This window comes from Pectobacterium sp. PL64 (genome assembly GCF_022477975.1).
In the GTDB taxonomy this organism is placed as follows: Bacteria; Pseudomonadota; Gammaproteobacteria; order Enterobacterales; family Enterobacteriaceae; genus Pectobacterium; species Pectobacterium jejuense.
This window is the reverse complement of record NZ_CP092070.1, coordinates 576713-634383: the sequence shown is the minus strand read 5'-3', so window position 1 is coordinate 634383 and position 57671 is coordinate 576713. Positions and strand designations below refer to the sequence as shown.

36 protein-coding genes and 2 pseudogenes (2 of these 38 running past the window's edge) are annotated in these 57671 nt (G+C 53.3%); 22 read left to right on the top strand and 16 right to left on the bottom strand.

Annotation, left to right across the window (positions count from 1 at the left end; all coding sequences use genetic code 11):
• The 6 genes from HP572_RS02740 to HP572_RS02715 all read right to left on the bottom strand — a co-directional run.
• On the bottom strand, positions 1 to 829 hold the 5' portion of the coding sequence (locus tag HP572_RS02740) for an ADP-ribosylglycohydrolase family protein (protein ID WP_240584729.1). The gene continues 173 nt to the left of window position 1, outside the view; only the first 829 of its 1002 coding nucleotides appear in the window; it begins with the start codon at positions 827 to 829; the stop codon falls past the left edge of the window.
• Positions 826 to 2106, bottom strand: a complete 1281-nt coding sequence (locus HP572_RS02735; RefSeq protein WP_240584728.1) for a nucleoside permease — start codon at positions 2104 to 2106, stop codon at positions 826 to 828. Before HP572_RS02735 ends, HP572_RS02740 begins: the two co-directional genes overlap by 4 nt.
• A gap of 274 nt (positions 2107 to 2380) precedes the next feature.
• Entirely contained in the window at positions 2381 to 2665 is a 285-nt protein-coding gene (ppnP, locus tag HP572_RS02730) for a pyrimidine/purine nucleoside phosphorylase (protein WP_005975968.1), read from the bottom strand.
• Positions 2666 to 2804: 139 nt separating this feature from the next.
• Positions 2805 to 3326 (bottom strand): shikimate kinase AroL, encoded by a 522-nt coding sequence (gene aroL / locus HP572_RS02725; RefSeq protein ID WP_240584727.1) that lies wholly within the window; start codon positions 3324 to 3326, stop codon positions 2805 to 2807.
• A gap of 477 nt (positions 3327 to 3803) precedes the next feature.
• Positions 3804 to 4853: a type II asparaginase gene (locus HP572_RS02720; RefSeq protein WP_205552855.1), complete on the bottom strand. Its 1050-nt coding sequence runs from the start codon at positions 4851 to 4853 to the stop codon at positions 3804 to 3806.
• A 206-nt stretch (positions 4854 to 5059) separates the two neighbouring features.
• Complete coding sequence (locus HP572_RS02715) at positions 5060 to 6706, bottom strand: multidrug ABC transporter permease/ATP-binding protein (RefSeq protein ID WP_240584726.1); 1647 nt, start codon at positions 6704 to 6706, stop codon at positions 5060 to 5062.
• A gap of 739 nt (positions 6707 to 7445) precedes the next feature.
• Here HP572_RS02715 and HP572_RS02710 point away from each other — a divergent pair.
• The 4 genes and pseudogenes from HP572_RS02710 to HP572_RS02695 all read left to right on the top strand — a co-directional run bounded on the left by HP572_RS02710 (position 7446) and on the right by HP572_RS02695 (position 27309).
• A complete protein-coding gene (locus tag HP572_RS02710) occupies positions 7446 to 22055 on the top strand; it encodes an Ig-like domain-containing protein (protein WP_240584725.1) in 14610 nt (4869 codons plus the stop codon).
• Between the two features lie 455 nt (positions 22056 to 22510).
• Positions 22511 to 23950 (top strand): TolC family outer membrane protein, encoded by a 1440-nt coding sequence (locus tag HP572_RS02705; RefSeq protein ID WP_240584724.1) that lies wholly within the window; start codon positions 22511 to 22513, stop codon positions 23948 to 23950.
• A 37-nt stretch (positions 23951 to 23987) separates the two neighbouring features.
• A pseudogene (locus HP572_RS02700) lies at positions 23988 to 26127 on the top strand (type I secretion system permease/ATPase).
• A gap of 11 nt (positions 26128 to 26138) precedes the next feature.
• A pseudogene (locus HP572_RS02695) lies at positions 26139 to 27309 on the top strand (HlyD family type I secretion periplasmic adaptor subunit).
• A gap of 94 nt (positions 27310 to 27403) precedes the next feature.
• Here HP572_RS02695 and HP572_RS02690 read toward each other — a convergent pair.
• Entirely contained in the window at positions 27404 to 28612 is a 1209-nt protein-coding gene (locus tag HP572_RS02690) for a glycoside hydrolase family 28 protein (RefSeq protein WP_205552868.1), read from the bottom strand.
• 577 nt (positions 28613 to 29189) lie between these two features.
• On the opposite strand from HP572_RS02690, the gene pelI reads away from it, so the two are divergent.
• Positions 29190 to 30233 (top strand): pectate lyase PelI, encoded by a 1044-nt coding sequence (gene pelI / locus HP572_RS02685; RefSeq protein ID WP_205552870.1) that lies wholly within the window; start codon positions 29190 to 29192, stop codon positions 30231 to 30233.
• Positions 30234 to 30336: 103 nt separating this feature from the next.
• Here the strand turns inward: pelI and uxuA are convergent, their stop codons facing one another.
• Both uxuA and HP572_RS02675 read right to left on the bottom strand, forming a co-directional pair.
• Positions 30337 to 31533: a mannonate dehydratase gene (gene uxuA / locus HP572_RS02680; RefSeq protein WP_240584723.1), complete on the bottom strand. Its 1197-nt coding sequence runs from the start codon at positions 31531 to 31533 to the stop codon at positions 30337 to 30339.
• A 275-nt stretch (positions 31534 to 31808) separates the two neighbouring features.
• Positions 31809 to 32543: an FCD domain-containing protein gene (locus HP572_RS02675; protein ID WP_039472311.1), complete on the bottom strand. Its 735-nt coding sequence runs from the start codon at positions 32541 to 32543 to the stop codon at positions 31809 to 31811.
• Positions 32544 to 32754: 211 nt separating this feature from the next.
• Here HP572_RS02675 and HP572_RS02670 point away from each other — a divergent pair, with 211 nt between their 5' ends.
• The 6 genes from HP572_RS02670 (at position 32755) to HP572_RS02645 (ending at position 38231) form a co-directional block, all read left to right on the top strand.
• Positions 32755 to 33948: a carboxylesterase gene (locus HP572_RS02670; RefSeq protein ID WP_240584722.1), complete on the top strand. Its 1194-nt coding sequence runs from the start codon at positions 32755 to 32757 to the stop codon at positions 33946 to 33948.
• A 346-nt stretch (positions 33949 to 34294) separates the two neighbouring features.
• Positions 34295 to 35539: a SpoIIE family protein phosphatase gene (locus tag HP572_RS02665; protein ID WP_240584721.1), complete on the top strand. Its 1245-nt coding sequence runs from the start codon at positions 34295 to 34297 to the stop codon at positions 35537 to 35539.
• Between the two features lie 13 nt (positions 35540 to 35552).
• A complete protein-coding gene (locus HP572_RS02660; protein ID WP_240584720.1) occupies positions 35553 to 36107 on the top strand; it encodes a SiaB family protein kinase in 555 nt (184 codons plus the stop codon).
• Position 36108: 1 nt separating this feature from the next.
• Entirely contained in the window at positions 36109 to 36561 is a 453-nt protein-coding gene (locus HP572_RS02655; RefSeq protein ID WP_039485361.1) for a DUF1987 domain-containing protein, read from the top strand.
• Positions 36548 to 37255, top strand: coding sequence for a GGDEF domain-containing protein (locus HP572_RS02650; RefSeq protein WP_044206571.1), 708 nt, complete (start codon positions 36548 to 36550; stop codon positions 37253 to 37255). The genes HP572_RS02655 and HP572_RS02650 overlap by 14 nt, the downstream gene beginning before the upstream one ends.
• A gap of 79 nt (positions 37256 to 37334) precedes the next feature.
• Positions 37335 to 38231, top strand: a complete 897-nt coding sequence (locus HP572_RS02645; RefSeq protein ID WP_240584719.1) for a LysR family transcriptional regulator — start codon at positions 37335 to 37337, stop codon at positions 38229 to 38231.
• Here HP572_RS02645 and HP572_RS02640 read toward each other — a convergent pair.
• The 4 genes from HP572_RS02640 to HP572_RS02625 all read right to left on the bottom strand — a co-directional run bounded on the left by HP572_RS02640 (position 38228) and on the right by HP572_RS02625 (position 42775).
• On the bottom strand, positions 38228 to 38953 hold the full coding sequence (locus HP572_RS02640; RefSeq protein ID WP_240584718.1) for a sulfite exporter TauE/SafE family protein: 726 nt from the start codon (positions 38951 to 38953) through the stop codon (positions 38228 to 38230). The genes HP572_RS02645 and HP572_RS02640 overlap by 4 nt on opposite strands.
• Before the next feature lie 528 nt (positions 38954 to 39481).
• Positions 39482 to 40552, bottom strand: a complete 1071-nt coding sequence (gene mltB / locus HP572_RS02635; RefSeq protein WP_240584717.1) for a lytic murein transglycosylase B — start codon at positions 40550 to 40552, stop codon at positions 39482 to 39484.
• A 138-nt stretch (positions 40553 to 40690) separates the two neighbouring features.
• Positions 40691 to 41032 carry a zinc ribbon domain-containing protein YjdM gene (locus tag HP572_RS02630; protein ID WP_014914475.1) on the bottom strand — a complete coding sequence of 114 codons (342 nt, stop codon included), beginning with the start codon at positions 41030 to 41032 and terminating at the stop codon, positions 40691 to 40693.
• Positions 41033 to 41152: 120 nt separating this feature from the next.
• Positions 41153 to 42775, bottom strand: a complete 1623-nt coding sequence (locus tag HP572_RS02625) for an EAL domain-containing protein (protein WP_240584716.1) — start codon at positions 42773 to 42775, stop codon at positions 41153 to 41155.
• Positions 42776 to 43089: 314 nt separating this feature from the next.
• On the opposite strand from HP572_RS02625, the gene fecI reads away from it, so the two are divergent.
• The 9 genes from fecI (at position 43090) to HP572_RS02580 (ending at position 51947) form a co-directional block, all read left to right on the top strand.
• On the top strand, positions 43090 to 43611 hold the full coding sequence (gene fecI / locus HP572_RS02620; RefSeq protein ID WP_240585678.1) for a ferric citrate uptake sigma factor FecI: 522 nt from the start codon (positions 43090 to 43092) through the stop codon (positions 43609 to 43611).
• Positions 43608 to 44564: a ferric citrate uptake sigma factor regulator FecR gene (gene fecR, locus HP572_RS02615; RefSeq protein ID WP_240584715.1), complete on the top strand. Its 957-nt coding sequence runs from the start codon at positions 43608 to 43610 to the stop codon at positions 44562 to 44564. The genes fecI and fecR overlap by 4 nt, the downstream gene beginning before the upstream one ends.
• Positions 44565 to 44656: 92 nt before the next feature.
• Complete coding sequence (fecA, locus tag HP572_RS02610; protein WP_240584714.1) at positions 44657 to 47005, top strand: TonB-dependent Fe(3+) dicitrate receptor FecA; 2349 nt, start codon at positions 44657 to 44659, stop codon at positions 47003 to 47005.
• Positions 47006 to 47074: 69 nt separating this feature from the next.
• Entirely contained in the window at positions 47075 to 47989 is a 915-nt protein-coding gene (locus tag HP572_RS02605; protein WP_240584713.1) for a Fe(3+) dicitrate ABC transporter substrate-binding protein FecB, read from the top strand.
• On the top strand, positions 47986 to 48981 hold the full coding sequence (gene fecC, locus HP572_RS02600; protein ID WP_240584712.1) for an iron-dicitrate ABC transporter permease FecC: 996 nt from the start codon (positions 47986 to 47988) through the stop codon (positions 48979 to 48981). Before HP572_RS02605 ends, fecC begins: the two co-directional genes overlap by 4 nt.
• Positions 48981 to 49940 carry a Fe(3+) dicitrate ABC transporter permease subunit FecD gene (fecD, locus tag HP572_RS02595; protein ID WP_240584711.1) on the top strand — a complete coding sequence of 320 codons (960 nt, stop codon included), beginning with the start codon at positions 48981 to 48983 and terminating at the stop codon, positions 49938 to 49940. The genes fecC and fecD overlap by 1 nt, the downstream gene beginning before the upstream one ends.
• Positions 49941 to 50708 (top strand): Fe(3+) dicitrate ABC transporter ATP-binding protein FecE, encoded by a 768-nt coding sequence (fecE, locus tag HP572_RS02590; RefSeq protein ID WP_240584710.1) that lies wholly within the window; start codon positions 49941 to 49943, stop codon positions 50706 to 50708.
• 560 nt (positions 50709 to 51268) lie between these two features.
• Entirely contained in the window at positions 51269 to 51610 is a 342-nt protein-coding gene (locus tag HP572_RS02585) for a hypothetical protein (RefSeq protein ID WP_240584709.1), read from the top strand.
• A complete protein-coding gene (locus HP572_RS02580; RefSeq protein ID WP_240584708.1) occupies positions 51603 to 51947 on the top strand; it encodes a hypothetical protein in 345 nt (114 codons plus the stop codon). The genes HP572_RS02585 and HP572_RS02580 overlap by 8 nt, the downstream gene beginning before the upstream one ends.
• A gap of 14 nt (positions 51948 to 51961) precedes the next feature.
• Here the strand turns inward: HP572_RS02580 and HP572_RS02575 are convergent, their stop codons facing one another.
• A complete protein-coding gene (locus tag HP572_RS02575; protein WP_240585677.1) occupies positions 51962 to 52132 on the bottom strand; it encodes a DUF4225 domain-containing protein in 171 nt (56 codons plus the stop codon).
• A 213-nt stretch (positions 52133 to 52345) separates the two neighbouring features.
• Here HP572_RS02575 and HP572_RS02570 point away from each other — a divergent pair, with 213 nt between their 5' ends.
• Positions 52346 to 52825 (top strand): Hcp family type VI secretion system effector, encoded by a 480-nt coding sequence (locus tag HP572_RS02570; protein WP_039466971.1) that lies wholly within the window; start codon positions 52346 to 52348, stop codon positions 52823 to 52825.
• 202 nt (positions 52826 to 53027) lie between these two features.
• On the opposite strand, the gene HP572_RS02565 is transcribed toward HP572_RS02570, so the two are convergent.
• Positions 53028 to 53723, bottom strand: coding sequence for a hypothetical protein (locus HP572_RS02565; protein ID WP_240584707.1), 696 nt, complete (start codon positions 53721 to 53723; stop codon positions 53028 to 53030).
• A 1127-nt stretch (positions 53724 to 54850) separates the two neighbouring features.
• Here HP572_RS02565 and mutS point away from each other — a divergent pair.
• Positions 54851 to 57415: a DNA mismatch repair protein MutS gene (gene mutS, locus HP572_RS02560; protein ID WP_240584706.1), complete on the top strand. Its 2565-nt coding sequence runs from the start codon at positions 54851 to 54853 to the stop codon at positions 57413 to 57415.
• A gap of 71 nt (positions 57416 to 57486) precedes the next feature.
• Here the strand turns inward: mutS and nlpE are convergent, their stop codons facing one another.
• A protein-coding gene (gene nlpE / locus HP572_RS02555) for an envelope stress response activation lipoprotein NlpE (protein ID WP_080718567.1) crosses the window boundary here: on the bottom strand, positions 57487 to 57671 show its 3' portion. The gene runs 511 nt beyond the window's last position; the window shows 185 of its 696 coding nt (coding positions 512–696); its start codon lies off the right edge, out of view; it ends in the stop codon at positions 57487 to 57489.

Here is a 57671-nt window from a genome sequence, read left to right as displayed (position 1 = left end):
GGTTGGCGCACAGAATCGCACAGCGATTTGGATCGGTCTGCGCCAGTTCCACCATCGCGATGGCGGTAGCAACGGATTCAATGGTGCTCGTTCCCGCCCCAATCAGTTGATAAAGCTGCTCGCTGGCGCTTTCCGTCCCGTTTGCACGGCGCACGATACTCAGCGCCAGCTCCATACGCGCAGCAAGAGAGGCGCTAAACGTCGTGATACGCTTTTCCTGCGCGTGGCGTGCCACAGACGGCAACGCGTCGACAATCTCCTGCCAGCTGGCGCCGTCAATCGCCCGGGAAATCGCCCAGGCAACGACGACCGCGCCTGCAATTGCCAAATCGGATTTATGCGTCGGGCTGGATGCCAGCGCTACCTGATCGATGAATTCATCAAGGTCGTGCGCAGGCAACAGGCAGCCTAGCGGGGACGCCCGCATCGCCGCGCCGTTCGTGACGCCATTATTTTCCAGCTCGCTGACCGGTGTGCCCTGTCGAATCGCCTTCAACGCAATTTTAGAGGTTGGGCCGAGCACATTCTTATTAAATGCATCAAACGACTCCGCCCACTTCAGGATGTGACGGCCAATCGCATCGGCATTGATGTCGCCATCACATTCAATGATGGCGTCGGCCAGACTTAGCGCCATCGAGGTATCATCCGTAAATTCGCCGCGGCCAAAATAGCACGCCGCATTATTTTCCGCCGGACCGGGTAAAAAGCGATCAATCCAGCCGAAATGCGCTTTCACGCGCGTTCGGGGCCACAGTTCCGATGGCATGCCCATCGCATCCCCTAAAGCCTGGCCGTATAAGGCACCGAGAATACGTTCTTGTTTCATTTGCTTTCCTCTGTACTGAAATGCTTGTTTTTTGCACCGTCTACATCAATGGTCGAGATCGTCTTATCCGATTCACGGAAAAACAGGATAAAGATCAGCGCAATAATCGCGATCATCACCGCACCAAACAGCCACATACCGGTCCAGTTAAAGGTCAGGCCGTTCACCGGCTCACCGTGGGCGAAAAGTTTCTCCATCATCACGCCACCCAGACGATATCCCAACAGGCTGCCGAAACCCTGACAGCAGAGCGTAATCAGCCCCTGCGCGGCCGTGCGCATATGCACTGGCGCTTTTTTATCAACGTAGATATAGGCGGTCACATAGTAAAAATCGTAACTCACGCCGTGCAGCAGAATGCCGAGGAATAGCAGTGCGTATGTGAAGTAGTGGTAAGCATCGCCGTAGACGAAGAAGACATAGCGGATAGCCGCCGTCACCAGCCCCAGTAATAATACCTTTTTAATACCAAAACGCTTGGTGAAAAACGGCAGCGCCAGCATAAAGAAGATTTCAGAGAACTGGCCAAGCGTCATCCAGCCAGTGGCATTTTTCATGCCGACTTCGGTGAGGAAGCCCGTGGCAAAGATGTAATAAAACGCCAGCGGCATCGCGAACAAGAAGGAGCAGACAAAAAACACCAGAAAATTTCTGTCTTTCAGCAGCACAATAGCGTCCAGCCCCAGCATGACTTTAACATCCATCTTGCCGGTGCTTTTTGGTGGCGTATTGGGCAGGAAAAATGCAAAGAAGCCGAGCAACGCGGAGCTGGCAGCGGTAATCAGCAGCGGAACATTGGTGGGCGAAATATCGCTAAATCCAAGCCATGTCGGCAGAAAACCGCAGACGATGCCAGAGGCGATCCAGCCAATCGTTCCCAATACCCGGATGCGAGGAAAATCCCGTTCTACATCGGCCACATGCGAGAAGGCGATGCTGTTAGTCAGTGCGATCGTCGGCATGTAGGTCAACGAATAGGCCAACAGCAGCGGGAAGAAATACATAAATTCCGTTTGCTGGGCCGCCAGATACATCAGTATCGCCCCGGCGAACATCAGGACTGCCAGCACCTTCTGTGCGGCAAAGAAGCGGTCGGTGAGCGATCCCACCAGAATCGGCGACAGAATCGCGGCAATCGCAGTACAGGCATACGACCAGCCAATTTCACCCGCCGTAAATCCGCTTTTGCTCAGATAAAGCCAGAGTGGAACGAACCAGGCTCCCCAGATAAACCATTCAACGAACATCATGAACGACAGCTTTGCTGTAGTTTTCATATTTACATCCTTCATGACTGAGTAAGGTACACCTTTAAAATACCAATTAATAATACCTTTTAAATACCTTTGCGTTCATTACTTGAGCTACTTAACATTTTTGCAGCATTATTTATTACCATCAGGGGAAGAATGGCAGAGAAAGGCACTAACCGTGTTGGGGAACAAGGGGGATGAGGCAGGATTGCATAAGAAAACGCCGCGTTATGTCGTACACAACGCGGCGAGAATGATCTACTCTACAGAGAGAGAATAGCTATTACAGGTACTTACACTACAGGTACTTACACAGATAAGAGGTCGGTTCGACCACCTGTAAGTTGAACTCACTTTTTCCCGGAACGAAAAACGTTTCTCCCGGTGTGAAAACCTGCCAATCCGGTGCGCCTGGCAGCAGTACTTTCAATGCTCCGGTGATCACCGTCATTTCTTCCGGCTGTCCGGTTCCAAAGGTGTATTCACCCGCATCCATGACGCCGACACTGGCGCGGCCAATGCTATCGCCTTCAAAACCGATTGATTTGACCTTCCCTGCAAAATACTCATTTACATTCAGCATAGCGCGGCACCTATCATCGAAAAAATTCAGGAAATTCATCTTAAAAGGAGAGTCGAGCCACTGTCACGATCTATTCATTGAAAGTTGGTGTTCGGTAACACTGACTGGTGATTATTTTGCCAGTGTCCGGCCCACCTTCCTATGCTGCCGACGGACGTAGTGCCTTCAACACGCTTGCCACAATCGCTTCTGGCGTTTGTGATGCATCGATGACGTGGTGTGCGACACCGCGATACAGCGCCTCGCGCGCGGCCAGTACATCAGCCATTTCCTCGGCGATAGGGCGACCCGTCAGCGTCGGACGCTGGTTATCCTGCGGGTTTTCCTCCAGCCGCTGGGCCAGCAGTTCGGCATCCGCATGGAGGTAAATGACGGTGCCTTTGTCATGCATAAAGCGCCGATTGGCTTCCGTCAGCACCATACCGCCGCCTGTCGCGACGATGCAGCGGTTGGACGTCACCTGCTGAAGCGCCAGACTTTCGCGCTGGCGGAACCCATGCCATCCTTCCTGTGCAACCACATCAGCTACCGTCATATTGGTGGTCTGCTGCATAAACAGGTCGGTATCGACAAAGTCATACCCTAACGCCTGTGCCAGTTGATGCCCAACGGTGGTCTTCCCACAGCCTCTGGCACCAACCATAAAAATGGGGTGTGTCATGTAATGACGTATCCTTCTTCTTTAATTCACCCGCTCCGCCATACTTCAAGCTGGACGCGCGTAGGCAGTCCCGCCACTCAAATTATTTCGGGTATCAAAGATAAATAGGGGTGATTACCTGCTTTGTCGTGGGCTGAATCATACCGATAAAATCAACAGAGAGGGAAGTGACTTCTCAGTGGAAACGAAAAGTTGAATAACTAAAAGTAAAAATTGAATGACAGGAAATATACCCTAAATAATTCGAGTTGCAGGACAAAACGTTAACGTTTTGAACAACGCAAAGCGTTGGCCCGCTAGGGCGAGGCTCACTTACGAGCCTCGTAACGCGGCGAGCGAGGGCATCCCGATGAGCTTACTCAAGTAAGTGATTCGGGTGACTGAACGACGCCAACGCACATGCAGCTTGAAGTATGACGGGTATAAAAAGCCCCGCGTTTAAAGGCGGGGCTACCACACTACAAACCGATCAGACGATTAATACGCGTGGAAATAATCCTGAATCACCGCTGGGTTCGTCGTTTTCGTCAGCGCCAGCATCAGCAGAATGCGTGATTTAGCTGGGCTCAGAGAATCGGCAACCAGACCCGGTTGACCCGCATCCGGTGGCACGATGCCGCTGCCGGTACGGCTGGAGCGTACAACAACAACGCCCGCGCTTTCCGCTTTACGGATGCCCGCATCGCCGCGCTTGGATACAGTGCCTGCGCCCATACCCGCATAGACAATACCTTTCGCGCCGTTCTTGATAGACGCGTGGTACATGTATTCAGGGTCATCCTGATAGCCATAAATGATATCAACGGCTGGCAGTTTATCTACGTTGGTCACGTCAAATACGGAACGCGTGGTGTGAACTTTATCCAGACGCGTCTGGTAATAAACTTTGTCACCGATAATCACGCCCAAATAACCTTCTTCTGGCGCTTTAAAGGTATCCAGCGTAGAAGCGTTGGTTTTGCTGATGAAACGAGCAGAACCAATACGGTCGTTCAGCACAACGAGAACGCCACGACCGCGAGAGTTTTTATCCGCTGCCACTTTTACTGCGCCGTACAGGTTCATCGGGCCGTCAGCGCTGATTGCCGTTGCCGGACGCATCGCGGCGGCAAAGACCACCGGTTTGTCACTCTTCACCGTCAGGTTCAGGAAGTAAGGCGATTCGTCGAGTGTATCCGTACCGTGCGTAATCACCACGCCATCAACATCGCTGCGTGCCAGCAGCTCGTTCACGCGCTTGCTCAGCTTCAGCAGCACGTCGCTGGTCATATTTTCACTGCCGATGCTGGCAACCTGCTCGCCTGAGATATTGGCAAGCGTTTTCAGCTCTGGCACCGCTTGAATCAGCGTCTCTACGCCCAGCGCACCCGCTTTATACCCCGTGGTTTGCGTATTGGCCGCAGCGGAACCAGCAATCGTACCGCCCGTTGCCAGAATAACAATGTTAGGTAGATTTTCTGCAGCATTTGCCAGAGACGAAAAACAAACAAAAACAACAACGAATAATGCGTTAAATATCCTTTTCATAACCTATACCAACTTATTGAGTTAAGTGGCAGACCAGATACGTCAGGTGCCTGATCTGTAAGCAAAAAAAATCCACTCTGTTGGCAGCCTGCCAACATTGGCGCTTATTCTGCCCCAGAATTCAACGAATTAATATATGCCTGTCAGACTTCATGTTAACGGTGTGTGATCCCTCACAGCGCGGCATTCCGCCGCGCTGATTTGCACTATCGACTAATCTGCGCCACGGCATCCTGCGAGGCCTGTTCACGCGCTTCGCCCGTCAGTTCTGACAGCGTTCCCTGATGCATTTCAAGCAGGCGATCGGCATGCTCAAAGTAGTGATCGTCATGGCTGATCGCCACAATCGTTTTCCCCAATGCGCGCAGCTGCGGTAACAGCTCAAGATAGAACACGCGGCGGAATTGCGGATCCTGATCGGCCGCCCACTCATCCAGCAGCAGGATATCCCGCTGTTCGGCGACGGCCAGCAGCAGCGCCACACGCTTACGCTGCCCCTGAGAAAGCTGTAAGTTCATTACCTGGTGGTTCTCCAACGTCAGCTTATGCCGCATGTTCAGGCGATCCAGCCAGCTATCGACCAGCGCCGTATCCGGCTCCGTTCCATGCGGGCCCATCATCTGTCCGAACAGGTGGAAATCAGTAAAGATGGCAGAAAATAGCTTTTGGTAATCCTCGCGCGTTTCCGCCGTAACGGGGCAGTTATCCAGCAGCAGCGAACCGGAAACCGGGGTATAAAGCCCTGTCAGCAGCATCGCCAGCGTCGATTTTCCACTTCCGTTCCCACCAATCAGAAACACCAGTTCGCCACGCTTTATCACCAGATTGATCGGTCCGACTTCAAAGCCAGAATCGTTATAGCGAAACACCACGTCACGCAGTTCCAGCGTGTGCCAGTCGGCAGGGGCAACCGCAGCGGAGAACGGTTCCTGATAATCCGCCAAATCGAAAAGCTTCAGCTTATTAAACGCGACTTGCGCGCTCAGCAGCGTCGGCAGTGCGCCAACGGCCTGAAGCATTGGCGTGCGTAAAAACAGCAGCGTCAGTGAATACGTCGCCGCCACGTTGGTATCCGCCCAGCCGAGGTTATTTGCCATGAAAAAGACCGCGCCAATCACGCCCAACATCATAATGTTCGACCAGTTCACCGCGCTGAGGTGGAAGGTGTCGGCGCGAATCACGTTCTGTCGGTAGTCCTGCGCATTGGCCTGATAAACCTCTTCATACAGCTTCTGCGCCCGCTCACGGTTGAGCGTCAGCTCTTTACGCCCGTTAATTACGGTTTCATAGTCTTTCTGGAGGCGATCTTCCGCTTCCCGCACCTGAGTAAGGTGGCGATACACGCGGGAAACCAGCATAAAGCCGCCCCAGAGCGTTATCGCAATCCACACGGAGGTCACGATCAGCATTTTCGGAGAGAGCCAGGCCAGATAAGCGGCCGAGCCGATGGTAAGCACAATGCCCTGAATCAGCTCAGGCAAACGCACAAACGCAATCGTGATATTGCGGATATCGCTGGACAGGCTGGCAAGCAGCTGCGCACTGCCGATCTGTTCGATACGGGCAATGTTAGTGTCCAGAATACGCTTGATAAATTGCCCACGCAGGCGGTAAACGAAATGGTGCCCCAGCGTGGTCAGCGCCAGTTGCGACACCAGCGTGACGCCCATCAATAGCAGCAGCAAGCCCAGAAATTGCGGCAATACGCTCAACGACTGATTGACCGTTTCAATCAATTGCAGGTTGATAAAGGCAATAAGCCCAATGCCCAGCGCGGCACTCAACAAACTTAGCAGGATAACGGCAAGAAAGGGCCAACGGTACTGCTGGTAAACAATGCGGAGCAACTCCATAACAACCTGGTCTCTCTGATGAAAACAATCGCCCGCAGTGTAATGGGGATGACTGTGATATCAAGAATAATTCTCATATCTAACGTGACACCAGATGCCATATCAGCAAACCCCACACCCAGCATTGCCAGCATTGCCAGCATTAACCATAAGAAAAAGTGATTAGTCATCACGCTTCGTTATCACGTTGCTGGCAACATACCTCGTTTAATGCTCATGTATTGCCGCCAATAGAAATAAACACAAATTGATACAACAAATATAGATAAAGACATCATCCTCACGGCGAACAACCCGCGACGTCTCACCCAAATGTGGACAAAAAGCGTATTGCCGTGACACCAGGTGCGCTAAGTGATGGTAATTTAACATTATAATTAGTGTAATAATAATTTAATTTGAATATCAATGTCGCTAAGCCACTTAATACGTAAGATTATTGTCATATTTTTATTTTCAAAACATTTCAAAAAAGTTGGATTTTTAGTTAAGCCACACCTATAAATATCAAGAATTGGGTGAATATCATCCGATAACCTAATCCCCGCAGAAGAGGGATTCACAGCAATATTGTTAATCATATTTGACAACTACTGCTTTTTGTTTCTGAACCAGGTCAGCTTTAGCGCCCCCCTCTTTTTGTGTTGGTGGTGCATATCCCCATACGTCTCCCGTTCCGGTCCCGATCCGCCGTGAGAGGTATTAAGACAATGGTTGCAGATAAGCAAGAGGCTATTTCATGTCAGATATGAATGTTATTGCGGGAAATGCAAATATCCTGTCGCGTCATAGTGGTCAGTTCATCAACACCGTTCCTCAGGGAGCGACGAATGTCGAATTGCTGGAAAGCAGCACCGTCAGAATCTATGGCACACCCGACGTGGTGTCTCGCTATGAGCGTGTTGGCAACGATCTTATCTTGCACATGAAAGACGGTACCACCGTCCGCTATGAAAGCTTCTTTACTCTGGATGCCGCCGGTTATCACAGCGAGCTGGTTTTTGACGATGGCACCCGACTCATCCATGCACAGTTCTCCGGCGCAGCAGCGGCAGAAGGAGCGGCACTCGCGGCGGAAGCCGTTGCCCTTACGCCAGAATATACCGCGCTGGGTGATATGACGTCATTGCTGATTGGTAGCACAACCACCAGTACGCTTTCCACTGCCACACTGGGCGGTATTCTGGGTGCGGTCGCCATCGGTGGAGCTGCAGTCGCAGTCGCATCGTCGAACAATAATGACGAACCACCAATAACCCCGCCACCGCCAGAGTCCTTAACCGTTAACGCCTTCGCTGAAGATAATATCCTGAATCGTGCGGAGATCGGCCAATCCCACATTCTTAGCGGTAATACAAACGGTATCGGTGCGGGCCAAATCGTCACCATCACGTTAAACGGCGTGGTTTACACCACTACCACAGCCGTCGATGGTTCTTGGCGTTTTACACTGCCAGCAGATGCATTTGCTGGGCTACAAGACGGCATTTACACATTAACAGTGAGCGTGCCGGGTGCTAATGGTGTTATCCATGAGAAAAACCTTGACCTCACCATTGATACCCTGCCTCCAAATCTAACCGTTGATAAATTTACGGGCGACAATTATCTCACTGTCGGAGAACTGGCAAACGGCCAGATCCTCAACGGAACCGGTGAAGTAGGCCAGCGCGTCACCATCACGCTCAATGGGAAAACATATACCACGATCATTAATGCAGACGGTAACTGGACCCTGACCGTGCCCGCTGCAGACCTTCGCGCACTGAGCGAAGGTGAACACGCCTTGTCGTTCACAATTAGCGATAGCGCTGGCAATATCACCGTGGTCAACCGCACCATTATTGTCGACACCACGCCACCGGAGCTGTCCCTGTCACCGTTTACCGGAGACAACAGACTCACCGCCGATGAGCTCCAGTCCTCACAAGTTGTCTCCGGTACGGCTTCCTTATCGGATGTCGGCCAGACAGTGACGATAACGTTTAACGGCACAACCTACACGACAACAGTAGGAAGCGACGGCACCTGGAGCGTACTTATTCCTTCCGGTGATATTCAGGCGCTGACTAACGGCACCTACAATCTGGTGGCGTCATTAACGGATAAAGCAGGTAACACCACCACGCTGCCGCCGCAAACCATCACGGTGGACACCAACGCCGAGGCGGTCAACATCAGCATCGTCTCGACAGATGACCGCCTGAATGCCACTGAAGCCGGGCTGCCGCTCACGGTTAGCGGGACCACAGCTAACGTTGCTGCAGGCCAAACGGTTACCGTCAGCCTCACTGTAGCAGGAGTAGTAAAAACCTACACAGCAGTAACGGGAGCTGATGGCAAATGGTCTGTGAATATCCCCAGCGCCGACCTGCTTCTGCTGTCAGATGGCAGCCACACTCTCACGGCCAGCGTGCAGGGAATCAGTGGAAATACCGTCACCGCTAACCACACGCTGGATGTTCACATCAATACGCTCCCATCCATTACGCTGACACCACCGTTCACTGACAGCGTATTAAACGCCGCCGAGGCCGCGCAGGATCAGGTCATCCGCGGGGAAACGGGGATTATCGGCAGGGGCCAAACCGTCAGCCTGACGATCGGCGGGTACTATGTGACAGGAACAGTGGATGCAAGCGGGCACTGGACGGTTACGATCCCTAAAAGCGTGCTGCAAAATCTGCCATCAAACAGTATCAGCGCGCTGGAGATTGTTGTCCGCGATATCGCAGGCAACGAAACAACCTTGACGCAGAATATCACCGTGGATACGACGCCTCCGACGCTCACCGTCTCCGTTATCGCTCAGGACGATGTCCTCAATGGCGCAGAATTGGCTGTCAATCAGGTGGTCAGCGGAACGGCATCACTCAGCGAAGCCGGTCGCACGGTCACCGTTACACTGAATGGTAAACCCTACACCACTACCGTCGGCAGCGACGGAAACTGGAGCGTCACGCTGCCAACAGCCGATCTGGTCGCTATCGCGGACGGTAACCAGAACCTGACCGTTACGCTAACCGATGCCGCAGGCAACACCACAACGGTTACCCATCCGCTAACCATTGACAGCGGCACGACCACCGCGCCGACCATCACCATCAATAACTTCGCGGGCGATAACGTCATTGATGGCGCGGAAGTAAAAGTCAGCCAGCAGTTGAGCGGGACCACCACCCACGTTGAGGTGGGACAGGTTGTCACCATCAGCCTGAATGGGAAAACCTATCTTGCCACCGTGCAATCCGGCGGCGTTTGGAGCATCAACGTTTCAAGCGCAGATATCGCCTTGCTGGCGGACGGTGCGCACAGCATTAGCGTTAACGTGAGTAACAAAGCAGGCAACATCGCAAGCGGAAGCCAGAATATCAACGTCGATAAGTCTGGCGACAGCATCGCTATCAACATTATCGCCAGCGATAACCTATTAAGCCGGGCAGAATCCCTGCAACCGTTGGCGATCAGCGGGAACACCGCCAATGTCCCCGCGGGGCAGACGGTGACCGTGACGCTAAACGGGAAAAACTACACCACCACCGTTGCTGCAGACGGCAGTTGGACGTTGCAAATCCCCAGTGCCGACCTCCAGCTTCTGTCAGATGGCAATGCCACCGTGACCGCCAGCGTGACTGTTGCCGGAGGCGGTGCCGTAACGGATAGTCACACGCTCGGCGTCCACATTCATACCCTGCCACAACCGACGATTGATACCCCATTCGGCAACGGCTCACTGAACGGTGCAGAAGCGCTGGTCAACCAAACAATTACCGGCCACACCGGCATCAGCGGCGCAGGGCAGACCGTCGTCTTGTCCCTCGGCGGGAAGTCTTATACCGGAACGGTTGATACGGCAGGTAACTGGAAAGTCACCGTCCCTGCAGCCGATCTCCAGCAGTTACCGGAAGGAAACAACACGCTATTGGTGACCGCACAGGATGCCGCAGGCAATCAGGCGGGTAAAACGTTTGTTAGCCCAACCGACTTTACCGCGCCTACCCTCACTATCGGCACCCTTGCCGGCGATGACACTATCAACATGGTCGAATCGCAAAGCAACCAGACCGTCAACGGCACCGCCTCAATCAGTGAAGCGGGTCGCACCGTCGTTATCGCCTTCGATGGGCAATTCTATACCGGCGTTGTCGGTAGCGATGGCAACTGGAGTATCAACTTACCCACGGCAGCCCTGCGCGGCATGGCCGATGGCAGCTACACACTGTCTGCCTCTCTAAGCGATGTCGCCGGGAATACCGTCAGCGTCGAGAAATCCATTACGCTCAGCGCGGATCCAGCATTCCAGCCAACGATATTCGTTAATCCTTTCGTCAATGAGAATAACGTCATCAGCGCAGCCGATCTCAAAGTCAGCCAGTGGCTGACGGGTTCCAGCGCGAACGTGGAAACCGGCCAGGTTGCGACTATTCTTCTCAACAACAAGTTCTACTTTGCTGACATCAAAAGCGGTGGGAAGTGGAGCGTGGAAATCCCCGCCGCAGACATGGCGCAGCTTTCTGAAGGCACTGTCTCCATCAGTGCGCAGGTCGCGGATCAGGCAGGGAATGAGGGCAGTCATGAGAACTGGTCCAATGTTGATATGGATAATGACAGTATCTCCATCAGCATGGTCGCGATTGATAACCAGATCAACCGTCTGGAAGCATCACAGCCGCTGACCATTTCAGGTTCGACGGTTAACGTTACTCCGGGAGAAAGCGTTACCGTTACGCTCAATGGCAAGACCTATATTGGTACGATTGCCGCAAACGGCAGTTGGAGCGTCACAATCGAGAGCAGCGATATGCTCGCCTTGCCGGATGGCACAGCGACCATTACCGCCAGCGTCGCCAACCCTGGTGATATCCCTGTCACCGCTAGCCGTAATATTGATATCCATATTAACAACCTGCCACAGCCAACGATTGACCAGCCTTTTGGCGACGGCATACTCAACATCATCGAATCAGCCAGCGGACAGAACCTGACAGGGAAAACCGGGATTGCCGGAGGCGGCCAAAGCGTCATCGTTACGCTGAACGGCAAAACCTATACGGCAATCGTGGACAATCAGGGTAACTGGAATGCAGTACTTTCCGCCGCCGACCTGCAACTTTTGCCAACCGGCGTACAGACCATTCGCGTAGAAGCGACGGATACCGCGGGCAACAGCATACAGGGCATTCGCGATATTACCGTCGATACGGTTCGCCCTCTTCTGACGCTGAAACCGCTGACCAACGACGGCATCATCAACGCCGCTGAAAGCCTGAGCGATCAGACGATCTCTGGTAGTGCGTTACAATCGGATGCCGGACGTACCGTCCTTGTCACGATCAGCAACAAAAATTATCAGGCACAGATTCAGGCTGACGGCAGTTGGAGTACCACCATTCCTGCCGCCGATCTTCAGGCTCTGGCTGACGGCAATTACACCTTGACGGCAACATTGACTGGCGCGTCAGGTAACAGCGCTACCAGCACGGGATCATTAACGCTGGATGCCAATCCGGCCAATCTACCGCTGCTCACCGTCAACGCCATCGCGCTCAATAACATCATCGACGGGGGCGAAATCAACGTCGCGCAAATCATCAGCGGCAGCAGCCTGAACGTCGAGGCGGGGCAGCGTGTTACCGTGACACTCGGCGACAACACCTACACCGCAACGGTTGACAGCAACGGCCAATGGCGCGTCAGCGTGCCATCTGTCGATCTTATTCATCTGGCACAAGGCGCGCATACCGTCACGATTGGCGTCAACGATGTCAGCGGTAACCCCGCAACGCTTAGCCAAACGTTTACGGTGAACACCTCCCTGAGCGGTATCGCTATCGATACCGTCGCGGGCGATGACAAACTGAATCAGACCGAAGCCGCGCAAGATCTCACCGTCAACGGCAGTAGCCAGAACGTGGCAGCAGGCACCGCCGTTACGATTACGCTAAACGGAAAAAGCTACGGCGGCGTCGTACAACCGAATGGCTCCTGGAGCATCACCGTGTCGGCAGCCGATGTCAGCACGCTGGCCGACGGCACCTCAACCCTGACCGTCACAACGATAGACAGTACGGGGAATGTGTTAAGCGGCAGCCGTACGATCGAGGTATTCACGCACAGTAGCCCCATGCTAACGCTGAACACGCCATTCAGCGACGGTATACTCAATGCCGCAGAAGCAGGCGTGACTCAGACGCTCAGCGGCACAACCGGTATCGCCTCATCAGGGCAAACCGTCACAGCCACACTCGGCGGCGTGACGTACACAGGGATCGTAGATACGGCAGGTAACTGGACGATTTCTCTGCCTGCGAATGGCCTGCAAAATCTGCCGAATGGCACCACCGCATTGCAGGTAAGCGTCAGCGACGCAGCCGGAAACAGCAGCACCTTAACCAGTAACGTTACCGTGGCGCGTACACCGCCTACGTTGACGACGGGCAACATTGCTACCGACAACATTCTGAATAGCACTGAGGTGCAAAGCAGCCAGTTGTTCACCGGCACCGCCTCACCGTCTAGCGCGGGGCAAACGGTCACCACCACGCTGAACGGCAAAACCTACAGCGGTACCATCGGCGGTGACGGCACCTGGAGCATCACCATTCCGTCGGCCGATCTGAGCAACCTGTCCGATGGCAATTACAGCGTCGTGACTCGTCTGACCGATGCCGCAGGCAATACCACGACCACAACGCAAACCATTGTGGTCGATGCCAGCCCGCTCAACGCGCCGGTCGTCACGATTGGTACTTTTGCTGGCAACAACATTATTGACGGGGCGGAAGCTCGGGTCAGCCAGGTGCTCAGCGGCACCAGTAAAAACGTTGAGCAAGGCCAGACGGTGACGATTAGCTTCAATGGCAAGGCATATACCACACAGGTTCTATCGAACGGGAACTGGAGCACCACGATTTCGGATACCGACATGGCACTGTTGGTTAACGGCAGCCAGACGATTACCGTCAGCGTGAGCGATGTCGCCGGCAATACCGCAACATCCAGCAGTGCCGTCACGGTGAATACTAACGCGAGTGGGCTGTCTATTACGCCAATCACCGGGGATAACCAGCTAAACGTGCTGGAAGCGGCAAACGGCATTACGATTAACGGCGGTGCCGTCAACGTCGCGGCGGGCACGGATGTCAACGTCATCCTCAACGGGAAAACCTACACCGTACAAGTGCAGCCAGACGGAACCTGGAGCGCCACCATTCAGCCAGGCGATCTGCAAGTGCTGGGGGATGGCGTCATCACGGTTAACGTCACGGCGGTCGATCAGGCGGGAAATGCCCTGTCGGGGACGCAGCAGTTGGGCATCAGCATCCACAATCCACCGGTGGCATCGCTGCATATGCCATTCAGCAACGGTTATCTGAATCTCAGCGACGCTCAGGCCGGGCAGACACTCTACGGCACGACGGGCCTGCGCGGAGCCGGGCAAACCGTCAGCGTCACCATCGGCAGCACAGTCTACTCCGGCACGGTTGACAGCAACGGCAACTGGAGCATGCAACTGTCACCGAGCGTGTTGAACGCGCTGGCAGACGGTATACAAAATATTTCCGTTACCGTCAGCGATGCGGCAGGCAATACCTCTACCGTTCAGGGCAGCGCCTTCGTTGACTTGACCCCGCCGGTGCTGACCATCAATCCGATTGGCGTTGACGATATCATCAACATCGCGGAAAGCCTGCTGCCGCTGGAGATCAGCGGTACGTCGCCCATTAACGACAGCGGCCGCCCTATCATTGTTAACGTCACCATCAACGGGCAGATCTATCAGGGGCTAGCGCAGGCCGATGGCACCTGGAGCGTCACCGTGCCTGCTGGCGACCTGCAAAACATGCCGAACGGCATCACGGCAATCACCGCCAGCTTGACCGATGCGGCTGGCAACATCGGCACGGTAAGCCATTCGATTACACTGGATACCGACCCAGCTAAAGCACCGACTCTGACGATAGCCACGCTGTCGACCGATGATTACCTCAATCTGGCCGAATCGGGCCAGCCGTTGACCATCAGCGGTAGCAGCCAGAATGTAGAACAGGGCCAGCAAGTTACCATCACTCTCAACGGTGGAATTTACTTCGCCACTGTGGGTGCGAATGGCAGTTGGAGCGTAGATGTTCCTGCAACGGATGTCGGCAACATCCCTGACGGTAAACAAACCGTGAGTGCTAGCGTAACGGACGTGAGCGGCAACCCTGGTTCAGCAACGCATAGCATTACCGTCATCACCGATGCGGGTAACCTGCCAGCCATCACCATCGCCACCCTATCGGGTAACGATATCGTCAGCGCGCAGGATACGCAGTCTGACCTGCTCATCTCTGGTTCAACGACGAATGTCCAAGTGGGACAGCGTGTCACGGTGACGCTGAATAGCAAAACGTATCTGGCGACCATTGGCGCTGACGGTAGCTGGAGCACGACCATTCCCGCTAGCGATGTGCAAAATTTGCCGCAGGGCAATCAGGATGTTACCGCGACGGTCAACGACATCGCACAGAACTCGGCTACGGCTACCCATCCGTTCACGGTCGATACCGTCCCACCGCTGCTGTCCATCGACATGTTGGTTGACACCAGCGACATTGGTTTGGCGGACGCGCTAGCCGGACTACCGCTGAGCGGCAAGGCCGAAGCGAACCTTCTGGTCACGATCAAAGTCGGTACGGCAATCTATAACGTGGTCTCTGATAGTAACGGCGTGTGGCAAATCACCGTTGCGGCAAGCGACCTGCTGGCATTGGGTGACGGCGTGAAAACGCTGGAGGCCAGCGTGACTGACGGCGCAGGGAATGCCAGCGCCGCCAGCATTAATATCACGTTAAAAACGCAGTCGCTCCCGACGCTGACGCTGGATTCGCTCTATGACAATAACGTCCTGACTATCGCGGAGCTGGCGACGGCAACGACGATTGGCGGCAGTTACACCAACCTGCCCGTCGGGACAGTGATTCAGGTCACGATAGGGACTTACACCACGACGGGCGTGACGCTCGCGAGCGGTCTGTGGAGCGCTACGATTCCGGCCAATGCGCTGAGCATTCTGGCAGATGGCAACATGCAGGTCAGCGCGACGGTAACAGACAGCGCAGGCAATACCGGTAGTGCGAGCGGCACGCTGGATGTCGTCATCCACACCAATTTTGCCATCAGTATTGCGACACCGTTTGTTGACGGCGTGCTAAATCAGGCGGAAAGCACGGTGGACCAGTTGCTGACGGGCACAACGGGGCTCATCGATCCTGGTCAGAGCGTGTCCGTTTCCATTACCAACGGCACGATAACCACCACCTACAGCGCCACAGTCGCGGCAAACGGCCAGTGGAGTGTGACGTTACCTGCCGCCGATTTGGCTTCACTCGGTGACGGCACACACACCATCAACGTCACCGTCACGGACCATGCGGGCAATACCGGGTCAGGAAGCGGCACGTTCTCCAGCGTCATTGTGGGCGTTCCTGTCGCCTCGATCGATACCCCGTTCGGCGACGGTAAACTGAGTCTGGCTGATGCGCAGCCGGGCGCGACGCTGTCTGGGCAAACGGGGCTCTCCAGCAACGTGGGGCAAACCGTGTCAGTCAGCATTAACGGCACCAGCCTCCCCGCCACGGTGAATGCCGACGGCAGTTGGTCATTATCGCTGGACCGCCAGACGCTGATCGACCTGCCGGATGGCACGGTGAATTTCACCGTCATCGTGACAGACGCGGCGGGCAACACCAGCACCACAGCAGCCACGGCGAATGTGCTGACCACCACCCTGCCCGTGGCAACGCTGGACCTGCCGTTTGGCGACGGCATCCTGAACGCCACTGAAATTCAGGCCATCCAGACATTGACCGGTAAAACCGGCATTACCAGCGCGGGTCAGGAAGTCATCGTGACGGTGACCAATAAAACCACGCTGGTCGACACCACCTTTACCGCCACCGCTGACGGCTTAGGCGGCTGGTCCAGAGCGCTGAGCCCTGCCGATTTGGCGATCTTCACCGAAGGCAACTACAGCATTAGCGTCAAGGTCACCGACTGGGTTGGCAATACCAATACCAGCGCCTCGCTCGACGTGAGTTCGGCGCAGACGCTGCCCGCCCCGATTATCGACGTGGTGCCGTTCGGTATCGATAATATTCTGAGCGGTGCCGAAGCCGCATCCGCACTGACCTTCTCTGGCCGCACGCAGATTGGTGGCAACGGGCAAAGCGTTAAACTGGAGATCGACCTCAACGGCATTCGCTACACCGCAACGGTGGATGGTCTCGGCAATTGGTCCGTTACGCTGCCTCCTAACGCGCTGAACTCGCTGAGCGACGGCCAGCATACCATCACCGTCACCGCCGTCGATGCGGCTGGCAACGTAGGGTCCGCGCCGATCGTCTTTAACAGCGATCTCACGCCACCGACCATCACGCTGAATACGCCGTTTGACGATGGCTACATGAGCATCGCGGAAGCCGCTACGTTGGCGGGCAGGACGCTAAGCGGTACCGCGGGCGATGCGGTAAACGTGAGCGTCACGTTTGGCGGACAACCGCTTGTCGTACAGCTTAGCGGGGGAGTCTGGACCGCAACGCTCACCCCAATCCAGCTTTCTCTGCTTGCTGACGGTACGCAAAATATCAGCATCACGGCCACGGACAGCCTCGGTAACAGCAGCACGTTGAATTCTCAGGCCTACCTCGCGATTCAGGCCTCACCAACCATCACGATTTCAACCTTCGCCGGTCTGGACGGTCTTACCTATGCGGAAAGCCGGGCAACGCAGGCCGTCAGTGGGACATCGACCGGACTAGAGGTCGGCCAGAACGTGACCGTCAGACTGAATGGTCTGGACTACCAAACCAAAATTCTCAACGGTGGCTTATGGAGCGTTGACCTCCCTTCTTCTGCATTCCAGGTATTGTCCAACACGACCTATTCGCTTTCCGTCAGTGCGCAGGACCGGGCCGGGAACCCAACGCCAGCATCCAGCGTTAACTTTGCTGTTGACCTGACGCAAACTCAGCCCATCATGACCATTAACCCCATCTCGACCGACAACATCATCAATGCCGTCGAGATCAATGGCAGCGTCACGATCTCTGGGCGATCTATCGGGCCTACGTCATCACTGACTGCTGTAAATCTTCAAATCGGTTCGTCGACATATACGCCTGTCACCGACACCAACGGTAACTGGAGCATTACCATTCCAGCCCTGCCAGCCTTTGCCGGTCAGGGGGCGATTAGCGTAACGGCGTCATCAAATGACGCGACCCTGACCACAAGCGTCATCGTGGATACCGTCGCGCCCGATTTGAATATTGTCTCCCTGGCTACAAACAATGTGCTCAACGCAGCTGAAATGAGCACCGCGCAGGCGATTACCGGTACGGCCTCCGTCTCAGAGGCGGGACAAATTGTCACCATCGTCCTGAACGGTAAAACCTACAGCGCTCAGGTTTCGGCCCTCGGCACCTGGAGCGTCAATGTGCCAGCTGCAGATCTGGCACAGTTGGCCGACGGCAGCTACGTCATCACCGCGACGCTGGCCGATAAAGGTGGCAATACCACAACGGATACGCAGGTCATTACCGTTGATACCGATACCCCGTTGCTCAGCGTCACGCTGTTCGATGACAACATTCTGACGCTGGCTGAAGCCGTCGCGGGCGCAGCGATTACCGGCAGAGGCGAAGTCGGTGCCACCGTCACCTTAACCGCCGGGCCGCTGACGGGTACCACAACCGTCGGCCTCGACGGCAACTGGAGTCTTCCAATCTTGTCCGCCAATCTGCAAAATCTGATTGACGGGCCGCAGGTCATCGGCGTGACGCTGACCGATACGGCGGGTAATTCCGCACACCTTGATGTCACGCTGGACGTTGCTCTGAACAAAACGCTCGGCGCAGGCATTACCGATATCTTCGGTAACGATGGCATCCTCAATATGGCCGAATCACTGGTGACGCAGGTCATCAGCGGTAACGCGACCGGCAACTATCTGGGCGCCAAAGTCGTGATTAAAGGACTCGGTGCCGATTTGGAAGGCACCGTTGGAGCCAACGGGGCCTGGAGTATTTCGATACCTGCCGATCGATTCAGTCTGTTGAGCAACGGACTGTTGCAAGTGAGTGTGGATATTGTCGATTCACACGGCAACGTGAAGAATCAGTTGGTCAACATTGACGTGTTGAAATCCCTGCCAGTCATTGATTCTGTTGTGGCCTTCACGGATGGCGCGCTGAATGCGGCAGATGCCGCGACCAGCCAGATTATCAGCGGTATCGTCAGCAATGTGAATATCGCTGCTGGCGCAACGGTCGCCGTGACGTTGGGCACTAAAATTTACACTGGAATTACGGTCGGTGCAGGCGGTGCATGGAGCCTGTCCGTTCCAGCTCTCGATCTGCAAGCCTTGCAGGACGGCACGCTGGCGCTGGGCGTCGCGGTCACCGATCATGCAGGCAATACCGCCAACCAGATAGTGAACGTCCCGACGGTCATCAAGAACTTGCCGAGCATTACGCTAAATCCGGCCTTTGGCGATAGCCTGCTGAATCTGGGCGACCTGCTGGTCAACCAAACCCTCAGCGGCACAGCTACCGGTCTGGCAGGCAGAACCATTACGCTTAGCATTGCGGGTTCACAGACAGTCACCGCGACCGTCGGTCTGGACGGCAAATGGAGCGCCGCGGTTACCCCAAGCATACTGGGTATTCTGCAAGGGCTGGGCAGCGGTGATTTCACCGTGACCGCGACCGCAACAGACAGCGTGGGCAATAGCGCCAGCGGCAATGCTGGCATCAAGTTCGATTTCGCCCAGCCAGTGATTACGCTGAACCCGGTATTTGGCGGCGATGGTTTCCTCAACGCGGCAGAAGCGCTGGCGGCACAAACGATCAGTGGTGTGGTCACCAATGCCAGCGCCGGATCGCAGGTTGCGGTTACCCTTGGCGGTAAAACTTTCCTGTCTACGGTCGGGGCGGGTGGCGCGTTTAGTCTGACACTACAGCCGTCCGATCTCAGCACGCTGCTTGATGGCAACACCACGCTGAATGTGTCGATCACGAATACCTCTGGCAATATCGGCACGGTCAATAACGCCATCAATATTATTGCCAAAACGCTGCCGACGATTAGTCTTGGCTCACTGTTTGGCGGCGATGGTTTCCTCAATGCCGCAGAAGCCGCATTGACGCAGACGATTAGTGGCACCACCACTAATGCCGTCGCAGGATCGGCGGTTGTGATTCGCATCGGCACCCTGACGCTGAACGCGACCGTTGGCAGTGACGGCACCTGGAGCACCAGCGTCACGCCGCTGCAACTGTCCGGCCTGGCGAACGGCAACCTCACCGTCAGTGCCACGGTAACCGACCCGGCAGGCAACAGCACGGGTATCAGCACAGGCCTCAACATCGCCATATTGCCGCCGACGATTACCCTTAACCCGTTGTTCAACAATGGTGTATTGGATCTTCCTAGCCTGTTAAGTACCCAGCTCATCGGCGGGACCACGACCAATGTGCCAGCCGGCACCGCGATCAACGTCACGCTGGGCAGTAAAACCTACACGGCAACGGTTGGTGCAAACGGCGGTTGGAGCCTGCCAGTCCCTAGCCTCGACCTGAAAGCCCTTGCGGATGGCGTAACTAACGTCAGCGTTCGTTTGGTCGATGCAGCAGGTAACGTCGGCACGCAAACCGGTACCGTCAGCGTGGCGATTAACGGTCAACCGACGCTGACCATCAATCCGCTCTTTGGCGGTGACGGCCTGCTCAATGCTGTCGAGGCAGCGGCAGGTCAGATCATCAGCGGAACCAGTACCAACGCGATAGGTTCCACGATCCAGATCTCACTGGGTACCAAGACCTACTCTGCCGTGGTGCAAAGCAACGGTAGCTGGTCCGTCAGCCTGCCGTCACTCGATCTCAACGGTCTGACTGACGGCACGCTTTCCCTCAACGCCTCTCTGACCAACGCGGCAGGAAAAAGTACCAGCGCGGGGGCATCCATCGGCGTGGGCGTTCACACGCTGCCAACGGTCAGCCTCGGCTCCCTGTTTGGCGGGGACGGTTACCTGAATCTGGCCGAAGCAGGCATAAACCAGATCATCAGCGGGACCACAACCAACGCGGCGGGCGGTAGCGTCACGCTGACCGTGGGCGGGCTCGTGCTCAATGCCGCGGTCGCCAGCAACGGCACCTGGAGCATCAGCGTACCGAGCGCTAACCTGCTCAACATCGCCGATGGCAATTTGTCCGTCGGCGTCAAAGTCACTGACCGCTATGGCAACACCAACAACACCAGCAGCAACGTGATCGTGAAAACGCACCAGTTGCCGCAGTTGGGCATTGATGCGGTGGGGTCGCTAATTGGCAATACCGTTGGCCTGCTGGCAAACGGCGTCACCGTCAGCGGGACATCACGCTACGTGCAGCAGGGTGCCAAGGTGACCGTCACGCTGCTCGGCCAGACACTACAGGGTACCGTCGGTGCTGATGGTAAGTGGAGCGCGCATTTCACCAGTTCACTACTGGGGATCAACGTCCTGAACGTTGGCGCGATTTTGACGGCGCTGCTGGGAACGGCGGTTGAAGCCTCCGTCACCGATCAGGCGGGTAACTTCACCGGCGTATCCGCCGGATTAACCTCCGGTATCGCCCTCGGGTTACCGCTGATGAGCATGATGGCACTGGACGTTGACGATAGCAGCCTCGCGCAGGTGGCGTCACTGTCCAGCGAACCGCTCGATACCGGGGAAAATGCCGAGGTACAACCCCTTAATGTCAGCTCGAAAGTGGCGGCAGCTGCGCTCAGCGAGACGCACACCATCGACAATAGCGCCAGCACCGACGTGGAAGACAGCGTTTATGCCATCGGTGGCGTCGTTATCAATCTGGCCGACGGCAGTGTGCAAACGGGCGAGGATGTCGAAGGGGGTGAAGGCGACGATCTCATTACGCTCTCAACGCTCGATTTTACCCAGATCGATGGCGGCAACGGCATTGATACGCTGGTTCTGGATGGCACCGAGCTCAACCTGGATCTCACCGAGCTGGGGCTGAAAATCGACAACGTGGAGATTTTCGATTTAGGCCAAAACGGCACCAACAGCATCACACTGGATCTCGACCGCGCTCTGAATGTCACCGACCACCCAGAAGATGACTTACTGATCGTCGGGGGCGAAGGCAATCAGGTGAACCTGATCCCGGGCGAAGGGGCGTGGAGTACGGTAGGACAGCGCGATATTGATGGCCAACGTTTCGACGTCTACCACCATTCATCGTTGGATAACGCCAACAACCTGGGAGATGTACTGGTGCAGCAAGGCCTGCTCGTCAATATGGTGTAACGGTGTTTTAAGCGCTGGCTCGATCAAGGGCTGCTGCTTATACACAAATGCGGAGATCAACGCGGATTTTATCGCTATCCGGCGTAAAAAATTATGCTGAGGAGATAGCAGGTTTAGGATGAGCCGCATGGACGCGGCGAAAGCTTGCGCCACGTCGGGAACGTGTCGCAAGCGGTCCGTTAAACCTGATACCGCCGAAGGCACCGCGCCAGCGGCATAATTTCCGCCAAAAGCCTGGGGTCTCGGGGCGAGCGGCGTTTGAGCCGTCCCGAGTCGGGCGCGTGCTACGAGGTAGCATAAAAATAGCGCCATTATCGCGCACGAAACAACCTCAACAGCAGCATAGAAATATGACGAAGAGGGAGAGCGGAAGGGGTATTAACGCATTTTGCCAGCGCGCGCTCTCCCTCCTTTAAAGGAACTAAAACAAAGAGTGATGAAAACAGGGGTCATTGATGCACAAACCATTTTTTATCAGGGGCATGTTTTTTCCGCGCAATCGCGCTTTTTTGACACGCACATTACGCCATCACACGCCGCGCGGTGTCCTGACTATCGGGCTGGCGATCGGGCTGACCTGCGGTAGTCTTCCTTTCTTCTATAGCTCGCCGACGTTCGCTCAGGCCGTCGCGTTTGACTGGTCCGCCGCACCGACAGAGCAGCAGGTCGATAGCCTGGACCTCAAACAGGCCATTCTTCGCGCGTTCGCGCGCAACCCGCAAATCGCACAGGCCTCGGCACAAATTCGCGTCGGCGAAGCCGATCTGCGCGTGGCACAAAGCGCCTGGTTCCCGCAAATCGGCCTGAGCGGCAATGTCGGTCGGTCAGATCAAAGTGATACCGGCGGCACGATGAGCAACAATTCTACGGCGGGTCTTACGCTAAAACAGCTCCTGTACGATTTCGGTAAGACGGGCGGCAGCATTGATGAGCAGCACAGCCTGTCAGATGCTTATCGCTATCAGCTCTACGGCACCATGACCACGGTAGGTCAGCAAACCTTGCTCACCTACCTGAAAGTCAAACGCTATCAGGAACTGAGTCTGGCGGCCGAGCGCAATATCACGTCGCTCAGTGTGGTAAAAGACACCGCGACGCTCCGCGCCGAGGCTGGTCTCAGTACCCAATCCGATATCCTGCAAGCGGAAACCCGCATCGCGGGTATGAGGGCGACGCTGGAGCAATACCGTGCGCTGGAACGTTCCTCGCTGGCGCAGCTCAGCGTGTTGACCGGCGTTCTCCCTACCGCCCTGCCCGATCTGCCACGCGCGCTGCTGCAACAAAAGATTACGCTCAAGGCACTCCCGTACCAGCAGAGTAATGCGGTGCTGAGCGCGCAGTCCAAGCAAGAGGCCTCACGCCACCGGATTCGTCAGGCAGAAGCGCAGCACTTTCCCACCATTGCCGTGCAGGCAGGTCGCACCCGCTATGAAACCGACAGGCGTAATTACTGGGACGATCAGCTACAGCTGGTGGTAGAAGCCCCGCTTTATCAGGGCGGTGCCGTCAGCGCACGCGTTGATGCCGCGTCAGGCACGCGCGAAGCGGCGCAGGCCGAAGTCGAAGCGGCAAAGCTGGATATGAACCAGAAGGCCTCAACGGCCTATGCCGATCTCATCGGTGCGCAGCAGCGTGAAAAAGCCAGCCAGCAGCAAATCACCAGCGCGACCTACACCCGCAATGTTTATCAGGATGAGTACAAGCTCAGCAAACGCAGCCTGAACGACCTGCTCAGCGTGGAACAAGACGTGTTGCAGGCTGAAACCTCACGCATCGGTGCGTTATACGACGGCTGGGAGGCGACGGTTAACTACGCCGCGGCCGTCGATAATCTGCTGGATATGCTGGGTATTGAGCGTCATCAAGCCACTGGCGAGACGTTACCGTCGCTGTAAGCCGGCTCCTGCCGGATAAGAACATCCAGGAATATCAATGACACACGTTACCCAAACTGAAGTCTGGATTGCCGCGATGGCTCGCGCCGCCGCTCACTATGGACAGGTGGTGGATACTCAGTCGGTTAGCCAGCAGATGCGCTGGTACGAACAGCAGCCGATTGCCCGCCAGTTAGAACAAATCAGCCACCTGATGGGGTTGAGCATCAGCCTGCGCCACACGGAGAAACTCCGCTGGCGCAACAAGATCCTACCGGTACTGGCGGAAACCGATGACGGCGGCGTGATCGTCATCGAATCATTGAATGACGAAGGCATCGCCACCTACTGGCTGAATGACGGCGGCGATATTCAGCGCGAAGCCGAACTGACGGAACTCATCAAACACAGCCAGGGGATTATCGTACTGGTCGGCATCGCGGAACGTGGCCGCGATACCCGCATTGATGATTTCGTCAAACCGTACCGCAAGCACTGGTTCTGGCAACACTTTCGCGGCGCAAAACGACAGATCGGGGAAATCTCTCTGGCCTCTATCGTGGGTTAACGTTCTGGCGCTGGCGGGGATTCTGTTCTCCATGCAGGTGTATGACCGCGTGATTCCGGCGCAGTCGATCCCCACGCTGTGGGTGCTGTTTTTCGGCGTGCTGCTGGCCGCCGCATTAGAGTATGCCATCCGTTTGTCGCGCACCATCGTCTCCGATCTGATGGGAAAAAGTATCGATCTGAACGTCTCGGGTATGCTGTTCGCCCGGGCGCTGGCGATAAAAAATGAGGCTCGGCCGAAATCCACCGGCTCGTTTATTTCGCAGTTGCGGGAAATCGATCAGGTGCGTGAACTGCTGACCTCGACGACCGTCGGGGCGGCCGCTGACATGCCGTTCGTCTTGCTGTTTCTCGGTATCATGGCGATGATCGGCGGCCCGCTGGTGTTTATTCCCATGCTGGCGATCCCGCTGATTGTGATCCCCGGCCTGCTGCTGCAATGGCCGATGGCGAAGCTCGCCAAAGAAGGGATGCGTGAAAGCGCATTGCGCAATGCGGTGCTGGTCGAATCCATCGAAGGGATCGAAGATATTAAAGCGTTGCAGGCCGAACCCTACTTTCAGCGCCAGTGGGAGCAAACACACGAAGTCAGCGCCGCCATCGGGATGAAGCAGCGCGTGTGGGGGGCACGGCTCAGCGGCTGGGCATCAACCGTTCAACAGCTCACCTATGCTGGCATGCTGGTCTTCGGTTGCTATCTGGTGATGGCGGGCGATATAACCACCGGTACGCTCGTGGCCTGTAGCCTGCTTTCCTCCCGCACCATCGCCCCGCTCATGCAGCTAACGATGGTGTTTTCCCGCTGGCAGCATGCGAAAACCGCCATGACCGGGCTGGATGACATCCTGCAAAAACCGCTGGATCGGCCGGAAGACGGCAAAATGGCGCACTGCCCGATCCTTCAGGGGCACTTCCAACTGCACAACGTGCAATACAGCTACGACCCCGAAAAGGGCGATACCGCCTTGCAGGTCGGTAAACTGGAGATCAAACCGGGCGAAAAAGTGGCGCTGCTGGGTAAAGTCGGTGCGGGGAAATCCACCCTGCTCAAGCTGCTTGCCAATCAGGCAACCGCGACGCGCGGCAAGGTCATTATTGATGGCGTTGATATCAGCCAGATCGATCCAGCCGATGTCCGCCGCCAGTTGGGTTTTCTATCACAGGAATCGCGCCTGTTCTTCGGCAGCCTGCGGCAAAACCTGATGCTAGGTAACCCGCATGCTACCGAGCAGGAACTGTTGCAGGCGCTGCGCATTAGCGGCGCGCTCAGCCTGATCCGACAGGATGCTTCCAGCTTGGATCGCATCATTCATGAAGGCGGGCGCGGTTTATCTGGCGGACAGCGACAGATGATTCTGCTCAGCAGGATGCTGTTGCGCAATCCCCAGATCGTGCTGCTGGATGAACCCACCGCGTCGATGGATGAACAGCTGGAAAGCCACGTTATCCAACAGCTAAGCAGTTGGCTCACGGGCCGCACATTGGTACTGGTGACACACCGCCCGGCGCTGCTCAAGCTGGTTGATCGCGTGGTCGTCATGGATGGCGGGCGCATCGTGGCAGATGGCCCGCGCGATCAGATCCTGAAAGCGGTCAGCAAACCGGCAGATACCGCACAGAGCGTGGCGTAAGGGGAAATACAATGAGTAGCATCACTATCCATGATGACCTGAAACGCCAGGGACGACGCGTCTCCGTCATTATCTGGCTCAGCCTGCTGGGGCTGATCGCGTTTTGTATCTGGGCCCAATTCGCCGTGCTGGATGAGGTTTCCGTCGGGAGCGGCAAAGTCACGCCGTCGACCCGCGCGCAGGTGATTGAAAGCCTCGATGGCGGGATCATCGGCCAGCTGTATGTGCAACAGGGTAACGTCGTCGAGAAAGGTCAGGTGCTGGCGCAGTTGGACATCAACCGCTTCCAGTCCGTCTACGGCGAAGCCTTCTCCCGCGTGCAGACGCTGCGAGCCTCCGCCGAACGCCTGCACGCCGAGCTCAGCGGTGCACCGCTAAAATTTAGCGAAGAAACCATGAAGGAACCGGCGCTGGCCGCACGCGAACGTCAGCTTTATGAATCACGCTTGCGCAATCGCGATGAAACGGTCGCCAACCTGCAACAGTCTATGCGGCTGGTGGAGCAAGAGCTGCGAATGACGGAACCGCTGGTACAGCGCGGTGCCGCCAGCGCCGTCGAGGTGATTCGCTTACGCAGGCAGATTAGCGAAATCCGCGGCAAAATTGACGAAGCCAACAACCAATATGCCGTGCGAGCGCGGGAAGAACAGGTCAAAAACAACGCCGATCTGGAAGCACAGATGGAAGTGGTCAGTGGGAAAGCCGACCAGCTCAAGCGCGCCACCATCACGTCACCGGTACGCGGAATTGTGAAAGACATTCAGGTAACGACCGTAGGCGGCGTGCTGCAACCGGGCGGTAAGCTGATGGAAATCGTACCGCTGGAAGATCAGTTGCTAATCGAAACACGCATCAACCCACGCGATATATGCCTATATCCGGCCGGGTTTACCCGCCACGGTAAAAATCACCGCCTATGACTCTTCCATCTACGGCAATTTAACGGGCGAAGTCGAAAGCGTGTCGCCGGATACCCTTCAGGACGAAGTCAGGCGCGATCAGTTTTATTATCGGGTCTATGTGCGCACCACGCAGGCGGAGCTGACCAACAAAGCTGGGGAAAAATTCCCCATCGTGCCCGGTATGGTCGCCAGCGTTGAGATAAAAACCGGTCAAAAAAGCGTGATGGACTATCTGATTAAGCCGCTGAACAAGGTCAATGAAGCGCTGCGTGAGCGTTAAACTCGCCCCCGGAACAACGAGTGGAAGTGACAAACAGCAGCGCCGCACGGTTCCCCGCGCGGCGCTGTTATGACAGAACGATGTCTTAACCGCGTTATTTCTTAACGTTGACGTTCTTGATTTGCCATGTACTGTCGCTCGTCAGTTTGACGTTCTTCATGGTGACCTCTATCGGCTTTTTCGCGTTCTCGCCGTTCAGTACCACTACGCCTTTGGTTTGGGACGTAATATCTTTAAACGTAATGTCGCTCCAGTCAGGAACATTACTCCCCTCTTTTTTCTCATATACCGTATCAATCACAATCGGTTTCGCCACATTTTTCATGACGACATTACTATACCGAACGCCAGTGACCACCCCAGCAGCCGACTTGTCACTCTTAATACGTAAGCCATTCGTGGTGCCATTCATGTTCAGGTCATCGACGGTTACATTGTAAACCCCCATCGTTTCGCTGCCGATCGACATACCGTGGCCTGTTCCGAATTCGTTATGCAAAATGGAAATATTACGCGTCTCGGCACGGCCTTTATAGGCTTTGATCGCCACGTTATCGTCACCCGTCGAAATATTGCTGTGGGCAATAGTGATATTTTTTGACGACATCGGATCGATACCATCGGTGTTTCTGGCGGTGGACGGTGTTTTGATCGTGGTTTTCCACGCGGTGAAACCATCACCATCGCTGAACACGACATGGAAGTTCGGGGAGTTAATGAGAGAGATGTTATACAGCGTGAAATTCTTGCTCTTATTAATCTGAATCAGCCGGGGAGTATTCTGTTTTAACTTTTTCACTTTGGCATCGGCGGCCAAATCCCACCAGCTCACCTTTTTATCTTGCAGCTTCACGCCGCCTTGCCCATCAATAGTGCCCGGCCCATAGATTCCGCTACCTGTCGTACTCGTAGCGGTAATAAACGCATCACAGCCTTTACCGTTTTTATCAACGACGCCGCAGGATGATGGCGCGTTCTCAAAAGACTTGGCGTTATTCACAGCACGTAAGGTCACCCCTTTGTCGATTAATAAGCTCACGCCAGAAGGCAGAGAAAGCGGACCGCTCAGAAAGACGGACGAACTCCCTGTGCTCAGCCTTACCGCTTTTCCTTGCCCGCAATTATTCAGAGCCTTTTGAATCGTACTCGTGGCCGTACTGCTGTCCGCTTTAAGCACCGTACAGGAAGACGGTGCTTTCGGTTCACTCACCGTTCGTGAGTCAGAAGCAAACGCCGATGCGCTGAACAGACCTAATAGCCCCAATGATAGTGATAAAACTCGCTTGCCTGATTGGTATTCCATGTCAAACCTTACCTTATAGATATCCGCAATTTTATTGTGACTAAAAAGGAATGACGTATTTTCTTTATTTAATTAAGAAAAATGAAACACCTTTATAGAAACTAAAAATTGTCGCACATGAATATGTAGATTAATAAAAGTCCATTTACATAAAACTTTGCTGATGTTTATCAAGAAAAGCATTCAGTTTTACGCATGGTTAAATTATCACCAGAAAATTAAATGGCACATCAACGAAACGTAGAAACAAATCGAATCCCGTCACGTACAGCAGTAGGCGAGTGATAAGATTTTCACCTCGCCACATCATTCACTTCTCTTATTCTTAATAAGAACCTTCCGAATGTTTATTAATTTCCAGAAAATAATTAAATGAAATATAATAAACCATAAATAAAATTAAATATAAAATAATAACAGACTAAATTAAATAACCTGATTAATCTCAAAAATTTCTTCGAATTATTATTCATTTCATATTCTCTGCTATATAATCCTTTTCGATGCGCAAGGACTCCCTCTTTATTTGGAATAAATAAAGAGAAAAAATATCCGTTTAATTTACAAGGAAAAACACATGTTTAAGTATTTAACACCGATATTTTTATGCACCGCTGCTATTTCTTTTCAGGCTCAGGCTGATGACACCATGTTGATGCTGCTGAAAAAAGACAATGCCACCTATTTAAGCTGGTCTACCGATGCAGGCAATGTTGTTCGCCAGGATGTGTATCGCAGCACCAATAGTGCTCAGGCAGGCAGCGAAAAAATCGCAGAGCTCAATTCCAGCGACAGAACCTTTACCGATTTAACCGCCAATCCACAGTCAGACTATTGGTATTGGGTGGATACCGTTAGCGGTAATAATAGCGTTCTGAAATCTAATGCCGCCTCAACGGCACCTGCGCCATTACGTGCAGCGCCGCTTAAAGCAGCCAGTCCAGAATGTAAAGCGGGAGCGGTAATTAAAGATAAAACCGTCGACTGCGGTGGTATTACTCTGGGTCTGAGCTGTAAAGGCGACAGTGATAAACAGCCTCCGGTTATCACGCTGGAAAATGCCACCATTAAGAACCTGCGCATCTCTGAAAAAGGCGGTTCTGACGGTATCCACTGTAAGTCAGGCAACTGCCGTATTGAAAACGTGATCTGGGAAGACGTTTGTGAAGATGCAGCAACCAACCTGGGTAAAACCATGACCATCGTCGGCGGTGTTGCACATAACACCACCAATGGCCCTGGTGGCAAGCCGGACAAAGTGCTGCAACAGAACTCCAAGAACAGTCACACTATCGTACAGGGCAACTTCACCCTGACTGGCCAACACGGCAAACTGTGGCGCTCTTGTGGTGACTGCACCAACAACGGTGGCCCACGTAACCTCACCATCATCAGCGCAACTGTTAACGGCACCATCGACAGCATCGCTGGCGTAAACCGTAACTTTGGTGATGTTGCTGAAATCCGTGATTTGCGTATTAAAAACTACAAAGCAGGTAAACCTAAAATCTGTGAAGAGTTTACTGGTGTAGAAAAAGGCAAAGGCACACCAACAAAACATGACGAGCAGTGGGATACCAAGAACTGCAAAGTCAGCCGTTCAAACGTTAAAGCTCTGTAATTCTGCCAGCAGAATTCACATATAAATTAATACCCCCTCTGGGGTCCTGACGCATCAGTCACTTGCAGACCGTGCTTATTCAAGCACGGTCTGTTTCATTTCATCACCCTTGCTGCAATTCGGTAAACAGCGTGCGTTTTAACGCCAGCTCGACGCCGCGCAGCTCCGCCAGCCCTTTCAACCGCCCAATTGCTGAGTAGCCGGGGTTGGTTTTCTTTTTCAGATCGTCCAGCATCTGATGCCCGTGATCTGGCCGCATCGGGATCGGACGGCGATCGCCCGCCTTCTGACGCCGCAGTTCTTCTGCCAGAATGGCTTTGATAATCGCCACCATGTCCACATCCCCCTGCAAATGCGCCCCTTCATGGAACGAGTTGGGATTGTCTTCCCGACAGGTGGCACGCAGATGGGTGAAATGCACGCGATCGCCGAACGTTTCCAGCATCGTCACCAGATCGTTATCAGCACGCACGCCGTACGATCCTGTGCAGAAGGTAAAGCCGTTATGAAGGCTATCGACCGTCTGTTTCAGCCAGCGCATGTCGTCAATCGTCGACATCACACGCGGCAGCCCAAGGATCGGACGCGGCGGATCGTCCGGGTGAATAGCAAGGCGAAGGCCAACGGCTTCCGCAACGGGCACAATCTCGCGGAGGAAATACCCAAGGTGCTCGCGCAGTTTGGCGTGGTCGATACCATCATATTCCGCCAGACGGCTACGGAATTGCTCCAGCGTATAGCCCTCTTCAGAGCCCGGTAGCCCTGCGATAATGTTGCCCGTCAGGCGCGCGATATCTTCTTCACTCATCGCACGGAAGTAGTCGGCAGCCTGTGCCTGTTCATCCGCCGTGTAATCTTTTTCAGCACCGTGACGCTTCAGGATATGCAGTTCAAAGGCGGCAAAGGCAATGTGCTCGAAACGCAGCGCCTTTGCGCCATCCGGCAGGACATATTCCAGATCGGTTCGCGTCCAGTCCAGCACGGGCATGAAGTTATAACACACCGTATCAATGCCGCACTGCGCCAGGTTACGCAGCGATTGCTGGTAATTGGCAATATGCTGCTGATAATTCCCCGTCTGGGTTTTGATCTCCTCGTGAACCGGTACGCTTTCCACCACCGACCACACTAGCCCTTTCGCCTTCAATTCGGCTTTGCGCTTTTCGATCTCTTCAATCGACCAGATTTCGCCATTGGGGATGTGGTGCAACGCCGTCACCACGCCGGTCGCTCCAGCCTGCCGAACATCATCCAGTGAGACAGGATCGTTCGGGCCGTACCAACGCCAGGTTTGTTCCATACCGAGTTACCCTTTTATTTTCGTCAAGATAGTGAGTTGTCGTCGAGAATAGGAAAAGCCTACCTCACCGGGACAGGCTGTCAAACGAAACTCATTAATTGATTGACCAATTACACAAAAAATTCGCATTTTGGACTGACATAATGCGTACTCGGGCTGAAATCATGCGAGGGAAAGTCAGAAATGGATTATTTGGTCTGACATCTTTTCTCTCCGTACACTAAATGCGATGCCGGAGAGAAAATCCACACGGGAAAGGAAACGCAGGAGGAGAGTTAGGATTCCAAACGGGAAGGAACAGACTCGAACAGGTAGCCGTCGAACGCCGGATCGTCCACGTTCGAGATTTCCAACAGCTTAATTTTTACGTTTTCCAGATGCTGCCACATTGCCTGACGCGCCATGTTCACATCGCGGCGAGACACGGCACGCAGGATTTGTTCATGATCGTCCAGCCACTGGCGCTGATAGCTGAAATCGTCGGTATGGGAGTGAATGCCTTGCCACATCGGGCTGCGTTTACGCGCCTGCCACACCTCATACACCATATTGGCTAAGACGCTGTTTTGGGTAGACTGCGCCAGCAGGCAATGGAATTGTTCATCGGCGCTTTCATCCACGCTGCCGTTCTCAAGCGACGCCCGTTCTTGTTCAATGGCCTGCCGCATTTTCACGATGTCACTCTTGGTCGCCTGCATTGCGGCAAACGCCGCGACTTCGCCTTCCAGCAGCTGGCGCGCCTGCATCAGCTCGAAGGGGCCATAGCCGCTGTCCACCACGCTGTCTTTTCCCTGCGCGCTCGGCAACTGCATTACATAAACGCCAGAGCCTTTGCGCACCTCAATCAGTTTTTCCAGCTCCAGCATAATCAGCGCTTCACGCACCACGCTGCGGCTGACGTTATAGGTTTCAGCAATATCACGCTCGGGAGGCAAGCGGTCGCCAATCTGATAGTTTCCCTTCAGAATTTCCGCGCGAAGATTGTCGCCAATCTGCTGATATAAACGCATACCGCCATCCCTTTATTCAACATCGGCCATCGTAATATTGGCCTGACCAAAAGACAGAAAAAACGCCAGAGTTGTCTGAAGTATAACATGAAGCCATACAGCGCCGCACGTTGAGCAATCTGCATACGAAATGATTTCGGATATAGTGTTGTCAACGCGCCATTATCCCGTTAGCGATCAGATTGATATTGCCAGAAGGCAAGGAGCATAAATGACAATAAGCGTATTCCGGTTCGTTTCGTGGGCAGTCTGGAAACGGGTGATGGCAGGTCTGTTCGCCCTCATCGGCGTACTGTTCATGGTGGGATGCAACAGCAGTCCGCGCGACATCGCGCCATTAGGGCAAACCTCATTCGAGCGTTACCAGCAAGACACCACGCGCTGGGTCGCTGAGCACCGCGCCTTTCAAACCACGGATAAGCAGCTGGAATTACGTTGGAATACGCCCAGTGAAACCCGCCCGCTCGGTAAGCCGCAGAAAGCCATCTTATTGGTACATGGACTGGGTGATTCACCCGGTTCATTCACTGACATCACCCCGAAATTGGTCGAACAAGGCTTTCTGGTCAGAACCGTACTGTTGCCGGGGCATGGCACTCGCCCCTCCGATCTGTTGCACGTTACCGTAGATGACTGGCGCAACGTGGTCGCCGAGCAGGCGGCCATCCTCAGCAAAGAGGTCGATGAGGTTTATCTGGGTGGTTTCTCCACCGGCGGCAATCTGGTTCTGGAATACGCCTTGCAGCACTCTGAAATCAAAGGGTTGGTGCTGTTCTCCCCCGCGATTAAATCCAACGAAAAATACGCCTTCATGGCACCAGTGCTGTCCGTGTTTACCGACTGGCTGATGCCGCCGCGCCCTGGCTATCCTCAGCAGTTGGCAACCCGCTATATGCGCGTGCCGACCAACGGCTTCGCCCAATATTATTATTCCAGCAGCGGTGTGCGCTCAGAGCTTGCCAAAAAGCCGTATGACAAACCGGTGCTAATTGTGCTGGCGGAACATGATTCCGTCGTCGATACGACTTATATTGTCGATGCGTTCGATAAACAGTTTACCCACCCACGCAGCCGCCTGATCTGGTATGGCGATCGCCCTGCTGGTATCCATTCCTCACGCGTGTTGGTGCGGACAGGCTCGCTGCCCGACTGGCGCATCAGCCAGTTCTCGCACATGTCGCTCCTGTTCTCACCAGACAATAAGGAATACGGCAAAACCGGCGCGATCGTCATCTGCGCCAACGGCCAACCCCTGAACGATCTGAAAACCTGTCAGGATCGCAGCACGCTGTGGTATTCCGACTGGGGATACGTCGAAAATGGCAAAACCCATGTGCGCCTGACCTTTAACCCCTACTTCGACTGGCAAAATCAGATCATGGCCAACGTACTGGACGCGCAATAACACAGGTGTCTCCCTAAATAATTCGAGTTGCAGGAAGGCGGCAACCGCGCGACAAATCGGTTATCAACCGATTTGAACAGCGCTAGCGCTGGCCCGAAGGGTGAGACTCATTTATGAGGTTCATTAATCCCCAGGAGCTTACACCAGTAAGTGACTGGGGTGACAAATCTGCCGGGAGCAGATTTGAACGCTGCTCGCAGCGGCCCTTTAGGGCGAGGCCCACGACGGGCCGAGTATTTAAGGGAAGCCAACGCACCTGCGGCTTGAAGTATGACGGGAGTTGTCATCATTTGGTCATCAAGGACGGGTATTTTGACTTAAAGAAAAATACGCCCAAAGATTAACCATGATCGCCATGCCCGTTCCTTGCGCCCGACCACTCCTCCGGGGTACACCTGTGGCGCGAGATCTTTGCATTCCTTTGCCGGACGTTTCTCCAGACACCGACAATGCCACCGTATTGCAGTTGTTCAGTAAGAATAAAGAGTGGGTCAGCCTGCCTGTCGTTGAGGATGGACGCCCTTTCGGCCTCATCAACCGCCATATTTTTCTCTCGCAGATGTCCCGCCCCTTTTATCGCGAGCTGTACGATAAAAAGAGCTGCATCGCGTTTATGGATAAAAATCCGCTGATTGTTGATGCGCTGGCGTCGTTGAACGACGTCGCCGATCAAACGGTGATTACCGGTGATAAGTCGCTGACGGACGGCTTTATGATCACCGAGAACGGGCGTTATATCGGTATCGGATTAGGCATCGATCTGATCAAGGCCGTCTCCGATATGCACCTGCGCCAGCATCAGCAGATTATGCAGAGCATCGAATATGCCAGCGTGATTCAGACAGCGATGCTGACAACATCAACACAGGCGATGTCCCGCACGCTTGCCGACTGGTGTTTAGCCTGGGAACCGCGAGACTGTGTTGGCGGCGACTGCTATGCCTTTAAAACCTATCAGAACGGCTGGCTTGCCGCCGTTGCGGACTGTACCGGCCACGGCGTACCCGGCGCATTCATGACCTTGATTTTCTCTTCTGCACTGGAACAGGCGCTGACACAGCACGGCCCGATGCTGCCAGCGCAGCTATTACAGGCAATCAACCGTCATATCAAAGATACGCTGGGGCAGCGTGACGAAGCGCGTCAGCTTTCTACCTCTAACGACGGCTGCGACGCGATGCTGGTGTTCTGTGATATGACGCGAAACACGCTGACGTTTGCCGGCGCGCGCATGCCTGCCTTCATGCTGCACCGCCAGACCGAACAACTGACCCCACTCAAGTGCGATCGTATGGGGGTCGGCTACACCGAAACGCCTTATGACTACCAGTGGTCGAGCTATGAATTACCGCTTCACGATAACGATATGTTTTTCACCACCACGGATGGCTTGACGGATCAAATCGGCGGGGAACGCCGGATTATGTTTGGTAAACGCCGCCTACAGGAGTACCTCCAGCACAATCAACACCAGCCGATGCGCGAACTGGCTAACCAGCTCCTGTCGGCACACAAGATCTACCAGGGCGATCAGACCCGGCGAGACGATTTAACATTTTGGGGCTTCCGACATTGTTCGACTTTTGTTTAATCAGGCAGACAGAATGATGCCAAACATCAAATACACTGAATTTTTTTCGCCCTCACACCAGCATGACATCACGCTGTATTACGTGGGCTATTTTTCACAAAACATCATCAGTTCACTGGCCGAAACCATGCGGCTACAGCTGGAGAAAAAACAGCTTCCTGCCGGCATCCGTCGCCGACTGTTTTCTACCTTCGTCGAAATGGTGCAGAACATTACCCGCTATTCCGCTGCACCGTTAACCGCGCTCGATGAGCCCGTCGAAGTCCGTCATGGTTCCGTGTGTCTGGGTTACGAAAATGGGAAATACTTCCTGTTGTGCGCCAACCCGATACACCCCGACGATGTCGAGACGCTGCGCGGACGTCTTGAGCCGCTGCGTGGTATGACGCTTGATGAAATCCGACTCGCCTACAAAGTCTCTCTGCGTGATGAAACCCCGTCATCAAGCAAAGGCGCGGATATGGGGCTATTGACCGTCGCGCGTGATGCCAGTGAGCCACTCCAGTTTACGTTTCGGGCCGATGCATCAACGGGGCTATCTACGTTTTATCTGAAGGCAATCATTTGACATGAAAAATATAACAACCCTAAGCAACCTCCATATTTCGGGGACATCCTGTACCCCGACGGTTGATTTTCACTTTGACACACACCGTCTTTATCTTTCCGGCGAATCTTATCCTGAGAACGCCGCGGCGTTTTATCGCCCGCTGCTCACCGAGATTCAGGCGTATCTGCACGCGTTAACAACCTACGCGGAAACGATGCCGCCGGATGAAGCGCTGCCGAGCATCGAAATTCACGTTTCCCTGATTTATTTCAACAGTTCCAGCACCAAGATGCTGTTCAGTTTATTCAACCTGCTGAATCAGGCGGCTGAACAGACGCTCTCGATTGCGCTGTATTGGTATTACGACAAAGACGACGACATTGCGGAAGAATTTGGTGAAGAGCTTCACATCGATTTCCCTGCCCTGACCTTTCACAGCACAATTTTGAGTGATAATCATGAGCACAATTGAATTGTTTACACCGGAATACGACATTCTGCTCGCCGCGCGCAACATCGCTAACCAGCAGGAAAGGCCAGCCGAAGTCTATCGCGACACGCTGCTGGCATTAACCGACCACTATCAGCGGCTGGTACGCGAGTCGCACCGCCTGATTTCACGCAGCGACCGGGCGGAGAAAGAGCTGAACCGTCTGAACGCGCAGCTCAATCAATTGGCAGTCGAGCTGGAATATAAAGCCAGCCACGATCCGCTGACCAGCGTGTATAACCGTGGCGCGATTATTGAACGCATTAACCACGCGCTGGAGCGCAATCAGGCCGCGCTCATCGTGCTGGATATCGATCACTTCAAGCAGGTGAATGATACCTATGGTCACCCAACCGGCGACGCCGTGATCTGCGATCTGGTCTCACGCGTGCAGCAGGTGCTGAATACCACGAGCAGCATTGGTCGCGTCGGTGGTGAAGAGTTCACCATCCTGCTGGAAGGGCACACGCTCATGCAGGCCGTTTCGCTCGCCAGCCGCCTGCATCAGGATCTCAACAGAATGCCGCTCAGCGTGCTGCCGCAACAGCGCGTCACCGCCAGCTTTGGCGTCAGTTGGGCCCCACAGAAAACCCGTTTCGATGCGCTCTACGGTGCCGCGGATGCCGCGCTCTATCAGGCCAAAGAGAAAGGCAGAAATCGCGTGGAATTTCAGTAAGTCGCAGGCTGGGCGATTGCCGTCGCCCTGACTCACGACCATAATAGGGGGTATCGGCTTCTCCGAGACAGATTCCCCTATGCGATTCGATTTAACCGATCTCCGGCTGTTTCTCAATATTCAGAAAGCAGGCAGCATTACCGGTGGCGCAGCGGCGTCCAGCCTGACCGTGCAGGCCGCCAGCGAGCGAATCCGGGGAATGGAAGATGAGCTTGGCGTACCGCTGCTGCTGCGCTCAAAGGCAGGCGTCTCGCTCACCGACGTGGGATTTTCGCTGGCACACCATGCCCACATTATCCTGCGTCAGGTAGAACATATGCGCAGCGAATTACACCAATACAGCAAAGGGCTGCGCGGTCATATTCCGCTGCTGTGCAACTCTGCGGCGCTGAATGAATATTTGCCTGCCCTGCTGGGCCGCTATCTGGTGGTCTGCCCGCAGATATCCGTCGCAGTGAATGAAAAACTCAGTCGCGATATCGTCAGCGCTATTCGTAATCAAACCGCCGACCTCGGCATTGTGGCCGATTCCGTGCCGCTCGACGGGCTGGAAACGCGCCCGTTTCGTCAGGACGAACTGGTGGTTGTCGTTCCCCGTGACAGCATCTGGTCTGACGCACAGCAGCTCACCTTTTCCGCCATTGCCGACGCCGAATTTATCGGGCTTAGCGAAGGTGCAGCTTTGCAGGAACACATCGACGAACACGCCAAAAGGCTGGGGAAGCGACTGAATTACCGCGTGCGTCTTGCCAGCTTCGATGCCGTCACGCAGGTGATTCACAGCGGTATCGGCATTGGTATTCTTCCACGACATGCAGCACAGCGCATGATGGAAGGCCTGGCGATTCGCACGATCCCGCTGTCAGACGATTGGGCGACGCGTAATCTGGTGGTCTGCGCCCGCCAGTTTTCCGCACTGCCCGGCTATGTTCAGGATTTCGTGACGTTTATGACGACAGAGAACGCAGCTGGTTAAAGCAGCCCGCGTGCCGCCATGTATCCGCCCAGTGCTATCAACCCGATGAAGAAGCAGCGCCGGAAAACCGGTTCGCTAATCGCGTGGCGCAGGCGTTGCCCAATCATCATGCCCAACAGCGCGGGAATCAGCGCCAGCATCGACTGCCAGAGATCGATGCCCTGTAGCCCGACGCCCTGCATCAGCTGTAGCGCCAACCCCAGTGTGGAGACGGTAAACGCCAGCCCCAGAGCCTGCACCAGATCGTTTTTATTGAGCCGCAGGCATTGCAGGTAAGGCACGGCGGGGATTACGAAGACGCCCGTTGCAGCCGTAATAGCCCCGGTGATGTAACCCACCAGTGGTGATAGCCAGATTTCATGACGACCAGGCTGCGGCAAAGTCGTCGCCATGATTCCCCACAGGCCGTAAACCACCAAAATGCCGCCGAGCGCCGCGCTCGTCCATGACGATGATGAGGTTAGCGCCGGCAGGCCATTCCAGAACGTCCCAATGATGATCCCGGCAAACAGCGTCCAAAACCGTTTAATCAGACTGAGAAAGGCGGGGCCACAGGCGAGCTGCCAGATGTTGGTCACTAGCGAAGGAACGATCAAAAGCCCAGCCGCGCTGGCGGCGGGCATCACCAGCGTTAACAAGCCCATCGCTATCGTTGGTAATCCCAGGCCAATCACGCCTTTCACCACGCCAGCCAGCAGGAACACCACTATCATCGTCGTCATTTATCGCCTCGGTTTGCAACGTCATAGGAAGAACCCTATGCAGGAATAGTCCAATAAGGTCGCTGCTGGTGTCTATGAGGATTGTATTGAGGGTGATTCAGGGAAAATTGGAGGCAAAGGGAGGATCAGTAGGAGTGAGATTTTCGACAGTCCTTTGAGTCACATCTTTATGCAAGTTCAGAGACCGTTTCGTGCGCCACAATACCGTTATTCTCATGCTACTTCGTCGCACGCGCCCGACATAGGGGGCTCAAACACCAGCCCCCTATGAACCCCGGCTTTTGGCTAAATTATGTCGCTACGCGATGCCATCGGTGTTCATGACCGCTAATCGAGCCACCAGTGACGCGTTCCCGACGCGGCACTGGCTTTCGCGGCATCCATGCCGCTCACTCGGCGGTCATGCCCACCGCTGCATAATTTTACGCCAGATAACGGCCAGATCCGATGGTATCCTTACATTATGTATAAGGAGCTGCACTTGCGAAAGAGAAGACGGATACAGCATACGCAGTACCCGCAAATATCTTAGCGAGCGCGACCTACAGCTTCGCCTAGCTGCCATACAGCCATCGCGTAGTGCGTGCTGTGATTGTAGCGCGTGATGGTGTAGAAGTTCGGTAATCCGTACCAGTATTGGTAACCCGTGCCGATGTCCAGCCGCAGCAGGCTGGCTTCACTGTATCCCGCCAGCGAATGCTGTGGTGTTAATCCCGCGGCCTGGAGTTCCGTGAGCGAGTAGCGGGTATTAAAACCGTTCGGGAGCAGCGGAGCCTGACCGTTTGCCTGCACCGCCACTGGCGCGCCTTTCACCCACCCGTGCGCTTTGAAATAATTGGCTACGCTGCCAATCGCGTCCACCGGATCCCACAAGTTGGTATGTCCGTTGCCGTCGAAATCCACCGCGTAGTTCTTGAAGGATGACGGCATAAACTGCCCATAGCCCATCGCACCCGCGTAAGAACCGCGTAGGCTGAGCGGGTCGTTGCCTTCTTTACGCGCCATCAGCAGGAAAGTTTCCAGCTCGCCCGTAAAGTAATCGGCACGTCGCGGGTAATCAAACGCCAGCGTTGCCAAGGCATCAATGATGCGCGTTTTCCCCATCACCCTGCCCCAGCGAGTTTCAACGCCAATAATGCCGACAATGATCTCAGGCGGGACGCCGTAAATATTCTGAGCGCGCTGTAGCGCATCCTGATATTGATTCCAGAACGCCACGCCGTTCTGCACGTTGTCTGGCGTAATAAACTGATTGCGGTAACGGTTCCAGGCGCCGTTAGGCCCTGAAGGCGGGCGCGATGTCGGGGCTTGTTTATCCATCAGACGGATCACCCAATCCAGACTTTTCGCCTGAACCAGCACATCATGCAGCTGCTGGCGATTAAAACCGTGCTCCAGCACCATTTTATCGACAAACCGCGCGGTAGCCGGGTTAGTCGCAAAATCACCGCCTAGCGGATGAACATTGTGTGCGGGTTCAAGCAGGAAGCCACCTTTAAAAGGATTACCTGAAGGCGCTTCTGCGGGAGGAGGGGCCGGCTGACTGCTACAGGCCGAGAGCAAAACGAGCAGAGGGAGAAAACGAGCCAAATGACGCATCAGATATCCGTATAGCCAGGTAAGGAATCAATACAGGCTATGGTAAAGGATTGTCTGATGTGAAAAAACCAGCCAGAGGTGAAAAAATGCAGCGCGCCGTTCAAATAGAAGACCGACGCGCGCGTTATCACATCCGAATCAGTTTTTCTTCACAAACTCGGACTTCAGCTTCATCGGGCCGAAACCATCGATTTTACAATCAATATTGTGATCGCCTTCGACCAGACGAATGCCCTTCACGCGGGTGCCGATTTTCAGCGGCGTTGAGCTGCCTTTTACTTTCAGGTCTTTAATGACCGTTACTGTATCGCCATCCGCCAGCAGATTGCCGTTAGCATCTTTCACCACTAAAGCGTCATCCTGCGCTGGCGCATCGCCTGCCGCCGACCACTCATTTCCGCATTCTGGGCAGTTAAGCATTTCGCCCTCTTGCCAGGTATATTCAGAACTGCATTTTGGACAATGAGGTAACTGTTGCATGATAAACTCCTGAAAAATTCACAATAAAAAAGTAATAAATATCATTAGGTAACTACCATATTTTCGATATTTTACCCTTTTATGCGTATTTTTGATAGTGAAGCCGCGTTTATCGTGACTTTACGACGCATCCGACACGGTTTCACCTTTTTCCGCCAGAAACGTAATCAATGCTTCTTGCGTTAGCGCTTTGGAATACAGCCAGCCCTGCGCATAAGCGACGCCAAGGCTTTTCAGATAGGCTTCCTGAATCGGCGTCTCAATCCCTTCGGCAACAATATGCAGATTAAGGCAGTGCGCCATGCTGACAATATGAGACAGCACAATATCGGTCGGTGAATGGTCACTAATATTCCCAACAAAGGACTTGTCGATTTTAAGCTTATTGGCCTTTACCCGCTCAAGATACGACAGCCCCGAATAGCCGGTACCAAAATCATCAATCGCGACATCAATACCTTGTTGTTGATACAATTCCACCATCGGTGCTGCTTTCTGGGGTTCAATCATGGATGATTCGGTTAATTCGACATTAACATTGGCACCACCGAGATCGTATATGGCAATCTGCTCCACGAGATAATTGAAAACGGACATATCCTCAAATTCGGCCGCCTCAAGATTGATAGAGACAAACATGTCAGGATCACTTTTCTTTAGTACACTGGCCGTTTGTAGCGCCTCATTAATGACGAACAAGGTTAACTCTTTCATCAACCCAACCTGACGAATCATGGGAATAAAAGAGTCTGGTGTAATCAGGTTACCGTCCGAATGACGCCAGCGAATAAGCGCTTCACATCCCACGACCTGAGCGGTATCCAATTTAATAATCGGCTGATAATGCAATTCAAACTCTTTTTGCCTTAGCGCCTGCTTGAGAACATAGAGCGGGCTCTGAATGGTCAGCGACTTTCTGGAGATAAGGATGGACAGAATCAGGGAAAGCAGCAGAAAAATAGGCAACGCAGAGAAAAAAATCTTCAGATAAAATGAGAGGGATGTGGATTGTTCCGCACTCACTACCAAAGCAAGATCGCTATCCGGTATCGGTTTCAAAACGTAGTATTTATCGCCAATATAAAACTTATCAGGGTTATTATCCCCGACGACCAGACGAGAATAAATATCATCACTCATTAAATCCGATAGAATAACGCGTCCATCTCCCTTATTTTTTTCCAGCAATGCGTATTGGATATTATAGCTGTAGGAAGGAATATCCAGAAATGAACGCGGATTCAACACCACAAGATGACGCGTTGCGCCAACATAAATCATCGGCTTATTTCTATTCAGCGGACTTTCAATTTTGTACCAAATATTATAGCTATTTTTATAGTGAAAATCGGGCGATGGAAGAAACATCCCCTTAATTTCGCTCATCATAGAAGAACAGCGGAGGCGATTCCCATCGATATAAACCACATCCTGAATATAATCATTGTCGTAAGCGATCTTACGCAGTAAACCTAAATGCAAATCATCACAATAAGGTGGAAGCTTTTTTTCTAAAATATCGAGTGCGGAGGTCGCCTGTAGAATGATTTTCCCAGCATGTTCAACCGTGACGTTAGAAAAATCATCCACTTCGTTTTCAAACTGTCTGAGCGTAAACGTTGAATAAACCGTAAGCACCAACGCAAAAAGAGAAGCCAGAATAAAAAGCAGGCTGGAAGATAATAAGAAAAAATTCTTCTTAAAATAGAGCGTTTGAAAATAGGCTAGCAGGCTTTTTTTCATAGGAGCGATGCATCATCATTATGAGAAATCCAACATAGCACACAACCCTTCTCGACAATGTATCGATATATCAAATAACTCTGATTTAAAGACGCCCGTAACCGTCGGATTCCGCAGCGCTTCTCGGGCAAAGGCAGCATCGCTATTTGCTTTTCTATTTGCCTTCCTATTTACCTTAAAAAACAGCCAGTTGCTTTCTATCACTTTTTTCTTATCGCTGCCGGCCTGTGATTTAATTGTAATGAGAACCATTATCATATTAACATAGCGCCCTATTATTGACCGTCGATACGTTTTTTCTATTTCTGCCCATGATAGCTGACCACGCCACTCCCTCTGCTGAACTGACGCTCGAATCACTCTATGGTTCGCATCACGGCTGGCTGAAGCACTGGCTGACGGGCAAGCTCCAATCCTCTTTTGATGCCGATGACATTGCTCAGGATACTTTCCTGCGTGTGATGAACGGCGAGTCGCTGACCGCAATCCGCGATCCTAAATCGTTTCTGTGTACCGTTGCCAAGCGCGTGATGGTCGATCTCTTTCGCCGCAATGCGCTGGAGAAAGCCTATCTGGATAGGCTGGCGCAGTTACCGGAGGCGCTTTCGCCCTCACCGGAGATCCAGCAACAGCAGCTTGAGACGCTCCAGCAGGTGGATCTCATGCTCGATGGCCTGAGCCACAAAGCACGACAGGCATTTTTGCTTTCCCAGCTTGACGGCATGGCCTACGGCGAGATCGCTACGCGACTAAATGTCTCCGTCAGCTCCGTCAAAAAGTACGTTGCCAAGGCCACCGAGCATTGCCTGCTGTTCCGTTTGGAGCACGGTCTGTGAGCCTCCCGCTGACCGATTCCCAGCGTCAGGCCCTACGCTCCGCCTCACATTGGTATGCGGTACTGAGCGACGAACGCGTGAGCCCCCAGCAAACTGAGAAATGGCAGCAGTGGTATGAGCAAAATCGGGATCACCAGTGGGCCTGGTCTCAGGTAGAAAACCTGCGCAGCCAGATGAACGTCGTGCCCGGCAACGTCGCCCACCGCACCCTTCAGGATTCGCAGCTTACCCGTCGCAGAGTGATGAAAGGTCTTTTACTGCTGTTAGGCGTTGGCGGCGGGTGGCAGCTTTGGCGCTCCGACACCGGAACGGGCCTGCGAGCCGATTACACCACGGCGAAAGGTGCAATCCGTCAGCAACGTCTGGAAGACGGAACGCTGCTTTCGCTGAACACCGACAGCGCCGTTGATGTTCGCTTCGATCCACAGCAGCGGCGTATTCACCTCTGGTACGGCGAAATCGCGATTACCACCGGACGGGATTCCAGCAGTCGACCTTTCTACGTGCAAACGCGACACGGGCAGTTGACCGCACTTGGCACTGAATTTACGGTCCGTCAGGAAGCCGACAGCACGCTACTGAGCGTGCAACATCATGCGGTGAAAGTCGTACTGGCAGAAGATCCGACCCAAGAGCGTATCGTACGGCAGGGAGAAAGCCTGCGCTTCAGCGCGCGGGATCTGGGTGAAATCCAATCCGCAGAAGAGGAAGACAGCAACTGGGCGCAGGGCCTTCTCAGTTTCAGCAATAAGCCGCTAGGCGACGTGATAGCGACGCTATCTCGCTATCGCCACGGCGTGCTGCGCTGTAGCCCAGAGGTCGCGACGCTGCGGTTAAGCGGCACCTTCCCGCTGAAAAATACCGATACGGTGTTACAGGTCATCGAGAAAACACTTCCTGTTAAGATTCAGTATATTACCCGTTACTGGGTCAATATCCTTCCCGCAAACTAAACGATAACGAAAAAAATTATCATTCTTGATTGTCCTTTTTCTCCCTCTCGTTCGACTTAGGTGTATAGAACAAAAATGATGATGGAGATGTTATGACGCTCTTACGCGCCTTTCGTAAAGCAACCCCTTTAGCCATGGCGATACAGCTCAGCCTGCTGTCGACAGTCGGTCTCACGACAGGGATAGCCCACGCCGCGACGGCTCCCGCCACCGCACGCTACGATATTGCTGCTGGCGAGTTAGACAAAGCGCTCAACCACTATGCCGCCCGCAGCGGGATTACGCTGTCGGTCGATGCCAGCCTGACGCAGGGTAAACGTAGCAACGGCCTACACGGCGACTACACCATTGACGGCGGTCTGAAAGCCCTGCTAGCGGGTAGCGGTCTGCAACTGAAGGCGCTGGGCGATAACGCCTGGACGTTGGAACCGATCCCAGCGGCAGCGGAAGAAACGCTGACGGTCGTTGGCGACTGGCTGGGGGAAGCGCGTGAAAATGACGTCTTTGAACATGCAGGCGCACGCGATGTGATCCGTCGTGAAGACTTCGCCAAGACCGGTGCCACCACCATGCGCGATGTCTTAAACCGTATGCCGGGCGTGTATGCGCCGGAAAATAACGGCACGGGCAGCCACGATCTGGCCATGAACTTTGGTATTCGCGGCCTCAGCCCACGTCTTGCCAGCCGTTCCACCGTGCTGATGGACGGCATTCCAGTACCGTTTGCCCCTTACGGTCAGCCGCAGCTTTCCCTTGCGCCCATCTCACTTGGCAATATGGACGCCATTGATGTCGTGCGCGGCGGCGGTGCCGTGCGTTACGGGCCACAGAGCGTCGGCGGCGTCGTGAACTTCGTCACCCGCGCGATCCCGAAAGAGTTTGGCATTAGTGCTGGCGTAGAAGGTCAACACAGCCCGACCTCTTCACAGCACAACCCGAAAGAAACGCACAATCTGCTGGTTGGCGGCACAGCGGATAACGGTTTTGGCTCGGCGCTGCTCTATTCCGGCACGCGCGGTAGCGACTGGCGTGAACACAGCGCGACGCGCATTGACGACGTGATGCTGAAAAGCCGCTATGCGCCAAACGAGGTGCACACGTTTAACAGCCTGCTGCAATATTACGATGGCAGCGCCGATATGCCGGGCGGCCTGTCGCGTGCCGATTACAATGCGGACCGCTGGCAGTCAACGCGCCCGTACGATCGCTTCTGGGGGCGTCGTCAGCTTGCCAGTCTGGGCTATCAATACCAGCCGGATCAGCAGCATAAATTCAATATTCAGGGCTTCTATACGCGCACGCTGCGCAGTGGCTATCTGGAACAGAACTCGATCATTACCCTGTCGCCACGCGAATATTGGGTACGCGGCATCGAACCCCGCTACAGCCAAAGTTTTACCCTCGGATCTTCCGCTCATGAAGTGGGCGTCGGCTACCGCTATGTCAGCGAATCCACCCATGAGGTACGTTACTTCACCAGCACCGCCAGCAAGACGCTGCCAAGCGCCAGCAGCCCTATCGACCGCGAAACCCGCGCGGGTACAGAAGCGCACGCCTGGTACATCGACGACCGCGTTGATATCGGCAACTGGACGATTACACCGGGAATGCGCTTTGAGCACATTAAATCCCATCAGGACAACACGCTGAAAGGCACGGGCGAAGCGGTCAGCTACAACGCCCCACTGCCCGCCTTGAACGTGCTCTACCACGTTAACGAGAGTTGGAATCTTTATGCAAACACCGAAGGATCATTCGGCACCGTACAGTACAGCCGAATTGGCAAGGCTGCTCAAAGCGGCAAAGTGGAGCCAGAAAAAGCGCGCACCTGGGAAGTCGGTTCCCGCTACGACGACGGCGCGCTGACGGCAGAAATGGGCGTTTTTCTGGTTAACTTCAATAACCAGTATGACTCCAATCAGACCAACAACACCGTCACCACGCGGGGAAAAACCCGCCATTCTGGGCTGGAAACACAGGCACGTTATCACCTTGCCGAGCTGTCACCCCGCTTAGACGCGGTATCGGTTTATGCGCGCTATTCCTATGTGAATGCGGAAATTCGCGAAGCGGGCGATACCTACGGTAATCAGGTGCCCTTCTCTTCAAAACACCGGGGAGGATTCGGCGTCGATTATCAGCCGGGCAACTGGACGTTCAACCTGAACAGCGAGTTCCAATCCAGCCAATTCGCCGATAACGCCAACACCGCTGCCGAAAGCGCCGATGGCAGCGCCGGACGTATCCCCGGCTTTATGCTGTGGGGCGCACGCGCGGCCTACGACTTTGGTCCGCAGTTCTCTGACCTCAATCTGGCCTTTGGTGTGAAAAACCTGTTCGACCACGATTACTACACGCGCTCGAACAGCGATGACAACAACAAAGGGATTTATGCCGGTCAGCCCCGCACCTTCTATATGCAGGGCTCGCTGAAATTCTGATCGCCACACGCACTCGCCGGGCACCTGCCCGGCCTGACTAACGATCGTGACTAAGAACGGAGTTACGCTATGTTTGCACTAATTCGCATTGCACTGATTGCAACACTTTGTCTGTTCGGACTGGGCCGCGCCAATGCGGTAACAGTGCAGGATGAACAAGGTTCCTTTACGCTCGACACGCCGCCTCAGCGCATTGTGGTGCTGGAACTGTCTTTTGCCGATGCGCTGGCAGCGATAGACGTCAGCCCAGTCGGGATCGCCGATGACAACGATCCAGATCGGATCCTGGCGGAGGTCCGCGAGCACCTTAAACCCTGGCATTCCGTAGGCACACGCGCACAGCCGAGCCTGGAAGCCATCAGCGCACTGAAACCTGATTTGATTATCGCCGACAGCAGCCGCCATAGCGGTATTTACGCGGCGCTGAAAGCGATTGCACCGGTGCTGCTGCTGAAGTCGCGCAACGAAACCTATGAAGAAAACCTGCACTCTGCGGAGATCATCGGCAAAGTACTGGGGAAAGACAGCGCGATGCAGGCTCGTCTGGCCCAGCATCGCGAGACGATGAAAGCCTACGCCGCACAGCTTCCCAAAGGGACGAACGTGGTCTTCGGTACCTCGCGTGAGCAGCAGTTTAACCTGTATTCCAGCGACGCTTACACTGGCAGCGTGCTGGCCGCACTCGGCCTAAGCGTCCCGAAACCCATCAACAACGCCCCGATGGCTTCCATCAATCTGGAGCAGTTGCTGGCGATTAACCCACAGTGGCTGATTGTGACGCACTATCGCGAAGAAAGTATCGTGAAACGTTGGCAGCAGGATACGCTCTGGAACCTGTTGGAAGCGCAGCAAAAACAGCAGATTGCCGCCGTTGATAGCAATGCCTGGGCGCGGATGCGCGGCATTTTTGCAGCGGAACGCATCGGCAGCGATACGGTGAAGATTTTTAAGCATCAGCCCGTTAGCGTCAGCAGCGAGCAATGAGGCAAGGTTTTCACCCATTTTGGCGTTGGGGATTACCGATAGCGGCACTGCTGGGCGTGTTTTGGCTTAGCCTGTTCTGTTATTCCGCGATCCCCATTCCCGCCTTGAGTGCCGTCAAAGCGCTGGTAACGGGATCGTCCTCTTCACTACCCGAGGCACTGGTGCTGAACCTGCGCCTGCCACGCAGTCTGGTTGCCGTCCTGATCGGCGCCAGTCTGGCATTGTCCGGTTCCCTGCTTCAGACCTTGACCCATAATCCTCTGGCTTCTCCTTCTCTGCTCGGCATCAACAGCGGCGCAGCGCTAGCGATGGCACTGACCAGCGCATTCAGTTCTTCACTCTCCGGCTACCCTATCGCCTTTGTTGCCGCCTGCGGCGGCGGTCTGTGCTGGCTGATAGTGATGGCAGCGGGTGGCGGCTGGCGACAAACGCTCGATCGCAATCGGCTGATTCTGGCGGGCGTCGCGCTTTCCGCCCTGTGCATGGCCTTAACACGGATTACGCTCCTGCTGGCGGAAGATCACGCCTACGGCATTTTTTATTGGCTGGCGGGCGGCGTATCGCATGCGCGCTGGGTGGAATTCTGGCAACTCTTCCCGTTTGTCATCACCGTCACTCCCGTTGTCCTGCTGCTGGCTAACCAGCTTAATCTGTTGAACATCGGTGACGTCAGCGCCCATACGCTGGGCGTCAACTTAGGCAGACTGCGCCTGATCCTCAATCTGGCGGTGCTACTTCTGGTGGGGGCCTGCGTCAGCGTGGCCGGTCCGGTAGCGTTTATCGGCCTGTTAATACCGCATCTGGCGCGTTTCTGGATCGGTTACGACCAAAGAAAGCTGCTCCCCATGAGCATGCTGATGGGCGCGGCGTTTATGTTACTGGCCGATCTGCTTGCCCGTGCGCTCGCCTGGCCGGGCGAACTGCCTGCTGGCGCGGTACTGGCGCTAATCGGCGCTCCCTGTTTCGTGTGGTTGGCAAGGAGGCGAGGATAATGCGCCCCGTTATTGTGTTCATCTCGATTACGCTGCTGTTACTCGCCACCAGCATTCTGTCGCTGCGCATGGGCGCGATTCCGCTGCCGTGGTCGGCGTTGATGGGCGGCTGGCACAGCACCAGCGAACATCATTATGTACTGACTCAATACCGTTTGCCGCGTGTGCTGCTGGCGCTGTTTGTCGGCACGGCACTGGCTATTTCCGGCGTGCTGGTGCAAGGGATTGTGCGTAACCCGCTGGCATCACCGGATATTCTCGGCGTGAACCACGCGGCGAGTCTGGCGACCGTCGGCGCGCTGATGCTGGTGCCTGCGCTGCCGGTGATTTGGCTGCCGCTGCTCGCGTTTATCGGGGGCATAGCTGGGTTACTGCTGCTGAGACTGATTGCAGGAACATCATCCCCAATGCGGCTGGCGCTCATCGGCGTCGCGCTATCTGCCACCTGGGCAAGCGTCACCGATTACATGATTCTCTCCCGCCCGCAGGATATCAACAACGCGCTACTGTGGCTGACGGGTAGCCTGTGGGGACGGGACTGGTCATTCGTCATGGTCGCACTGCCCGTTCTCAGCGTACTCATTCCGCTCAGTCTGCGCTTTTGCCGCGATCTGGATTTGTTAGCACTGGGCGACGACCGCGCCAGCACGCTGGGCGTGAATATCGGGCGCATTCAGTTTTGGGGATTAGCACTTGCCGTCGCACTCGCCGCAACCAGCGTGGCCGTGTGCGGGCCTATCGGCTTTATCAGCCTCGTGGTGCCGCATCTGATCCGCTATCTGGTGGGAGGACGGCATCGCTGGCTCCTCCCAACGTCTGCCGCTGCCGGTTCGCTGGTATTGCTGCTTGCCGATCTGCTGGCGCGCACGCTGAACCCGCCGATGGAATTACCCGCAGGGGTGCTCACTGCCATTATCGGCGCGCCCTGGTTTTTTTGGCTTCTTGTGAGAATGCGCTAAATGGAACTGACAACACAAAACCTGACGGCGGGCTATGGCGACAAGCGTATTCTTGACGGTCTGTCGCTGTCGCTACCCGCCGGAAAAATTACCGCCCTGCTCGGCCCTAACGGCTGCGGTAAATCAACGCTGCTAAAGTGTTTCGCCAAGCTACTTACCCCGGAATCCGGCGCTATTCAGCTCAACGGCAAGCCGCTCTCTGCGTTCTCTGCCCGCCAGCTCTCGCGCCATCTGGCACTGTTACCGCAGCAGCATTTGACACCAGAGGGGATCACCGTGCGTGACATGGTAGCCTACGGGCGTAGCCCCTGGCTGTCACTGTGGGGACGGTTATCGCAGGACGATCGCCAGCGCGTGCAGCTCGCGATGGAGAAAACGCACATCGTCGACCTCGCCGACAAACGGTTAACCGATTTATCCGGTGGACAGCGCCAGCGGGCATTTCTGGCGATGCTGCTGGCGCAGGATACGCCCGTCGTCCTGCTCGATGAGCCGACAACCTACCTCGATATCAATCATCAGGTCGAGTTAATGAAGCTGCTACGTGAACTGAATCGGGCTGGCAAAACGGTGGTGGCCGTGCTGCACGATCTGAATCAGGCCAGCCGCTACTGCGATCATCTGGTGATGCTGGCTGGCGGGCGTGTGATGGCGCAGGGTTCACCGCACGAGGTCATGAAACCGGCATTACTCCAGCAGGTGTTCAGCATTGATGCGGAGATCCACGCAGAGCCAGTCTCAGGCCAACCGATGTGTGTGGTGCGGTGATAGCGGGTCATATTTTTATCCAGCATTCGTGGGCAATAAGTTGAGTGGTGCGGATATTATGCTGGGCTTCGTTATTAATACCGTCGTAGAACAGCTCGTTACCGGAGAACGATTCTCGAATATTCAGCGCTATTCATAGCGGCTGAAAAAACTGCCTAGCTGGCAAAAAGTTCAGGCCATTGAATCACGCGCAGAATAAGGAATCAGCGCGAGGCATCATGTCATACTTTGGCAAAAGAATGATCGGCCTCGCGCACCCAGACTACTGTGGGAAACCGACCCCACTTATCTTTTTCACACTGACAAATCAGCCCAAAATCAATATAAAGAGTTGTATAGCCCCCCTGCCCTCTCATTATCATTATTTAAATTAAAAATAATTAGCGTATTAATCACTTCAAGAATCAAGCATGGCAAGTGATATACACCATACGATAACCGCTATTGACTCATTGATTAAAAAATGCAGAAATTACCCTCCCATAAGGAAAAAGTATTTATGGACGATAGTGTTAAAATGTCTCTACGCCCTATCAAACACAATAAAGTCGGGATAAAAAATGAATGATCAGGAAATGGAAAGAGAACTCTTAGAGAATGGCTTCACTCAGAACGATATTAACTTTATGAGAAAAATAATCTCTCGTGGTGAGGATAGTGAAGAGACACTACAAAACTTGACTCATACATTACGAGCACGGTTCTATAATGGATGCTTTTTGTTTATTGTTATAACCTCTGCATTTACCATTAATTTTATTTTTAATACACCGGTTGATTCAGTTGAATTCTTTGTTTATTTTTTTGTCATGATGCTTTCTCTTTTCTTAGTTTATCACATAGGACCAATGAAATTGGCATATAAATCATATAGACTAATAAAGGAGAAGGAACATGAATGACCAAGAGACAGAAAAGGAACTCTTAGAGAATGGTTTCACACAAAACGATATTACTAAAATGAAAAAATTAATTTCTCGTGGAGGTAATAGTGAGGAAACCTTATCGATGTTAACACGCTCACTGAAAAAGGCATTTTTCAATGGTTTTTTCATATTAGCGATTCTTATTTCTTCATTTATTATCAATGCCATGTTTAATATCTCCAATGATGGAGTGGAAGTATTGGTTCATTTTATATTTACGATATTTTTCACTTTACCTATATATTATCTTATCCCAATGAACTTAGCATACAAATGCTACTCCTATCTAAAGAAAAAAGGAAAAACGGGCTAATCTAGCCCATTATCTTAAAGAGAGTCATCTTTATATATATCAGACATTATTCGTATCTTATTTCCAGCCCCAACCATCTTCAACATCAAAGATGCTCTGCGCATCGTATTTATTTTTCTATAATAATCGCTGGGAATATATCGAAAAAGCCGCCAGGCATCGGGTTTTTGTGTTAATTTTACGATGCTGATGAATCACATTCTCGGTTCGCCTTTTATAAAAAATTAACATTCACACAAATAATAATCACGATAATTATAATATAAACAACCATTTAAATCATACATATTGTACGATAACGGCTATTGACTCATTTGCTAAAAAATGCAGAAATTACCCCTCCCATAAGAAAAAAGGATTTATGGGGCAGGATTATGGACAACATGAAGGAGTAAATAATGGCAAATTTGATCTATCTAAAACTCACTGGCATCAAACAAGGTCTTATCTCTGCGGGCTGTTCAAGTGCAGACTCTATCGGCAACAAATATCAGGCTTCTCATGAAGATGAAATTTTTGTTTATGAGTTAATGAACCAGATAACAAGACAAGATAATGTTTCTTTGTATCCCGTCGAAATAAGAAAGCCAATAGATAAAGCCACCCCACTTCTGGCTCAGGCATTAAGCGATAACGAAAAGCTAACCTGTGAATTTCTGTTTTACAGAACGTCCCAATCCGGTGGCAACGAGCTCTACTTTAAAATGGTGCTGAGAGATGCAGTTATTACAGGTATACAATTTCATTATCCGAATTCATTAACACATAATGAGGTTCAACCTCATGAAAGCATTTCTTTTAAATTTGCATCAATCGAATGGGAGCATGTAGTAGCAAGAACCAGTTCTTACATTTTATGGGAAACAGTAAAATACTAGCATCTGACAGTGAAATATTCTAAACATTGCTAATACCATTTAGAATATTTCACATATAAAAAAACAACAATAAACACCCATATAACGGTAAGATAGAATCCGCAGTTTGGAAAAAAACTAACAAAAAAAACACCGCCTAAAACAATGGCGACAACAGGTACAAAATAAAAAAAAGACTGACCTAACCATTCAACAATCCATTTCATTTTTTTAAAACCTGGTTTAGTAAATAAATGACATCATCTTCATTATAATAACCGGAGTTGGTCATGTATATTATTTTTGACATTTCAGGTTCAATTAAAAAATACAATGACTCGATTTTTTCATTATATAACTCCCAATAATACTCTGGCTCTATATTTTTTAATCTTCTTGCTGCCATCGCTGCTTTTTGCATTTTTCCATAAAAACTTCCCACCTGTACAACAGCCAGACTACCTTTATTAATAATTTTGGTATGTGAATCATTAAAATCTCTCGATGTTCTGACTATTTTAGCGATTACATAAGCAAGGGATAATTTGCTAAATTTAATGGAGGCGTGTTCAGCTATTTTTTTTGCAATCTCCTGTAAAATACTATTTTGTTTTTCCTCGCTTATTCTTATTAGCTTTTTTTTGAAAAAAATCTCAACCATATCAAGAACAACATCATCTCTTAGATACACCTGCTTAACAGCAATAAGCATTCTGTAATCTTCTTTCCTTAACTGCCGACAAACATCTTTATAATCATCGAAAAGACAAGAACCATACCAACTTACTCTTTCTACTCCAGAATATAAGGTATCCGCAGTTTCCCTAAGATCCTGCTTAATTTCCACAAGTGCATTCTCAATTTTCAACGCAATAATTCGGTCTGCCTGCATTTTTTGTTTCAGATAAGCAATAGTCATCCCGTACCTCATAAAATTTGACTTTAAAATCCTTTTACTTAAAATGATACCTTATGTTGAGGAAAATAAGAAGAATGGATAAAGTGAAAAAAACAATTTTATTTTTAATAATTAGCGTGATATATATAATTTTTTTATTTGAGCTAGTATTTAAATACACACCTGAAAAGATTTACTTATTTATTGCAAAGCTAACCAACCCATTTAACATAATTAATTCGTCTTTAGATTCATTAATTACCTCCCTTGTATTAATAGCACTACTTTTATCATGGCTGACAACTAAATTAATAGTAAAAAAACTCACACCTAGGTAAAACCATTCACTATCTATAATGAAATCTTAAATGCAATTAACTTTACAACCGTAATCATGCGTATACTATAACAATTACTCTCAACTTTTAAAACGCAAAAAATAATTATAGAAAAAAGAATAAAAAACACTGTTAAACTTGCAACTACATTTCCATTTTTATAAAAATCATAAACAGAAAAAATAGGCTCATGAAGACCGGAAGGTACATTGTTTCCCTGCATAAACGTGTAACTATAAAAACATAGTCTGCAAAGGACTCGGATTTCTTCGTTATAGTGTTAAATTTGAAATCATCGCTTTTGATATAGACATAATTATTTTTCAGGCGAAGTAGCTCCCTGACAATCAATCCTGATTTTAAGACTAGTGCTCTTTTATCCATCATCCATTCCCTTGGTTGGTTGTTCTTTTGCTACTGCAATCTTACCCTATGGTTGACTGCGGCATTAGGCAGAAATGTCACCCATTATAAGCTCAATAACATTGATTGTTCGCCGATTTGACTTAACCTTCACCTTATCGACCTTATACCTTTTCCAGGCAAACTTGCGAGCCGCCTCGCGCGCCTGAGTAATAGAGGAAAAATCGCATTCGCATCCCTGTCTCAGTCTGGTAACGTCGTCTGACGCCAAATAACGGCCACCAGTGGTAAGATAGCGCATTCGCGGGTGATGTTTTTCATCCGTCAGTCAGTATACTTCTGGCATTCCATTTCAATGCTCAGGTGACGTGCCATCAGCAAGGTTAACCATCAAACCCAGCGCCATCACCTGAACGAACAAAAGCGTTAAGACTGAGTAAAATCAATATGAAAGATTCTACCGACAAGGATTTCACTGCCCACACTCCCATGATGCAGCAGTACTTTAGGTTAAAGGCTGAACATCCGGAAATCCTGCTGTTTTACCGCATGGGCGATTTTTATGAGCTGTTCTATGACGATGCCAAGCGGGCTTCTCAACTGCTGGATATCTCGCTGACGAAGCGCGGTGCCTCCGCAGGGGAACCGATACCAATGGCAGGCGTTCCTCACCATGCCGTTGAAAACTACCTTGCCAGACTGGTGCAAATGGGCGAATCCGTCGCTATCTGCGAACAGATTGGCGATCCCGCAACCAGCAAAGGTCCGGTAGAACGCAAAGTTGTACGTATCGTCACGCCAGGAACCATCAGCGACGAAGCGCTATTGCAGGAAAAGCAGGATAACCTGCTGGCCGCAATCTGGCAGGACGGTCGGGGGTTCGGTTATGCCACTCTGGATATCAGCTCAGGACGCTTTCGCGTGAGCGAACCAGACGATCGGGAAACCATGGCGGCCGAATTGCAGCGTACCAATCCAGCAGAATTACTCTACCCTGAATCTTTTGAGTCCATGGATTTGATCGAAAATCGCCATGGGCTTCGCCGCCGTCCGCTGTGGGAATTTGAGCCCGACACCGCACGCCAGCAGCTCAATCTGCAGTTTGGTACCCGCGATCTGACCGGTTTTGGCGTAGAGCAGGCGAAGCTCGCACTGCGAGCCGCCGGATGCCTGCTGCAATACGCGAAAGATACCCAGCGCACCTCGCTGCCGCATATCCGCGGAATTACGATGGAGCGCCAGCAGGACGGCATCATCATGGATGCGGCCACCCGCCGTAACCTTGAACTGACGCAAAATCTGTCCGGCGGCGTGGAGAATACGCTGGCCGCCGTACTGGACTGCACCGTGACGGCAATGGGCAGCCGGATGCTGAAGCGCTGGATTCACATGCCCAGCCGCGATATTGATGCGCTTAAACAACGCCAGCAGGCTATCAGCGCGTTGCAGGACATCACGCCCGCTCTGCAACCCTCTCTGCGACAGGTCGGCGATCTGGAGCGTATTCTGGCGCGACTCGCGTTGCGCACGGCACGCCCACGCGATCTGGCGCGTATGCGCCACGCTTTCCAGCAGTTCCCCGATATTCGTGAGCAGCTTGCGCCACTGGATACCGATTCCGTTCGTCGTCTGGTCAGCCTGATTGGGCAATTTGATGAGCTACGTGATTTGCTGGAACGCGCCGTTGTCGAAGCACCGCCTGTGCTAGTACGTGACGGCGGTGTGATAGCGCCGGGCTACCATGCAGAGCTGGATGAGTGGCGCGCGCTGGCTGACGGTGCCAGCGATTATCTGGATCGTCTGGAAATTCGCGAACGCGAAAAATTGGGGCTCGATACGCTGAAAGTCGGCTTCAATGGCGTACATGGCTATTACATTCAGGTCAGCCGTGGCCAAAGCCATCTGGTGCCGATCCACTACGTACGCCGCCAGACGCTAAAAAATGCCGAACGCTATATCATCCCCGAACTGAAAGAGTACGAAGACAAAGTTCTGACCTCGAAAGGCAAAGCGCTGGCGCTGGAAAAAGCACTCTATGATGAGCTTTTCGATCTGCTGCTGCCTCATCTGGCCGAGCTTCAACAAAGCGCTGCCGCGTTGGCAGAATTGGACGTTCTGACGAATCTGGCCGAACGTGCCGATACGCTGAACTACGTCTGCCCGACGCTGAGTGATAAGCCCGGCATCAAAATTACGGGCGGTCGTCACCCCGTTGTCGAACAGGTACTTCGTGAGCCGTTTATTTCGAACCCTCTGTCGCTAGCACCACAGCGTCGTATGCTGATTATCACCGGCCCCAACATGGGCGGTAAAAGTACCTATATGCGTCAGGCCGCACTGATTGTGCTGATGGCGCACATCGGCTGTTTTGTGCCTGCGGATCAGGCGGTCATTGGCCCCGTCGATCGTATTTTCACTCGTGTGGGTGCCGCCGACGACTTGGCCTCCGGCCGCTCTACCTTTATGGTGGAAATGACAGAAACGGCGAATATTCTGCATAATGCCACGGAAAACAGCCTGGTATTGATGGACGAAATCGGGCGCGGAACCTCAACCTATGACGGCCTGTCGCTGGCCTGGGCCTGTGCCGAAAATCTGGCGAACCGCATCAAAGCGATGACGCTGTTTGCAACGCACTACTTTGAACTAACCACTCTGCCGGAGAAAATGGAAGGCGTGGTGAATGTGCATTTAGATGCGCGCGAACACGGCGATACCATCGCCTTCATGCACAGCGTACAAGATGGTGCAGCCAGCAAAAGTTATGGCCTTGCCGTCGCCGCACTGGCTGGCGTACCGAAAGAAGTGATTAAGCGCGCACGCCAGAAGCTGAAGGAGCTGGAAACGCTATCGAATAATGCGTCATCCAGCCATATCGATGGCGCGCAGCTGGCGCTGCTGAGCAATGACGAACCGTCACCGGCAATTGAAGCGCTGGAAGCCATTGATCCTGATGCGCTCACGCCGCGTCAGGCGTTAGACTGGCTTTATCAGCTAAAGAAAATGCTCTAACCCGAGTTAGAGTGAGGCAAATCGATACAAAAAAGGCACTGAAATCAGTGCCTTTTCTTTTTAACGCTGCGTTAGTCTATCTGTGTATCGCAGTTTGCCCGCGCGTTCATGCGTGCGTTATCGCTGCTGTTAGGGACCACAGCTTTCACCATCTGACCTTCTTCCATTGATGGAATCACGGCAAAATGCGCGGTAAAGGAAACCAGCACTGGTTCACCTGCCGACGCCGTCGTACGAAGATACAGCCTTTCCAGCA

Coding starts and splice junctions, on each gene's coding strand:
- HP572_RS02710 (WP_240584725.1), top strand. CDS start 7,446: ATGTCAGATATGAATGTTATTGCGGGAAATGCAAATATCCTGTCGCGT.
- HP572_RS02605 (WP_240584713.1), top strand. CDS start 47,075: ATGTTTGCACTAATTCGCATTGCACTGATTGCAACACTTTGTCTGTTC.
- ppnP (WP_005975968.1), bottom strand. CDS start 2,665: ATGCTGAATGTAAATGAGTATTTTGCAGGGAAGGTCAAATCAATCGGT.
- HP572_RS02565 (WP_240584707.1), bottom strand. CDS start 53,723: ATGACTATTGCTTATCTGAAACAAAAAATGCAGGCAGACCGAATTATT.
- HP572_RS02655 (WP_039485361.1), top strand. CDS start 36,109: ATGAAAAATATAACAACCCTAAGCAACCTCCATATTTCGGGGACATCC.
- fecA (WP_240584714.1), top strand. CDS start 44,657: ATGACGCTCTTACGCGCCTTTCGTAAAGCAACCCCTTTAGCCATGGCG.
- HP572_RS02660 (WP_240584720.1), top strand. CDS start 35,553: ATGATGCCAAACATCAAATACACTGAATTTTTTTCGCCCTCACACCAG.
- mutS (WP_240584706.1), top strand. CDS start 54,851: ATGAAAGATTCTACCGACAAGGATTTCACTGCCCACACTCCCATGATG.
- HP572_RS02670 (WP_240584722.1), top strand. CDS start 32,755: ATGACAATAAGCGTATTCCGGTTCGTTTCGTGGGCAGTCTGGAAACGG.
- HP572_RS02580 (WP_240584708.1), top strand. CDS start 51,603: ATGAATGACCAAGAGACAGAAAAGGAACTCTTAGAGAATGGTTTCACA.
- HP572_RS02735 (WP_240584728.1), bottom strand. CDS start 2,106: ATGAAAACTACAGCAAAGCTGTCGTTCATGATGTTCGTTGAATGGTTT.
- HP572_RS02630 (WP_014914475.1), bottom strand. CDS start 41,032: ATGCAACAGTTACCTCATTGTCCAAAATGCAGTTCTGAATATACCTGG.
- fecE (WP_240584710.1), top strand. CDS start 49,941: ATGGAACTGACAACACAAAACCTGACGGCGGGCTATGGCGACAAGCGT.
- aroL (WP_240584727.1), bottom strand. CDS start 3,326: ATGACACACCCCATTTTTATGGTTGGTGCCAGAGGCTGTGGGAAGACC.
- fecD (WP_240584711.1), top strand. CDS start 48,981: ATGCGCCCCGTTATTGTGTTCATCTCGATTACGCTGCTGTTACTCGCC.
- HP572_RS02625 (WP_240584716.1), bottom strand. CDS start 42,775: ATGAAAAAAAGCCTGCTAGCCTATTTTCAAACGCTCTATTTTAAGAAG.
- fecC (WP_240584712.1), top strand. CDS start 47,986: ATGAGGCAAGGTTTTCACCCATTTTGGCGTTGGGGATTACCGATAGCG.
- HP572_RS02690 (WP_205552868.1), bottom strand. CDS start 28,612: ATGGAATACCAATCAGGCAAGCGAGTTTTATCACTATCATTGGGGCTA.
- mltB (WP_240584717.1), bottom strand. CDS start 40,552: ATGCGTCATTTGGCTCGTTTTCTCCCTCTGCTCGTTTTGCTCTCGGCC.
- HP572_RS02675 (WP_039472311.1), bottom strand. CDS start 32,543: ATGCGTTTATATCAGCAGATTGGCGACAATCTTCGCGCGGAAATTCTG.
- HP572_RS02720 (WP_205552855.1), bottom strand. CDS start 4,853: ATGAAAAGGATATTTAACGCATTATTCGTTGTTGTTTTTGTTTGTTTT.
- HP572_RS02585 (WP_240584709.1), top strand. CDS start 51,269: ATGAATGATCAGGAAATGGAAAGAGAACTCTTAGAGAATGGCTTCACT.
- HP572_RS02650 (WP_044206571.1), top strand. CDS start 36,548: ATGAGCACAATTGAATTGTTTACACCGGAATACGACATTCTGCTCGCC.
- HP572_RS02665 (WP_240584721.1), top strand. CDS start 34,295: ATGATCGCCATGCCCGTTCCTTGCGCCCGACCACTCCTCCGGGGTACA.
- HP572_RS02715 (WP_240584726.1), bottom strand. CDS start 6,706: ATGGAGTTGCTCCGCATTGTTTACCAGCAGTACCGTTGGCCCTTTCTT.
- HP572_RS02645 (WP_240584719.1), top strand. CDS start 37,335: ATGCGATTCGATTTAACCGATCTCCGGCTGTTTCTCAATATTCAGAAA.
- HP572_RS02640 (WP_240584718.1), bottom strand. CDS start 38,953: ATGACGACGATGATAGTGGTGTTCCTGCTGGCTGGCGTGGTGAAAGGC.
- pelI (WP_205552870.1), top strand. CDS start 29,190: ATGTTTAAGTATTTAACACCGATATTTTTATGCACCGCTGCTATTTCT.
- HP572_RS02705 (WP_240584724.1), top strand. CDS start 22,511: ATGCACAAACCATTTTTTATCAGGGGCATGTTTTTTCCGCGCAATCGC.
- HP572_RS02570 (WP_039466971.1), top strand. CDS start 52,346: ATGGCAAATTTGATCTATCTAAAACTCACTGGCATCAAACAAGGTCTT.
- uxuA (WP_240584723.1), bottom strand. CDS start 31,533: ATGGAACAAACCTGGCGTTGGTACGGCCCGAACGATCCTGTCTCACTG.